The sequence below is a fragment of the Microcystis sp. genome, from assembly GCF_048564745.1.
Lineage (GTDB): Bacteria > Cyanobacteriota > Cyanobacteriia > Cyanobacteriales > Microcystaceae > Microcystis > Microcystis ichthyoblabe_A.
This window is the reverse complement of sequence record NZ_JBLZRT010000036.1, coordinates 1-57,671: the sequence shown is the minus strand read 5'-3', so window position 1 is coordinate 57,671 and position 57,671 is coordinate 1. Positions and strand designations below refer to the sequence as shown.

55 protein-coding genes (1 of these 55 running past the window's edge) are annotated in these 57,671 nt (G+C 42.7%); 24 read left to right on the top strand and 31 right to left on the bottom strand.

What is annotated here, in order from left to right; genetic code table 11:
• The 3 genes from ACOCD9_RS06390 to pdxA form a co-directional block, all read right to left on the bottom strand.
• On the bottom strand, positions 1-2,857 hold the 5' portion of the coding sequence (locus ACOCD9_RS06390) for a helicase-related protein (RefSeq protein WP_419546793.1). It extends 473 nt beyond the left edge of the window; only the first 2,857 of its 3,330 coding nucleotides appear in the window; the start codon lies at positions 2,855-2,857; the stop codon falls past the left edge of the window.
• Positions 2,858-2,973: 116 nt separating this feature from the next.
• Positions 2,974-4,338, bottom strand: coding sequence for an NAD-dependent succinate-semialdehyde dehydrogenase (locus ACOCD9_RS06385; protein ID WP_287702187.1), 1,365 nt, complete (start codon positions 4,336-4,338; stop codon positions 2,974-2,976).
• Positions 4,339-4,362: 24 nt separating this feature from the next.
• Positions 4,363-5,391 carry a 4-hydroxythreonine-4-phosphate dehydrogenase PdxA gene (gene pdxA / locus ACOCD9_RS06380; protein WP_287702185.1) on the bottom strand — a complete coding sequence of 343 codons (1,029 nt, stop codon included), beginning with the start codon at positions 5,389-5,391 and terminating at the stop codon, positions 4,363-4,365.
• A gap of 191 nt (positions 5,392-5,582) precedes the next feature.
• On the opposite strand from pdxA, the gene corA reads away from it, so the two are divergent.
• Positions 5,583-6,740, top strand: a complete 1,158-nt coding sequence (corA, locus tag ACOCD9_RS06375; protein ID WP_287702183.1) for a magnesium/cobalt transporter CorA — start codon at positions 5,583-5,585, stop codon at positions 6,738-6,740.
• Between the two features lie 209 nt (positions 6,741-6,949).
• Here the strand turns inward: corA and ACOCD9_RS06370 are convergent, their stop codons facing one another.
• The 3 genes from ACOCD9_RS06370 to ACOCD9_RS06360 all read right to left on the bottom strand — a co-directional run bounded on the left by ACOCD9_RS06370 (position 6,950) and on the right by ACOCD9_RS06360 (position 9,989).
• Positions 6,950-8,602: a CHAT domain-containing protein gene (locus tag ACOCD9_RS06370; RefSeq protein ID WP_419546791.1), complete on the bottom strand. Its 1,653-nt coding sequence runs from the start codon at positions 8,600-8,602 to the stop codon at positions 6,950-6,952.
• Positions 8,603-8,783: 181 nt separating this feature from the next.
• A complete protein-coding gene (gene holA / locus ACOCD9_RS06365) occupies positions 8,784-9,767 on the bottom strand; it encodes a DNA polymerase III subunit delta (protein ID WP_287702179.1) in 984 nt (327 codons plus the stop codon).
• Between the two features lie 33 nt (positions 9,768-9,800).
• Positions 9,801-9,989: a WD40 repeat domain-containing protein gene (locus tag ACOCD9_RS06360; RefSeq protein ID WP_287702177.1), complete on the bottom strand. Its 189-nt coding sequence runs from the start codon at positions 9,987-9,989 to the stop codon at positions 9,801-9,803.
• 165 nt (positions 9,990-10,154) lie between these two features.
• Here ACOCD9_RS06360 and ACOCD9_RS06355 point away from each other — a divergent pair, with 165 nt between their 5' ends.
• Entirely contained in the window at positions 10,155-10,985 is an 831-nt protein-coding gene (locus ACOCD9_RS06355) for a Ycf66 family protein (RefSeq protein ID WP_419546789.1), read from the top strand.
• Between the two features lie 607 nt (positions 10,986-11,592).
• Positions 11,593-14,409 (top strand): type IV secretory system conjugative DNA transfer family protein, encoded by a 2,817-nt coding sequence (locus ACOCD9_RS06350; protein WP_419546787.1) that lies wholly within the window; start codon positions 11,593-11,595, stop codon positions 14,407-14,409.
• Between the two features lie 43 nt (positions 14,410-14,452).
• On the opposite strand, the gene ACOCD9_RS06345 is transcribed toward ACOCD9_RS06350, so the two are convergent.
• The 5 genes from ACOCD9_RS06345 to ACOCD9_RS06325 form a co-directional block, all read right to left on the bottom strand.
• Positions 14,453-15,034 carry a hypothetical protein gene (locus tag ACOCD9_RS06345; RefSeq protein ID WP_002778212.1) on the bottom strand — a complete coding sequence of 194 codons (582 nt, stop codon included), beginning with the start codon at positions 15,032-15,034 and terminating at the stop codon, positions 14,453-14,455.
• Positions 15,035-15,059: 25 nt separating this feature from the next.
• A complete protein-coding gene (locus tag ACOCD9_RS06340) occupies positions 15,060-15,809 on the bottom strand; it encodes a hypothetical protein (RefSeq protein ID WP_287702170.1) in 750 nt (249 codons plus the stop codon).
• A gap of 253 nt (positions 15,810-16,062) precedes the next feature.
• Positions 16,063-16,575, bottom strand: a complete 513-nt coding sequence (locus tag ACOCD9_RS06335; protein ID WP_130758391.1) for a hypothetical protein — start codon at positions 16,573-16,575, stop codon at positions 16,063-16,065.
• 170 nt (positions 16,576-16,745) lie between these two features.
• A complete protein-coding gene (locus ACOCD9_RS06330; RefSeq protein WP_287702167.1) occupies positions 16,746-17,654 on the bottom strand; it encodes a hypothetical protein in 909 nt (302 codons plus the stop codon).
• Positions 17,655-17,785: 131 nt separating this feature from the next.
• Positions 17,786-18,229: a hypothetical protein gene (locus ACOCD9_RS06325; protein ID WP_287702165.1), complete on the bottom strand. Its 444-nt coding sequence runs from the start codon at positions 18,227-18,229 to the stop codon at positions 17,786-17,788.
• Between the two features lie 834 nt (positions 18,230-19,063).
• Here ACOCD9_RS06325 and ACOCD9_RS06320 point away from each other — a divergent pair.
• Positions 19,064-19,885, top strand: a complete 822-nt coding sequence (locus ACOCD9_RS06320) for an SH3 domain-containing protein (RefSeq protein WP_159294526.1) — start codon at positions 19,064-19,066, stop codon at positions 19,883-19,885.
• A gap of 33 nt (positions 19,886-19,918) precedes the next feature.
• Positions 19,919-20,764, top strand: coding sequence for a M15 family metallopeptidase (locus tag ACOCD9_RS06315; RefSeq protein ID WP_419546785.1), 846 nt, complete (start codon positions 19,919-19,921; stop codon positions 20,762-20,764).
• A gap of 308 nt (positions 20,765-21,072) precedes the next feature.
• Here ACOCD9_RS06315 and ACOCD9_RS06310 read toward each other — a convergent pair whose 3' ends face one another.
• The gene (locus tag ACOCD9_RS06310) at positions 21,073-24,399 is read right to left on the bottom strand and encodes an AAA-like domain-containing protein (RefSeq protein ID WP_287702790.1); all 3,327 of its coding nucleotides are present in this window, start codon (positions 24,397-24,399) and stop codon (positions 21,073-21,075) included.
• A 114-nt stretch (positions 24,400-24,513) separates the two neighbouring features.
• On the opposite strand from ACOCD9_RS06310, the gene ACOCD9_RS06305 reads away from it, so the two are divergent.
• Together ACOCD9_RS06305 and ACOCD9_RS06300 are read left to right on the top strand one after the other, a co-directional pair.
• On the top strand, positions 24,514-24,870 hold the full coding sequence (locus ACOCD9_RS06305) for a hypothetical protein (protein ID WP_287702788.1): 357 nt from the start codon (positions 24,514-24,516) through the stop codon (positions 24,868-24,870).
• A 117-nt stretch (positions 24,871-24,987) separates the two neighbouring features.
• The gene (locus tag ACOCD9_RS06300) at positions 24,988-25,224 is read left to right on the top strand and encodes a hypothetical protein (protein ID WP_287702786.1); all 237 of its coding nucleotides are present in this window, start codon (positions 24,988-24,990) and stop codon (positions 25,222-25,224) included.
• A gap of 65 nt (positions 25,225-25,289) precedes the next feature.
• On the opposite strand, the gene ACOCD9_RS06295 is transcribed toward ACOCD9_RS06300, so the two are convergent.
• Positions 25,290-26,213, bottom strand: coding sequence for a lysylphosphatidylglycerol synthase domain-containing protein (locus tag ACOCD9_RS06295; protein ID WP_419546783.1), 924 nt, complete (start codon positions 26,211-26,213; stop codon positions 25,290-25,292).
• A 39-nt stretch (positions 26,214-26,252) separates the two neighbouring features.
• On the opposite strand from ACOCD9_RS06295, the gene ACOCD9_RS06290 reads away from it, so the two are divergent.
• Positions 26,253-26,726: a hypothetical protein gene (locus ACOCD9_RS06290; protein ID WP_194014485.1), complete on the top strand. Its 474-nt coding sequence runs from the start codon at positions 26,253-26,255 to the stop codon at positions 26,724-26,726.
• Between the two features lie 67 nt (positions 26,727-26,793).
• Here ACOCD9_RS06290 and ACOCD9_RS06285 read toward each other — a convergent pair whose 3' ends face one another.
• Positions 26,794-27,666: a hypothetical protein gene (locus ACOCD9_RS06285; RefSeq protein ID WP_287702780.1), complete on the bottom strand. Its 873-nt coding sequence runs from the start codon at positions 27,664-27,666 to the stop codon at positions 26,794-26,796.
• A 274-nt stretch (positions 27,667-27,940) separates the two neighbouring features.
• Between ACOCD9_RS06285 and ACOCD9_RS06280 the strand changes: the two genes are divergently transcribed.
• Positions 27,941-28,741 carry a tetratricopeptide repeat protein gene (locus tag ACOCD9_RS06280; RefSeq protein WP_419546782.1) on the top strand — a complete coding sequence of 267 codons (801 nt, stop codon included), beginning with the start codon at positions 27,941-27,943 and terminating at the stop codon, positions 28,739-28,741.
• Between the two features lie 456 nt (positions 28,742-29,197).
• Here the strand turns inward: ACOCD9_RS06280 and ACOCD9_RS06275 are convergent, their stop codons facing one another.
• The 4 genes from ACOCD9_RS06275 to def all read right to left on the bottom strand — a co-directional run bounded on the left by ACOCD9_RS06275 (position 29,198) and on the right by def (position 31,681).
• Positions 29,198-29,617, bottom strand: coding sequence for a YraN family protein (locus tag ACOCD9_RS06275; protein ID WP_287702776.1), 420 nt, complete (start codon positions 29,615-29,617; stop codon positions 29,198-29,200).
• 191 nt (positions 29,618-29,808) lie between these two features.
• Positions 29,809-30,186, bottom strand: a complete 378-nt coding sequence (locus tag ACOCD9_RS06270) for a DUF3110 domain-containing protein (protein ID WP_079209497.1) — start codon at positions 30,184-30,186, stop codon at positions 29,809-29,811.
• Positions 30,187-30,265: 79 nt separating this feature from the next.
• A complete protein-coding gene (locus ACOCD9_RS06265) occupies positions 30,266-30,727 on the bottom strand; it encodes a DUF2996 domain-containing protein (protein ID WP_287702773.1) in 462 nt (153 codons plus the stop codon).
• A gap of 375 nt (positions 30,728-31,102) precedes the next feature.
• Entirely contained in the window at positions 31,103-31,681 is a 579-nt protein-coding gene (def, locus tag ACOCD9_RS06260) for a peptide deformylase (protein ID WP_419546780.1), read from the bottom strand.
• An 84-nt stretch (positions 31,682-31,765) separates the two neighbouring features.
• Between def and dnaA the strand changes: the two genes are divergently transcribed.
• Positions 31,766-33,100, top strand: coding sequence for a chromosomal replication initiator protein DnaA (dnaA, locus tag ACOCD9_RS06255; RefSeq protein ID WP_287700752.1), 1,335 nt, complete (start codon positions 31,766-31,768; stop codon positions 33,098-33,100).
• Positions 33,101-33,233: 133 nt separating this feature from the next.
• Here the strand turns inward: dnaA and ACOCD9_RS06250 are convergent, their stop codons facing one another.
• Both ACOCD9_RS06250 and ACOCD9_RS06245 read right to left on the bottom strand, forming a co-directional pair.
• On the bottom strand, positions 33,234-34,184 hold the full coding sequence (locus ACOCD9_RS06250) for a heme o synthase (protein ID WP_287700754.1): 951 nt from the start codon (positions 34,182-34,184) through the stop codon (positions 33,234-33,236).
• A gap of 13 nt (positions 34,185-34,197) precedes the next feature.
• Complete coding sequence (locus tag ACOCD9_RS06245; protein ID WP_287700756.1) at positions 34,198-35,118, bottom strand: COX15/CtaA family protein; 921 nt, start codon at positions 35,116-35,118, stop codon at positions 34,198-34,200.
• A 314-nt stretch (positions 35,119-35,432) separates the two neighbouring features.
• Between ACOCD9_RS06245 and ACOCD9_RS06240 the strand changes: the two genes are divergently transcribed.
• The 3 genes from ACOCD9_RS06240 (at position 35,433) to ACOCD9_RS06230 (ending at position 38,843) form a co-directional block, all read left to right on the top strand.
• Entirely contained in the window at positions 35,433-36,398 is a 966-nt protein-coding gene (locus ACOCD9_RS06240; RefSeq protein ID WP_110543284.1) for a cytochrome c oxidase subunit II, read from the top strand.
• 29 nt (positions 36,399-36,427) lie between these two features.
• Positions 36,428-38,104, top strand: coding sequence for a cytochrome c oxidase subunit I (gene ctaD / locus ACOCD9_RS06235; RefSeq protein WP_104397273.1), 1,677 nt, complete (start codon positions 36,428-36,430; stop codon positions 38,102-38,104).
• Positions 38,105-38,219: 115 nt separating this feature from the next.
• Positions 38,220-38,843, top strand: a complete 624-nt coding sequence (locus ACOCD9_RS06230; RefSeq protein ID WP_002738397.1) for a cytochrome c oxidase subunit 3 — start codon at positions 38,220-38,222, stop codon at positions 38,841-38,843.
• A gap of 142 nt (positions 38,844-38,985) precedes the next feature.
• Here the strand turns inward: ACOCD9_RS06230 and ACOCD9_RS06225 are convergent, their stop codons facing one another.
• Together ACOCD9_RS06225 and ACOCD9_RS06220 are read right to left on the bottom strand one after the other, a co-directional pair.
• Entirely contained in the window at positions 38,986-39,348 is a 363-nt protein-coding gene (locus tag ACOCD9_RS06225) for an acyl carrier protein (RefSeq protein ID WP_149976611.1), read from the bottom strand.
• Positions 39,326-41,125: an acyl-CoA dehydrogenase family protein gene (locus ACOCD9_RS06220; protein WP_004163873.1), complete on the bottom strand. Its 1,800-nt coding sequence runs from the start codon at positions 41,123-41,125 to the stop codon at positions 39,326-39,328. Before ACOCD9_RS06220 ends, ACOCD9_RS06225 begins: the two co-directional genes overlap by 23 nt.
• A 424-nt stretch (positions 41,126-41,549) precedes the next feature.
• Between ACOCD9_RS06220 and ACOCD9_RS06215 the strand changes: the two genes are divergently transcribed.
• Both ACOCD9_RS06215 and ACOCD9_RS06210 read left to right on the top strand, forming a co-directional pair.
• Complete coding sequence (locus ACOCD9_RS06215; RefSeq protein ID WP_419546778.1) at positions 41,550-42,695, top strand: DUF262 domain-containing protein; 1,146 nt, start codon at positions 41,550-41,552, stop codon at positions 42,693-42,695.
• A complete protein-coding gene (locus tag ACOCD9_RS06210) occupies positions 42,676-43,332 on the top strand; it encodes an MAE_28990/MAE_18760 family HEPN-like nuclease (protein ID WP_419546777.1) in 657 nt (218 codons plus the stop codon). The genes ACOCD9_RS06215 and ACOCD9_RS06210 overlap by 20 nt, the downstream gene beginning before the upstream one ends.
• A gap of 426 nt (positions 43,333-43,758) precedes the next feature.
• Here ACOCD9_RS06210 and ACOCD9_RS06205 read toward each other — a convergent pair whose 3' ends face one another.
• Together ACOCD9_RS06205 and ACOCD9_RS06200 are read right to left on the bottom strand one after the other, a co-directional pair.
• Positions 43,759-44,007, bottom strand: a complete 249-nt coding sequence (locus ACOCD9_RS06205) for a DUF29 family protein (protein ID WP_287700779.1) — start codon at positions 44,005-44,007, stop codon at positions 43,759-43,761.
• Positions 43,947-44,189: a DUF29 family protein gene (locus ACOCD9_RS06200; RefSeq protein WP_419546775.1), complete on the bottom strand. Its 243-nt coding sequence runs from the start codon at positions 44,187-44,189 to the stop codon at positions 43,947-43,949. The genes ACOCD9_RS06205 and ACOCD9_RS06200 overlap by 61 nt, the downstream gene beginning before the upstream one ends.
• Before the next feature lie 389 nt (positions 44,190-44,578).
• Here ACOCD9_RS06200 and ACOCD9_RS06195 point away from each other — a divergent pair, with 389 nt between their 5' ends.
• Entirely contained in the window at positions 44,579-45,451 is an 873-nt protein-coding gene (locus tag ACOCD9_RS06195) for an FkbM family methyltransferase (RefSeq protein ID WP_287700767.1), read from the top strand.
• On the opposite strand, the gene ACOCD9_RS06190 is transcribed toward ACOCD9_RS06195, so the two are convergent.
• A complete protein-coding gene (locus ACOCD9_RS06190; protein WP_272948742.1) occupies positions 45,437-45,571 on the bottom strand; it encodes a hypothetical protein in 135 nt (44 codons plus the stop codon). The genes ACOCD9_RS06195 and ACOCD9_RS06190 overlap by 15 nt on opposite strands.
• A 429-nt stretch (positions 45,572-46,000) precedes the next feature.
• On the opposite strand from ACOCD9_RS06190, the gene ACOCD9_RS06185 reads away from it, so the two are divergent.
• The 3 genes from ACOCD9_RS06185 (at position 46,001) to lpxC (ending at position 50,129) form a co-directional block, all read left to right on the top strand.
• The gene (locus ACOCD9_RS06185; protein ID WP_287715058.1) at positions 46,001-46,879 is read left to right on the top strand and encodes an Hpt domain-containing protein; all 879 of its coding nucleotides are present in this window, start codon (positions 46,001-46,003) and stop codon (positions 46,877-46,879) included.
• A 271-nt stretch (positions 46,880-47,150) separates the two neighbouring features.
• Positions 47,151-49,238, top strand: coding sequence for a BamA/TamA family outer membrane protein (locus ACOCD9_RS06180; protein WP_419546774.1), 2,088 nt, complete (start codon positions 47,151-47,153; stop codon positions 49,236-49,238).
• A gap of 78 nt (positions 49,239-49,316) precedes the next feature.
• Positions 49,317-50,129 (top strand): UDP-3-O-acyl-N-acetylglucosamine deacetylase, encoded by an 813-nt coding sequence (gene lpxC / locus ACOCD9_RS06175; protein ID WP_287702992.1) that lies wholly within the window; start codon positions 49,317-49,319, stop codon positions 50,127-50,129.
• On the opposite strand, the gene ACOCD9_RS06170 is transcribed toward lpxC, so the two are convergent.
• Positions 50,110-50,337: a DUF2887 domain-containing protein gene (locus tag ACOCD9_RS06170; protein WP_287703000.1), complete on the bottom strand. Its 228-nt coding sequence runs from the start codon at positions 50,335-50,337 to the stop codon at positions 50,110-50,112. The genes lpxC and ACOCD9_RS06170 overlap by 20 nt on opposite strands.
• Before the next feature lie 48 nt (positions 50,338-50,385).
• Between ACOCD9_RS06170 and ACOCD9_RS06165 the strand changes: the two genes are divergently transcribed.
• Entirely contained in the window at positions 50,386-50,583 is a 198-nt protein-coding gene (locus ACOCD9_RS06165; protein WP_287702990.1) for a DNA-binding protein, read from the top strand.
• A 17-nt stretch (positions 50,584-50,600) separates the two neighbouring features.
• Entirely contained in the window at positions 50,601-50,966 is a 366-nt protein-coding gene (locus ACOCD9_RS06160; protein ID WP_230401049.1) for a type II toxin-antitoxin system death-on-curing family toxin, read from the top strand.
• Positions 50,967-51,163: 197 nt separating this feature from the next.
• On the opposite strand, the gene gatA is transcribed toward ACOCD9_RS06160, so the two are convergent.
• The gene (gene gatA, locus ACOCD9_RS06155; RefSeq protein ID WP_419546772.1) at positions 51,164-52,615 is read right to left on the bottom strand and encodes an Asp-tRNA(Asn)/Glu-tRNA(Gln) amidotransferase subunit GatA; all 1,452 of its coding nucleotides are present in this window, start codon (positions 52,613-52,615) and stop codon (positions 51,164-51,166) included.
• A gap of 135 nt (positions 52,616-52,750) precedes the next feature.
• On the opposite strand from gatA, the gene ACOCD9_RS06150 reads away from it, so the two are divergent.
• The 3 genes from ACOCD9_RS06150 (at position 52,751) to hetL (ending at position 55,037) form a co-directional block, all read left to right on the top strand.
• Positions 52,751-53,761 (top strand): DUF6398 domain-containing protein, encoded by a 1,011-nt coding sequence (locus ACOCD9_RS06150; RefSeq protein ID WP_419546771.1) that lies wholly within the window; start codon positions 52,751-52,753, stop codon positions 53,759-53,761.
• 197 nt (positions 53,762-53,958) lie between these two features.
• Positions 53,959-54,321 carry an ArsR/SmtB family transcription factor gene (locus tag ACOCD9_RS06145; RefSeq protein WP_016514338.1) on the top strand — a complete coding sequence of 121 codons (363 nt, stop codon included), beginning with the start codon at positions 53,959-53,961 and terminating at the stop codon, positions 54,319-54,321.
• Positions 54,322-54,374: 53 nt separating this feature from the next.
• Positions 54,375-55,037, top strand: coding sequence for a heterocyst differentiation pentapeptide repeat protein HetL (gene hetL / locus ACOCD9_RS06140; RefSeq protein WP_287702984.1), 663 nt, complete (start codon positions 54,375-54,377; stop codon positions 55,035-55,037).
• Between the two features lie 188 nt (positions 55,038-55,225).
• On the opposite strand, the gene ACOCD9_RS06135 is transcribed toward hetL, so the two are convergent.
• From ACOCD9_RS06135 to ACOCD9_RS06120, 4 genes are all read right to left on the bottom strand, one after another.
• Positions 55,226-55,444 (bottom strand): hypothetical protein, encoded by a 219-nt coding sequence (locus ACOCD9_RS06135; protein ID WP_419546769.1) that lies wholly within the window; start codon positions 55,442-55,444, stop codon positions 55,226-55,228.
• Positions 55,445-55,447: 3 nt separating this feature from the next.
• Entirely contained in the window at positions 55,448-55,585 is a 138-nt protein-coding gene (locus tag ACOCD9_RS06130) for a photosystem II reaction center protein K (RefSeq protein WP_008206475.1), read from the bottom strand.
• A 50-nt stretch (positions 55,586-55,635) separates the two neighbouring features.
• On the bottom strand, positions 55,636-56,760 hold the full coding sequence (gene tgt, locus ACOCD9_RS06125; protein ID WP_287702982.1) for a tRNA guanosine(34) transglycosylase Tgt: 1,125 nt from the start codon (positions 56,758-56,760) through the stop codon (positions 55,636-55,638).
• A gap of 80 nt (positions 56,761-56,840) precedes the next feature.
• Positions 56,841-57,302, bottom strand: a complete 462-nt coding sequence (locus tag ACOCD9_RS06120; protein WP_287702980.1) for a hypothetical protein — start codon at positions 57,300-57,302, stop codon at positions 56,841-56,843.
• Positions 57,303-57,671 lie beyond the last annotated feature (369 nt).

Genomic DNA, 57,671 nt, shown 5'->3' with positions numbered 1-57,671 from the left:
TCCATGCTAAAGCATCATTCCCCCCGGCAGTTTTTAGATACACCATGACTCCCTCCGGATGGGTTGCTGTCCCACTATGGCAACGGGTAGAATAAACCACCGGCGGCAGATCCTCTATGGTATGTTTTAAACTAGGGTCAACTTCGATCGCATTTTTCCAAATTTGATACGCTTCCGAGGTTAAATCCACTTCTTGATCCTCCTCCTCATCGATAACCTCAGATTTTTCATGATACAGATCTAATAAAGTCTGGTTATCCATCTCCTCCTCAAAAAATACCTCATCGGTCCCCACCACGTCCGCATTCTCTCGCAGTCTTTGAGATAGTCTCGTCCGCAGTTTAATAATTCTCTCCACTCCCTCCGCAGGTAAAAAGGAATAACAGAGAATCTGACTTGCTTTTTGACCGATTCTATCTACCCTTCCGGCCCGTTGAATCAGGCGAATAATTGCCCAGGGTAGGTCATAATTAACGATAATGGCACAATCCTGTAAATTTAACCCTTCACTCAAGATATCCGTCGCAACCAAGACTCGTATTTCTTCCCCCACTTGCTGAGAATTACTGCGGGGACTAAAACGATGGACCATTTCCGCAGGATTAGCAGAGTTTCCCGTCACTCCCGCAATCTTATCCACTCCCCGATTTTGCAACTGAGTGACTAAATAACTGACTGTATCGGCAAATTGGCTAAAAATTAACACCTTTTCTCTGGGATGATTCTCCTCTAACAGCTGCCATAACTTCTCTAGCTTTTCGTCGGTCTCCGGCTGCCAGGTCCCACAGGTTTGCAATAATGCTATTAAAGCCAAGGCATCGGATTTTAGGTCTTTTTTCAATGCGGGTTTAAACACCTCGGGGTTAATCCACTGAAAGCGCTTGCGATAATCACCGCTATACTTTTGATACACTTGTTCGGCTCTTTTTTGATACTCTTTTTCTAACCCGGTTATCCCCCCAGTCTCCTCGGTTTCTATACTTTCATCTTCTCCCTGAGTGACTAAATCCTCATCCAGATAACGAGTGTCTAACAAAGCTGGATCCTGACTCCCGATGGGAAGGGGTAAATTCTTGGCCATGGCATGAAGGAAAATATAGTTACGGAGAATATGACGGTCAAGGGATTGCAGGAAAGCATACCCCCCACTCTCCAAACGTTTAAATAAATTCGTCCGACAAAAACCCATTAATCTTTTACCCGCACGGGATAGACTTTTTAAGATGGTTTCTTCCTCTCCTGTCCCTTTGCATCCTTTAATTAGATAATTTCCCAATCCGTAACGGGGTAACTTCAATCCGTTGAGAGTTATCACCACTGCTTCCGAATATAAACGCGCATAAACCGAGTCTTGTAGGTCAAACTTGATTGTCTTTAGTTGTCGTTGGGGAAGATAAACCCTCGACCCATCAGCAAATTTTAGATACCGACGACCCTGTTCGTCTTCTGTAGCATAATTATTTTTGATAAAACCGCGAGTCCGTCTAATCATATAGAGACGCATTAAGTCTCTCCAGTCGTCGGGAGAGTCACTTTTTTCAAAGGCTGCTAGGGACCTAACCGCAGATTGGTATCTGCGATTAAATTCGATTTCTCCTCCCAGAGATTCTAGTAGTCTTTCGGGACGAATTCCGAGATTAGTATCCTCTTGAATGAATAAACGCAGTTGATTGGACAGGTCAAGATAGTTTTTATTGTAGGGAGTCGCAGTCAAGAGAATACAGCGACTTTCATTGGTGTTAATGTACTCCTGTATCACCCGATAACGTTTACCCTCCCGATTGCGTAGGTTATGACTTTCATCGATAATTACTACCCGATAGCGCCGCAGATTGGGTAATTCCTGTATAACCTGACTTAAGGGGATAATTTTCGCTCTTAATTTGTATTTATAGCTGTAATCCTCCCACATGGTTAGGAGATTTTTCGGACAAATAATTAAGATTTCTAAATCGTAGTCTTCCTGCAAAATATATGCTAGAATGGAAGCGATGCGCGTTTTTCCTAACCCCACCACGTCGCCAATTAGTACCCCACCGCGTCTTTGCACATAACGAGCGGCAATTTTAATGGCCGATTTCTGAAAATCTAGTAAGTCTTGGTCAAACTGTCGGGGAATTTTGTATTCTGCTAAACCGGCTCTCGCTTCAAAGGAAAGATGGTAGGCTATTTTTAAATAGATATGATAGGGGGGAATCAGACTTTCCCGGGCCCAACTTTCGTTAATCACCTTGACAATATCCTCGGATATATCCCAACACCAAGCATCAAACCAACGATCATTAAACCACTTTTGTAGTTTGGCACAAGCATCGTGATCAAGGACATCAATATTTAATTCTCCCTGCTGTTGTAATCCCGCAAAAGTTAGATTACTACTGCCCAAAAATCCCACCGTTGGGTTATTGACATCCTGTCGATGAATAAGGTATAATTTAGCATGGAGATTATAGCCCAAAAATAAGCGAATTACTAGCTTCCCCGATTGAATTTGTTTCGCCAAACGTTGCAAAGCTGCCTGATCTCGATTGCTAGGATTCCCCCAAGTTAATTGTTGGCAAAAATCCTGAACAATTTGTTTTCTTAAACGAGCGCAAGTAGCCTTATCTATATCATTTGAGCGCTTCAATAAAGACAGGGATTGCTGTAGTAATTCCTGGGGTGCTTGCTGCATACCAATCAGCAGACGACAACAGGACAAATCACCCCCGAGAAAGTGATCAATATAGGTATCAATGGACTGCCAACCGCGCAAATTAAAATAACCCACGCAAAAATCAGCGCGTTGGGATGCTAATAAACTTTCGCGTAAAATTGGCAATAAATGGGACTCAATATTATCAATAATACGCAGCATATTTTTAATCCGTAGGGTACGATCTTCGATAGTGTAAACTAGCGATAATTATGGTGAGTGATTTTGGTTATGGTGGTGGGTTACGCGTTGCTAACCCACCCTACTGATTTACTGAATTACTTAATCCAAACAGTTTTAACGTTGACAAATTCGCGAATACCTTCCACACTTAATTCCCGTCCAAAACCGGAACGTTTAATCCCCCCAAAGGGTAAACGAGGATCGGATTTAACCATACCGTTAATAAACACACAACCGGCCTCAATTTCGGTAATTAAACGCTCAATTTCTGCGGGGTTATTCGTCCAAGCACTAGAACCCAAACCAAAGGGACTATCATTAGCTAAAGCGATCGCTTCCTCGATATTTTTGACTCGAAATAGTAAAGCCACCGGTCCAAAAAATTCCTCTTTTTCCCCCGGAGAACCAGCAGGAATATCGGTTAAAATCGTCGGTAGATAGAAGTTACCTTTTCCCTCTAAACGTTGACCCCCCACAAGGACTCTACCACCCATAGCGACGGTTTTTTCCACTTGGGCGGCAATTTCCGAGACGATCGATAACGTGGCCAAAGGACCGATATCAACAGTTTCATCGAGGGGATCACCAACTTTTAAAGCTTGGAATTTAGCCACCAATAACTGTTCAAATTGATCGGCGACAGTTTCCATAACAATAAACCGTTTAGCGGCGATACAAGTCTGACCATTATTTAACAATCTTGCCGTCACTGCCGTAGCCGCTGCCGCCTCGATATCGGCAGTATCTAAAACGATAAAAGGATCACTACCTCCCAACTCCAAAACCACTTTTTTGATCTGTTTTCCGGCGGCGGCTGCTAAACTCATCCCCGCCGGTTCACTACCGGTTAAAGTGGCGGCTTTTACCCGTTCATCGTTAATTAAATCACTAACGCGATCGGCCCCGATCAAAAGAGTTTGAAAAGCACCTTCAGGAAAACCAGCTTCTAATAAAATTCTTTCCACCGCTAAAGCTGATTGGGGAACATTAGAAGCGTGTTTGAGTAGGCCGACATTTCCCGCCATCAAAGCGGGGGCAGCAAAGCGAAATACTTGCCATAGGGGGAAATTCCAGGGCATAACCGCTAAAATTACCCCTAAAGGTTGATAACGGACAAAACTGCGACTAGCATCGGTGGCAATCAACACATCTTCCAGATAACCGGCGGCATTATCGGCATAAAAACGACAAACCAAGGCACATTTGAGGACTTCTGCGATCGCTGATTTGATTGGTTTCCCCATTTCTAAAGTCATGGTTTTAGCCAATGCTACTTGATCCCGTTCCAAAATGTCCGCCGCTTGCCGTAACCACTGTCCCCGTTGACTGATGGCGGTGCGGCGATACTTCTGAAAAGTCGCCTCAGCTAGGGCCAATTTCGCCGCCAATTCCTCCGAGGTTAGAGGGGTAAAAGTCTTGAGAATTTCTCCAGTGGCAGGGTTAACTGAAGCGATACCCATATCCCAATTGTCTCCTATCGAGGGCTATATCTCTAGTTTAGTTCTCCGGTTGTCCCGCTGCTGACATAATTCGATCGCTAATTGGATCGCCGCTTGCATACTCTGGGCCCTAGCGATGCCAAGGCCAGCGATATCAAAAGCCGTCCCGTGGTCTGGAGAGGTGCGAACAAAAGGTAAACCGATGGTAGTATTAACAGCACAGTCAAAAGCCATTAATTTCACCGGAATTAAGCCCTGATCGTGGTATAATGCCAGATATGCGTCGGCGGGTTGCCCTGCACCGCTAAACCAAGCGCGTCCCGGTTGCACCCAAAGCGTATCGGGGGGGACAAGGCCGATTAATTGGGTTTGCGGGTATTGCTGCCCCATTGACTCTAGCCAAGGCTGTAACCAGTCCTTTTCTTCCCTTCCCAGTTTTCCCGCTTCGCCACTGTGGGGATTAAGGCCGGATATGGCGATTTTTGGGTGATCGATGCCGAAATCTAGCTTTAAAGACTCGATCAATAGGTCTAGTTTTCGGGTCATCAGATCGGGGTTAAGAGCATCGGGAACTTCTCGCAGGGGGATATGGGTAGTGGCGAGGAGAGTGCGTAAGTTATAGCCGGTGTGAGGGGATTTAGCGACGAATAGCATCCCATAACGGTTAATTCCCGCCATGGTAGCTAAAACCTCCGTTTGACCGGGGAAATCATAACCGGCCAACTGCCAACAGGATTTAGCGATCGGACCGGTGACAATACCGTCAAATTCGCCCTTGAGGGTGCGTTTTATGGCTTCTTGCAGGTAAAGAAAGCTAATTTCACCACTGTGGGCATCCCCACGCCCACAAACTATTTTTTCTTGATTGTAGGGCAAATCGATCAGAGAAAAGCGATCGAGAAGATGGGGATCGTGATAGGCTTTTTCGAGAAGCGTTCTTGTCCCGATTAGAGTAATCTGACAAATAGACGAGATTGGGGAATCGGCGATCGCTTTTAACACCACTTCAGGGCCGATTCCGGCGGGATCACCGACGGGGATAACTAGACGGGGAATAAAAGAGGCGGATTCCATAAATTTTGGCCGTCAATATTGCTAATTCTCCCGATTAATCTCATCGTTGACAATTATCAGGAGGGAATAAATCAGTAAACAATTTTCAGTTTACTGTAATCTCATGGCGATAGATAGTAACTTTAGGCAAATTAAATTTTTTAACTTTTCTGTTTTCTTATTGCCCAAATTAGCCAGATTGTTGTAAGCTTATGACCCAACTACAACCCGATATATTCGTTAACAACCGTCCCGATACCGATGGAGACGAGGAAGAAGACTACTTCGATTATTTTTATGATGAACCGGGTAGTGAACCGGGGACATTAATTATCGAACCGGATGCCAAACCCTCGCGGATTATTTTAATTGACTACGATGAAGATAACGCCGTTCGCAAGGTGGATATTACCCCCAATGCTTGCGCCCCCTATATTGGCACAAATACCGTGTCTTGGATGGATATTCAAGGGTTAGGGAGTGAGACGGTTTTAAAACAAGTAGGGGAAATTTTTAATCTGCATCCTTTGTTATTAGAAGATGTGGTTAATGTGCCGCAGCGACCCAAGTTAGAGGACTATAACAATCAATTGTTAGTGATTTCTCAGATGGTGCGACTGAAGGAAGATGAAAGCGGTTTTGATACAGAACAGGTGAGTTTTGTCTTGGGAAAACGCTATCTTTTGAGTTTTCAAGAGGAGGAATTACAGGACTGTTTTGAGATAGTCAGAGATCGAATTCGCACTTCCCAGGGACGAGTACGGAAATCGGGGGCGGATTATTTAACCTATTTATTATTAGATACGATTATCGATGGTTATTTTCCCGTGGTAGAACACTACGAAGATCGGATTGAAGCGTTGGAAGATGCGATTATTAGTAATCCCGATCGAGAGACCATGCAGGAAATCTATGATGTCCGTCGGGAATTATTGGCACTGCGTCGCTTAATTTGGCCGATGCGAAATGTCCTACATTTACTGATGCGTGACCATCATGGTATAGTCAGCGATGAGGTACAAATTTATTTTCGGGATTCCTACGACCACGTCATTCAAATTCTGGAAATTATCGAAGCTTATCGAGAATTAGCGGCGAGTTTGATGGATGTTTATATGTCCACTATGGGCAATAAATTAAACGAAATTATGAAGTTTTTAACCGTAATTTCGACGATTTTTATTCCCTTAACTTTTATCGTTGGTGTCTATGGCATGAACTTCGAGAATATGCCAGAATTAAAAGGAGAATGGAGTTATTTCATGGTCTGGTTAGTCATGTTAGCCGTAGCGGGAGGCTTGATTTTCTACTTCTGGCGCAAAGGTTGGTTTAAACCAATTTATTCCCTGAAAGAGGAAGCAAAAAGTTAGATAGGGTTTGCGGCAAAAAGTTTGTTGGTGGGGTTAGGAGTCAGGAGCCGGTCGTCAGGAGACAGGAGGCAGGTTTTGGGGTTTTGGGGTTTTAGGGTTTTAGTTCAATTTCCCCACTTCCCCACCTCCCCAATTCATAATTCCCAATTCATAATTCCCACACCCCCATCACCCCACACCCGACGACAAACTTTTTCAGCCAACCCTAATTATTCCACCACAAATGCGAGGATTTGGCCCTGGTGACTGCCGAAGCGAATCTGTAAACCGGACTCTAGGGGAACTTCTTGGTTATGTACCTGTTTCCAGTGGCCATCTTGGTAGATAAAAGTACCAAAACGGGAGAAATCTTCGAGAAAGTATTGATAGTCGGGATGATCGGCATTTTTACGGCAAATTATCCGACAATGGTTTTTACTAACCCATTTTTCAGTAATCTGTAGATCATTTTCCATGTCCCGTCCTATATTCATGCCACCACCACGGATTGACCATTTTCTTTCGGGACGATCGAGATAGTATAAGAAAGCGGCGGGCATGGTTCCAGAGACATCGGGCATAACCGTCGGTGATTGAGTCTCATCAAGGGTTTGCAGCAATTGCCCGTCGAATTCCGGGTGCATATAGAGAATCGGCAAAGTCCAAGCGGGCTGATTGTACTTGTAGAGGGTTAATAACTGCTGCCTGGCGATGCGAACGGCCTGATCGATAGGGACTCTCGGACCGGGAAACAACTTGGACATCTGCGCTTCTTTGTCTTTGAACCCGAAGAGGCTGCGGGTAAAAACCTCGATAAAACTCAAGGCCTCGCGATCTGCGATCGCATCTCGCATGGCCAAAACTGCGGGAACGCCATGGTGAATCAAGACTTCCGCCAGACTGCTGCGGGGAATCATCTCCTGACCTGATTTAGCGGGATAAGCACCCCAACAGGCATTAAAAACCGTTAAAATAACCTGATTTCTCACCAAAGCTTGGGCTAACTCCGTCCCGTTTAGCTGTTCCCCCGTCCGCAGAAATAGGGAACCGCCATTGGGGGCAGACATTCCGTGACCAGCGTAGAAAAAAGCTTTATATTTACCCGTATCCAAGGCCCTGGTCAGTTCTTCGGCCTCCGGTCGAATTAAGGTATCGACCTTGACTTTCACTCCCCAATTCTGAGGGAGGGAACCACTGGGGGAGATGGCCCGGATAAGATTGGCGGCCTCGGATTCCAGTGCCTGGTCGGGATTAGTTTCTCCACCCGTATTAATGGCGGTGAGGTTGAGGGAACTAGCGGCGGTTTTAATCTGTTTTTCGCCGATAACTAAGAGAATATTGAGACTATTACTCGGTTTTATCGGTGGCAGTGGATCCACGTCGCTGGTGGTGCGACTAAAGAGTATATTCGGATGCAGAGATATGGCCTGTTTACCTGCTTGCTGCATAATTTCCCAGGGCAGCAGAATTAAATAGGGGTTGCGACATTCCAAGCGAATTCGCAGGGGCTGATTTTTGCCGAGGGCGATTCCCTGACTTTGGGCAAAACTTTGACTAATTGATGCTTGAAATAACCATTGCCAGAGACTAATACCTAGTTTCTGCATCAATTGACCGCCATAACTGCCGCCTTCTCCCGAAAGAGTCAGTTTAGGTCGATAATTTCCTTCTAATTGCTCTAACATCGGCAAGGTCGGCATTTTTTGCAGACAGAACATTTCCTGCCATGCCATCCATTCCGTGGTTAGACTCTCGGTCCATTCACAGTCATGATGCACATATCCCCCCGGTAGGGGTGCTTTCGTCACCCAACGGGCGAAATTATTACTCGTGGCTAAAGTAGAGATCGCTAAGTTTAGACTAGGGATGGCATCATCGGTCATTGTGGCTGTTTAGAAGTCTATAGAATCCTATTCTAGAGGATTTCTGAAAGGTAAGGAAGAGTATTAAGTAGCTGGTTATAATTAAATCAAAAATAGATTTTAGGTTCGATCCCCCCTGCCCCCCTTGATAAGGGGGGTGCCGATAGGCGGGGGGATCTGAAAGTTTTTAATACCTACCTACTTAAGTCACCAATAAACAACAAAGTTCGATAATTTTGGTTTGCAAAGTTGCCAAAGGTTCTCCACCCCGTTTGAGACGATATTCTAATTCGAGAAGTATGGGCAAGGTGGCGAGAAGTTGCTTAGAAGAAAAGGATTGTATCTCTTTGCGAATGAAATACAGTCGCTTGGGGTTGGCAATTTCGGCGGCGGCGGCGATATTTTTCTCGTCTTTTTCTCCTTCTTCAATTTTTAATTTTACTATTGCCCAAGTGCGAAATTGACCCACTAGGGTGGCAGTGATACCTAGGGGGTTCTCGTTGCGATTTAATAATTCATTAACCAATTCTAGGGCTTTGCCTGTCTCCCGTTTTAAAATAGCACTGGCTAACTGTAAGCTGCTTTGATTGCTGGCATTGACTAAGCTTAAAATGTCCTTTTTGTCAATAGTTCCCGCCGAATTATTTTTAAATAAACGCAGTTTTTCTAACTCCATCCACAGCAAGCGGCTGTTATTTCCCACTGATTCAGCTAAGAGTTCGATCGCATCGGGAGTTAATTTTACCCCCACTTCTTTGGCAATTTCCCTAACTCTTTGGGCAATTTCCTCGACTTTCCAAGGCGGAATTAGTTCAAATTCTTTAACCTCCGCCTGATTTTGGATAAACTTGCTCGATTTTAAGCGGGAGTCGGGTTTTTTGGCACTGGTTAATAACAGATAGGAATTTTCGGGTAAATTGGGCAAAGTGCGCTGTAATTCCTTGAGAATATCCTCGGAACATTGTTGACAAATAACCGTATCGGCTAACCAAACCAAACGATTTCCCATGCCGAAAACTGGAGTCATCGCTTGATTGAGGGCCTCGATAATTGCTTCATTGCGATCACCATTAATTTTATCATAATTGAACTGTATCCAATTGGGATCGAGAAGTTTTACTTGCAGATTTTTCACCGCTTGGTTAATAGCAAATTCATCCTCTCCCCAATAAAATATTGTCGGCATAAGTTTCTACTTATAGCAGTTATCTTGATGTTACTATTGCCCATTTTGCCAAATTTTTACATTTTTGTCAGCACTACCACTAATTAAATATTTCTCATCGGCACTAATTGCTAAAGATAACAGTTTGTCTGTGGGTTGATCAAGGGTTCCTAATTCCTCTTTGCTTGTTAAAGACCAAAACTTAATCGTTTGATCCGAAAGCTTGTTTAATCTGATCAGCACAAGCAGCAGAGGATAAACCCAGAATTTCCTAATATTAACGCTGGCTATTCATAAACAGAGGTAAAGAAGATCTGACTCGATAATTTTGAAAATTAATCAAAAAATAGACTCGATCGACCCCAAATAACGCACAATAAAAAAGGAAATGTCAAAGGAGAATCGCAAATGTTGCCCTATATCCTAGCGGTCGTGGTGGGATTAAGTAGTCTCTACCTCCTCACCACCGCTTTTATCGCCCCCGATCGCCACCGTCAAGATGATTTTCTCTGGAGTGCGGTAGGATTATTCTATGCCCTTGTCCTCTGGTTGTGCGCGGGAAGGATTACAGGCGCTATCCTCCTCGGACAAGCTGCCGCGGCCATATTATTTATTGCTTTCGCTTGGCAAACTCTCAAACTCAGACAAGCACTTTTTTATCCCGACAAACCGGTTAAATTATTTACTATTGTCGGTTGGTTAGGCAATCGTCTGGGGAAAGTTACTCCCTCCCAATCCCCTAAAACTAAAGCTAAACCTGAGAAAGTAGCAGCAAAAGTTAAAGAAACGGTTAAAGAAACGGTGGACCCCGTTATAGAAAAAGCCGCGGCTATCGGGGAAACTATTACAGAATCAGTGACAGAAATTGAGGAAAAAGCTCAGGAAACGGTTGCCCCCGTTGCCGAAAAAGCCGCAGCTATCGGGGAACCTATTACAGAATCGGTGACAGAAATTGGGGAAAAAGCCGCAGAAATCATTGATGATGGGGAAACTTTCGATGATTTCGATGATTTTGATGATTTTGATTTGGCAACGGAAGAGATCAAACCCTCCGAAAATGCCCCAGAAATTCCCCCGACTGAACCTGTCGCAAATGTTGAAGTCGAAACTATTGCTGTTAGCGAAACGGTGATTATTGAAGTTACCGAGGAAGATTTGCCCCCAGAAGAAACTATCGGAGAAGATACTCCCCCAGAAACTCGATCGCAAAGCGCAGAAAATCCCCCCTCATCGGATTAAAAATTAAGACTATTGAGCGGGTAGGTTAGGCAATAATTACCCAAGAAATGGTTCTTCGTTACTTGGTATGGTTCGATAGGGGGGGCATAAATCGACTAAATCCTTATCTGGCAAGAGACTTAATTGATTAGTTCGTTCTAGATCGAAAACAATTGACAAAAATTGCCAAATGTCTTTCTATATAAGGGTTACATTTATTATAACCCCCGTCCATTGCATCACACAAACCGAAGAACCTATTTTTATAGAATGTAAGTTCAGATATTTTATCGGTAATGGGAAATAGTCAGCAAGCCCTTCCGTTTTAACAGTTTTATGCGCTTGCAATTTCCGCTCATACTTGTAAAGAGATTACTTGATATCGACTCAGGTAACGTTATAAAACATCCATGTATAATTTTTATAGCATTTTCGACGATTCGGCTAGAATATGCTGATTATTGCCTGATTGTTTTTTCCCAGAAAATCTCTCTATCACCATACCATGAGGATTTTCACCAGATTGTCACCCCGTCAGATGAAAATCTCTTGACTATCGCATTCCCGATGAGGTATTCTTCAATCAATCAGGCACTGGCACACTTTGAATTTCTATATTTTCTGACAAATGGAAAAACTTCCTAATCAACCAACTTTTTATGACTCACCAGAGGAAGCCATAAAAGAGATTGTCAAGATTAAAGAAAAAATTTCTAATGCTCCTCCTGGAAATTTGAGACTTGGTATCTTTCTAGGTAAGCGTTTTTGGGGAAAACTAGATGTAGCATCGGTGGATAACGGAGATTTTCATGGCAATCCTGAAAAAAATGCCAGAACGCTATATCATCGTCTGTTAGCACGTTTTTTGGCCGAGCGAGTTTATCGTTCTCAGTTTTTAGTTTTTGTATTAGCAGTAATTTTAGGTTTGGTAGGTGGAACTATTCACAATACTGAAAAGCAATTGCTTGAATCATTAAAAACAAACATAGATAATGAACAAAAACTTTTAAATGAAAATCTTAGTGATAGAAGAGAAAAGAATAGATTGATTTTCACGGAAGAAGCACAGCCTTTCATAGAGAAGGGAAATCCTATTCCTGATGATGTTATCGAACGTTTTAATAATGATAATCGTTTTTTAGAGAAAACTTTTAATGAGGGAACACGGAAAATTGAAGAAGCAACAGATAGTTTATCTTTTTATACAGATATTCTTAATACATGGGGTTCCATTTTTCACAGAATCGGACAATTAGTTGCTTTTGGAGTTATATTAGTATTGATTCCAACAATCAATGATCATATTCTTAAAAGAAATCATAAAGAAAAAAAACAAGCTGAAGATATTGTCCGACGAATTTATTTAAGAGATTTCAAGAATGCAAAACCTCCTGAAGATTTAAAAGATATTTGGCGATATGGATGGATTACGACTGATGGTCGTCCCGTATCCTCGGAAATCAGCGTGGATGACTTTAAAACGGATGAACTACCAAGAAGAGCGAATGCTTGGGTTCTTCCTAGTTTCAGTCTGTTGACCAGTACAGGAGCTTATACTGGTCTAGCTGCGTCACTTTCGTTATGTATTTTGTGGATTTTAATTTTTGTTTCTTGTTGGCTATACCAAATAAATTTATCTTCTAACTCCGAGTCTGAAATTTTATCTACAGAAGAATCAAGTAATTCTTCTAGATTTGGGATTGTTTCTATTTTCTTTATAAAACCGCTCAATTGGATTACCAAAGATATACCGCCAATTTGGACTATGTTCTTTGGCGGATTTTTTGGAGTTTGGAAAAGAATTGTAGATCGTCCGCCTTCTTTAAACAGAGCGCGAGAGTTAGAAAAACAAGTATCTGTTGATGCGGCGACTTATCTTATGGCGGGAGGATATCCTTGGTCACAAGTTGCTGAATCGGCACGCATTAGGCAGTTTGAGCAAGCTCAAAGAGATAGCTCCCCAATTTTTCAACTAGGAATAACAGCAGGAATGCTAGCTGCAAGGGGTGATCTTTATGCGCCTTCTGCTGGACTACCATTTAAACTCTCTCTCAAAGATTTAACACAACATCTTTTAGTTTTGGGGGGTATTGGCTCTGGCAAAACGGCTGGCATTCTGCGCCCTATTGCTAGACAAGCGGGGCAAGCTGAAGGCGTGGGTTTAGTTGTTTTAGATGGAAAAGGAGCGTTACCCGGTGAACTAAAAGATGTTGTTAAAGGAATGAAGATTGTCGATCCAAGAAACAGCCGAGTTTCTCTGGTTAAGGGATTACAGCCCGCCACACTTGTTGATACTATTATTGATGTAATAGGGGCGAGAAAAAATAGTGCAGATCAGTTTTTCACGGACAGTGCTGCTGACCTACTGCGTAAGGCTGCAATATTAGCTCAGGCAGCAGGGGGTGATTATTGGACTTTAAGTAGTATTGGCAAGATTGCTACTAATTCTGATTCCCAGAATGATGTTATACTAGCCATTCCAGAATCGGCAGAAACACTGACGGTCGGAGAAGCAGCCGAATTCTTTATGGAAGATTGGGAAAATACTGAGGAACGAGTAAAATCAAATATTATAGCTACGGCGAGAAGCTGGCTTAACACAATTACTAGCCATCCCGACCTTGCGGCATGGGCAGATACAAACGATGAATTAGAAAATGTTGATATTACAGCACCTCTAGAGGGCGGAAGATTGGGAGTTTTAATTCCTGATTATCGCTACGGTCGTGGTGGTGCATTGGTTACGGCTCTTATCAAGGCACGATTGTATGAAGGCATTAAAAAACGCGGAGAAAACAGTGATCAGGAATATATTCCCGTACTTTTTATAATGGATGAGGCTCAAGAAATTGCTACTAAAGATGATGCGTCTTTATTAGCCATTGGAAGATCATTAAAATTAGCTATGGTTGCAGCGACACAAACTGTTGAAGGGGTGGTTGAGAAGTTAGGAAAAGAGACATCTGATAAATGGTTTGGTATTTACGGCAGTTTAGTTGGGTTGAAAGGACGTTCTAAAGTAACCAATGAATTTATTGCTGCCCGATTTGGCACTGGATGGCGTTCAATAGTAGAAAACGTTCAAGGTGTTCCCATTAACCAAAGTGCGGGAATCAATACCGTACATGGAGTTAAAGCAGCGAGTCTTTATCAAGAAAGTTGTCGGAATATTGAATTTGACTCTCGAGATAGCAGAGAACTTGCTAATTTTCCTTGGAATTTATTAAAACCCCCTATTTTTCGAGAGCGCATAATATATGGAGATCAAACATCAAAAATGAACACCACGATTAGGGTTGCTCCTTTACTAGAAGCGGGAGAAATTGAAGATTTGTTAGCTGTTCCAGGAACTGCTTTAATCGTTGCAACGAGAGCTTCAGTGACCAGACGAGATGTTATTAAGTTAAACTTTATTTCAGAGGATGGAACAAGTTTTGAGCCATAGTCAACATTTATTCTGGATTTTACCAAACCAAAAATAAACTAATTCATTTTGTTTGATATTTTTCAGTTTTATCATATTGTTCCTTTCGTATGGATTCAGTTATGCCATCAATAGTCTGAAAATAGTATGGGATTTCTGAAATGTAAGGTAATTTAGCTATTTTTGCACCGCCTAGCAGTTTTATATCAAGATTAAACAAACGTTGACCTTCTGGGTTTAATATTGAAAAAACTTTCACAACATAGGTGTCATCTTTTTTAATTGTGATATTTTTATCATTAGGTTTTCCTATAAGGATGCGATCTTGATACGAAAAAACAGCAGTGCAAATATCTTTAACTTGAGTTGAAGTAATAAGTTTTTGACCAGCTTTAGCTGAAAATACATAGCCTACATCTTGACTATAAGATACCAGTCCAGAAACTGTTTTTTGTGCCATGTTTTTTGATGAGTTCTTCTGGGGAATAGTAACTAATTCAGTTTGATAAAGAGCCGTTCCTCCCAAAGTAGGCTCTTCAGGACAAGAGAAAGCGACATCATCAGAAGAAGATGAACCACACCCTGATAAGAGGGAGAGGGAGAGGATTAGAGGCATACTCAAGATTTTAAAATGATATTTGTTCATAGAAAAATAAGAATAAGTTTTGAGTTTAACGAGTGCGTTTAGGTGATTGTGTTGGAGGTTTGGGGGCTTGAGTGTTTTTAGCTTCTTCTTTCGCCTTTTCTAATTTACTCTTTGAATAATCTCCTGCCATTGCAGCATTTCTACTTGTTTGCTGCATTGATTGTGTTGGAGGTTTTACGGCAGCTGCTTCTTTCGCCTTTTCTAATTTACTCCTTGAATCTAAGCCTGCCATCGCAGCATTTTCGCTTGTTTGCTTCATTGAAGATTGTTCTTTCCCTTTAACTCTTTCCCAAACTTTGTGGGCACTTTCCTGATCCCGTGTAACTTTTGCTTGCATTACAGGGTCATAACGTTTATTGGTTTTGTCATAACCATACTTACTTCTTAAAAAGGCTTCTCTCTGACGATCAAGTGCTTTTTGAGCTTGAGGGGTTTTTCCATTCTCATTATACACACCCAAAGCTTGGTATGCCCCACGATTGAGAGTATGAAATCCGTCTCCCCGCATGGGATAAGTTCTACCAAAACTTTTTTTTTCAGTATGAACTCCATACGTTCTGCCGTTTACAATATAGGTATGGTTGCCATTCTCATTGCGGTATGTGGCTTTCCCTGTTCTAATTGCTTTCATATCGTCATTGACATTAACGCGGGGTTCAATAACGGTGTTAATGTCGTGCTTACAAGATTTCTGATTGACTTTAGAAAGATAATGCCGATCAGCAGGTTTTTTGACTGATTCATGTAAATCATCGGGTGGTTTTTTTTCAGACATAGTTACTGATTGGGGATAAATGGGATATAAAAATTATGAGGAAACCGCTTATTTTTTGTCCTGTTCGAGCGATTTGCGCTCTAGCTCTGTAGGGAGCATCTCACCTTATGTAACTCCTAAATTAAGCTTTATGCCAAGCTATTTTGAAAGCCTTGCTAGAAAACAGTTTCATAGATAAGTATAATTACTTGCTTGCATAAATGAGATTCCCCGCTCTGTATGCCTCATTATAGCTAAAACAATAACCAATTTATCATTTATCTATCTCGTCTATAAAATAATAGTCAGCCTCGTCATCAGGAATAGGTTTTTCCTCATCAGAAGACATATAAAGAACAATCAACTGACGCTGGTTATAACCGTCGATCAAATAAAAGTCATCAGGGCGCAAAATAGGATTATTTCCTGAATCTATAGCACACCGACATTGAAATTTTTTGGAAAAATCGGAAATAAATGTATATCGTTCTCGTCCACTATCTTGTATCTGTGCATCAACATCCGGATTTGTCGGTTGAAGCTTGAGAAGAATGGAGAAATCACCTTTTACAGGAACATAAAAAATTTGTAATAGATAAGGATACATACTATTTTTATCGATTTCTTTTAAAAATTCATCATCATCTTCATAAATAAATATTTCATTTTCAGAGATAGAAAGAAGTTCCGCAAAACCTTTTTTTAGCTCATCACGAGATAAAGGTTGATCGACAAAAAAATCCTCTAAAACTGGTGTAAATTCTTCTGAAGTTCCATCGTTATTCATTAAAATTCTCCTGATTTTTTTCTTTTTGCTCTTGAATTAACGGTCGATTGCGATAAGGACTCTTTTGGATTTGACTAGGAAATTATAACATCTCCAGCACTGCTTCAATTAACTCAAAACTTAAGCTTTTGGGATATGAAGACCCCTCCGAAGGTGATATTAGTAAGGCATTATCGGCCACGTTGAGGTGACTTGGTTTGAGGCGACCTAGATTGGGTTGCTAGTTTTGGAGATTGCGCTTTTTGTTTCGCTCTAGATAAACCTTGCTGATGCTGCGCTGGTTTAGCTTGACGAGCCTGTGCTTTCTGTTTAGCTTTAGCTAGACCTTGTTGGTACTGTACTGATTTAGGCTTAGATTCTTGAGTTTTATTCTGAGCATTTTGTTTGGTTTTTTCTAGTTTACTTTTTGAATTTACCTGTACGGTTCTAGATGACTTTGACTGAGCTTTCTGTTTGGACTTAGTTAAGTTGTTTTGACCCTGTACTGCTTGAGTTTTATGGGCTAAAGCTTTCTTTTTTAATTGAGCCAGTTTTTTAGGCGATTGAGAAGCTGAATTTTTCTGCTTAAAGACTGGCAGAGGCTTATTAGGCAAAAAGCCGGCCATAGTGGCTTCTATTGCGGTTTTCTGCAATCTTTGTTGTTGAGCTAGTTGTTGAGCTATTTTTTGTTTCTGTTCACTTAATTTGCTTGACTTTAACAATGGAATTTGTCGCTGTCTTTGCAATGCTTGAATTTGACTTCTTACTTTTGTTTTGTAATGCTTCAGAGCTTGCTGAATCCCTTTATTATACTTTGAACCAAACTGAGAGCGAATATCCTTAATATCCATCAATAAGGCTTGCTCAAATTGTCCTTTATTAATCAACTCACGTTGTTCTGCACGGAATTTTTGTGCAGAACTATGGCTTCCCCAAGTGGCTGTTTTTCGATGGTCTGCTTCTGTCATCCAGATAGCGATGCCTTTCTCTCTATTGAGGGGAACAATTCCTTCATAAGATTTATATGCTGGGATGTGATTAACTTCACCTCCTCTATTAGCTTTTCTTACGGCTCTGTAATAGCCACCTTGTTTATCCATATATTTTTGTTGAATAAGAAAGCATAAAACTTAATAAAGTCTGATTTAACATAGTTAAATACTACAGTTGGCTATAAAATATTAAAAATATTTAAAGCAAAGTAATGAAATTTATTGTAGTAATCTAGTTGCTAATCATAATGTCCTTTTGGAAAAACAAAAACCCCCTCTACGATTGCGTCTGGATCTTCGTCACCAAAACGAAAGTAGAATCCAACACCAAATTTATGTGATGTAAATCCCACGTCATCAATTTCTAACTGTCCATCAATTTCTTCAAATAATTCTCTTAGCTCATGATAGCTGAGTCCAGACAAACACTGGTTATCAAGCATTGGTTCAGCTGGCTTAAACATCTCAATAGCCTCACAAGTATTATCGGGTTTGTAATAGACAAAGATTCCTAAATCTTCGTATAAATCGGTGTCCTTAAAAATTTTATCCTCACCTTTGTACCATTTGTTAAAAGTTTCAAAGTTTGTAGAGAAATCTTTTAGTGCATGGCGCACTTCATCACGGCTCATGCCAAAGCGAATCATATCGATACCTTGATAGGGTCTGAGGATAAACTGCATAATGACCTCCCAATATAGCCTATTAACGATAATACTCAAAGAGTATGCTATTATTATAAAGCCAATAACCAAAAATCAAAATTTTAACGATAATTTTCCGAAATCTGCGCTCCATCGAGCGTAATGCTCTATGATTATAGTGTTGGGCAAATTCAAGTTTGAAATGTACCAAGACCGATTAATCGAAAAATATCTCAGATGGGGTGCGATAGTCAAGGGATTTTCAGGGTCGATGGTTGAAGCCTTCGCTCAATCTACCTTAGCTTGTTTAACGATTTTGTCGCCCCTTTCGGGAAAACTATGGGATGAGTACTTAATGTACTCTTTAAGTTCTCGCCGTCAAGAATGCGTTCTTTTGGGCTAATCTTTTGGTAGCTGATTTAGGAGCATTCCATTTTGGGATAAGCATTACCTAAAGTAACGGCGGTGCAAGGGTTTCAGTCCCTCGTAAAACTGCTAAGGTACAAAATCGGGATTCTCCTGCTTATCTCGGTCTTTCTCTCTTAGTGGTGCAGGTCAGTTTACTTGATCAGCAACCTTATTGAAAGACCACGCAGTGGCACACTTCATTTTTGAATCGATGTCAACTAATAATGTTGTCTATTTGACAGGAGAAGCAATGTGATAGGGTTCAATTGGATGAGTGGGTCAAAAATACTACTAATTCTGCTTCTAGCATCTGGATGTCAGTCATCTACTACACTAAATCCACAGGCATCAGGAACTTGCGCTAATGAACCAGATCGAAGCCTAATTGATCAAACAGCACCCAAATTAAACGTTTCGTCGGGAGAAAGTATTACACAAACGGGCAAGATTAAATCTAACCAAGGTGTGACGTATCAGATTGAGGCTCAGACTGGACAGACATTAAATTTTAAAGTAACACCTTTGTCTAAGTTATGTATCTGGAAATTAAAATCTGATTTTTCTCCTCTAAAAACAAAAGAAATTCAGCAAGATGGTAAGTATTTTCTTCATATTGAAGCCTTAAAAGAAGATACTAATTTTAAGGCGATTATAGCCATCGATTCAGAAGTAGGAGTGATTCCTTCACCTTCTATTACAAAAGAAGACCCAAGAACAATTTCTCCTATTTCACGACCTTCTTCAACTCCATTCTCTCCTCCTCCTGTGCAACCTAGTATCAACAATAATACTAATGCCACAATTGTAGGACAACCAGGAAAGAAAAATATTCGTAGAGGTCCTGGTTTAGAATATGCACCAAGACATATTGCCTATCCAGGTGATCGCGTTGAAGTTATCAAATCTGTTAGAAATAGTGATAAATTCATTTGGTATCATATTTATTTTCCCCAATCAGGAGCAGATGGATGGATTGCAGGTAATTTACTTACTGTTGATGGTCAAACTACTTATCCAAGTCAACCGCAAATCCAACCTCCATCTCAACCTCCACCAAAAGCTTCGTCCAGAGGAACCAATGCTACAGTGAGCGGTACTCCAGGAACTAAAAATATGCGTTCTGGTGCTGGAACTGCTTATGGGGTGGTAGGAACTGTTCGTACAGGCGATCGCCTACAAATTTTGGGCAGTAGCTATGATAGAGGGGGTTATCAGTGGTATAAAGTCTATCATCCTCAGTCTGGTACGACAGGCTGGATTGCTGCTCAATTAATTAGCTCTGACTAGCTCTAGTGTAATTTTTCATCTACTACAACTAATATGAAATCTTTTATTTCAGCTTTTCGATATTTTATTATTCCTATAATTGTTGTAATGGGTGTATCGATTTATTTAGGGTTTAAACAGCCTGCTGAACTGCCAACTACTGCTACAATTTCTACCTCGCCGTCGGTTTCTTCTACTTCTCTAATTTCTCCTGCTTCTATCCCTAAAAATACTCTAACGCCTCCCTTACAGCGACCTTATCCTTTGGCAAATACATCCAAAGCTCTGCCAGTTCCTTCGCCCATGGTTACTGGTGCTGATGATATCTATTCACTATCTTCGCCACCTCCCAAGAATCACACTGTACTTTCACCCCCTAACCAAACTGAAATTCCTTTTCATATAAAATACGAAGAAAATGCTAATGATTTAGTGGAAATTGGTATTTTCTACGAACGTAAAGCATATCTAAATCGAGAAGCGGCAGAAATGTTTAAACAGATGCAATTAGCCGCTCAACAAGAGGGAATTGAGATCATTCCTGTTTCTGGCTTTCGCTCAGTTGCCGATCAAAAAAAGCTGTTTGAGCGACAAATTCAACGCCAAGGAAGCAAGAAAGCAGCCTCTAAACTGAGTGCGCCTCCAGGTTTCAGCGAACATCATACAGGCTATGCTCTCGATGTTGGTGACGGTAAAAGTCCTAATACTGTCCTCAAATTGACATTCGACTCTACTGAAGCCTATCGCTGGCTAGAAGTTCAGGCTGCTCAATATGGCTTTGAACTATCATTTCCGAAAAACAATTTTCAAGGTGTTAGTTATGAACCTTGGCACTGGCGTTTTGTCGGTTCAGCAACAGCTCAAGAAATTTTTAGAGTAGCAAAGACACAAAGACAATGATTATACCTAGACTCTCTCGTTGACAAAAGGTCATTAGATAAAATTCTAGCGTTAAAATCAAAAATGTTGGGTTCTTCGTTACTTGGTATGATTCTATATGGAGACATAAATCGACTAAATCCTGATCTGGCAAGAGATTTAATTGATTAGTTCGCTCCAGATCGCAAACAATTGATAAAAATCGCAGTAATGTCTGTTTCTATAAGGGTTTCATCCCTTATAACCCTGTCCGTTGCATAAGACAAACCGAAGAGATCAAGAAATTAACTAATTAATTTAACCTTTGCCCCCACCCAGTCAAACCAAGTTTAAAATGTGAATGGTTTTATTTTCCCAGTACAGGGGGATAGTGCTTCTCGTTTTTCGGGACGAGTCCTGAGATAATCTTCTAACCAAAAACAACCTCGATCGAGCAATTTTTGTAAATAATTATATTCTGTTTCTAAGGGCCAGCGATGCTTTTGACCATCCCTAGAAATAATCACAATTTCTTGACCATCAGGACTAAAAGTGATCCCATAGACGATATCTTCTTCTATTTTAAACTCCGATCGCAAATTTCCGTCCCTGTCCCAGCGTCTAGCTGTACCATCCCTTGAAATAGCAGCGATTTTTTCACCATCGGGACTAAAACTAACTCCATAAACGGGAAAAGAATCGGTTTTAATCTCCTTTAAAATATTGCCCTGTAAATCCCAAATTTTAATCTTTCCCCGAGTAGCGGTAGCAATTTTTTGGTCATCGGTAGAAAACACCAAATTATAGATAATACTATCATCGGCTGTCCAAGAATTAATTAATTGAGGACGATGATTACTTAAGTGCCAGTATTGAATTTTTCCCTCGCTTGTTCCCGTGATGATTGCTGTTCCTTCTCCATTAAAAGCAAGACTATAAATCGGTACTTGACTAGCAGTAAATTCTTGAAGCATTGTTCCTTTTTTGCTCCAGATTTGTACTTTTCCACTTCTTCCTGTAATCGCTATCTGATTACTATCGGGATGAAAAGCTATACTATAGATTGAACGCATTTTTGTGGTAAATTCTCTAATTTTTTTTCCCTGGGAATCGAGTAAAGTAATTTGACCATCTTTGTTAGCAATAGCGATAATATTGCCCTGGGAATTAATGCTAACACTGGTATTATCGACCCTAGCTTGATTTAAATTGTTCAGCTGCCAAATTTTAGCCGTTTCATCACTCGACCCAGTTACCACCTCTTTTCCATCTTGACTAAATACAGCAGTAAAAACTGATTCTTGATGTCCTCTAAGAGTAGTTATTTCTTCCCCTTGCAGTCCCCAAATTTTAGCACTACCGTCACTAGATGCAGTAATTATAAACTGGCCATCAGGACTAAAATTAACACTGTTGACAAAATCTTGATGTCCCCGGAAAGTAGCTATTAAATTTCCCTCTAAATCCCAGATTTTAGCAGTTTTATCGGCCGCTGCTCCGGCAATTTTTTGACCGTCGGGACTAAAATTAACACTATAAAAAGCCTCAATATTTTCTTGACCTAAACTCAAGATAATTTTACCTGATAAATCCCAGATTTTAATCGTACCATCCCGGGAAGCGGTGGCAATTTTTTGACCATCGGGACTAAAACTAGCTGCATCTATCGATCTTTTATGTCCCTTAAATACCTGTAAAGTTTCACCTGATAAATTCCATAATCTAGCGGTTTTATCCCTGGAAGTAGTCACAATTTTTTGACCATCGGGACTAAAACTAACACTATAAACAGATTCTTGATGGTCAGGATAGGTGACTAAGTTTTGTCCTTGCAAGTTCCAAATTTTGGCGGTTTTATCTTCGGAAGCGGTGGCAATTTTTTGACCATCGGGACTAAAACTAACACTATAAACTGCTCCCTGATGACCTGTCAAAGTTTGAATATTCTCACCTTTTTGATTCCAAATTTTTACCGTCCCATCTTGAGAAGCAGTGGCGATTTTTTGACGATTAGGACTAATACTAACACTATAAATAGTTCCCCGGTGTCCTTGCAGTTGGTTTTTTTCTTGAATGCGATCTAAAATTTGCTGCAGAGTAATAATTGGACTTGTAGCAGGATATTTACTCAAGGTTTGGTCATCAGTAACGATGTTTTTTAAACTATTTACTGCTTGCATAGCCGCAATTAAAGATTCTAGTTGTTCAAATTGAAATTGCTGCCAATCACTATCACCCTTGCGCTGTAATTGAATACCTAGTTGAGCGGTTTCTACTTGTTGCCATGCTTGTTTTACCTGAATAAAAGCGAAGAAAGAACCCAGGAGAGAAGCAATTAAAATTACCGAGCCAATTTGAATTCTTTTGGTGGCTTTTTTGTGAGCGATTGCTAGAATTTTATTAGCTTGCTTCTGAGTTTCTAGGCTAATTTCTGCCTCTCTTTTATCGAGATTTTGACTAGCAGTTAAAAACTGATAATCAATATTACTTAAGCTTTTCCCCTGAGACCAATCGAGGGCATTATTTAAAGCTTTTCCGCGTAAAAGCCGCGATTCATCGGTATAATTAGACTGTTGCCAGGCGGCGATCGCTTCTGAGTAGGGACGCAATTGCTCTAATTGTTTTTCCACCCAATTGAGATTAAATATTTCTCGATAAATAGGATTATAAACTACTAACTTATTATCCTTTTTTACCACTAATCCCGATAACCTTAATTCCCCTTGTTCTGGACTATCATCGCACAGGATTGCACCTTTTTCTAAAATTTGTTGATAGATACCTAACAAACGACCCGCTTTGTCTTGATTTCTTAACAAGCGATCGGCAATAGTTCGCAAATGAACTGGCTCATCTTGAGATTCCCAATTATTAATAATTCTCTCTTTGATCAGCGTCTCAATATCTAAATTAGTTTCCCGCAATAGCTGACAGATTTTCTGAGTTAAAAATGGCTGTCCTCCCGTCCAAAAAATAACTTTTTCTAAGCAGTCGGGTTGATAATTACTTTGACTGGATAATCCTGCGGCTAAAGGAGCAATTTCTGCCAGATTAAATCCCGTTAATTCGATCGCCTGGCCGATATTAAAAGATGTTTGGGTCTTTTCGCGAATTAAATCTGCTGGGGTAGCAACACCGAATAAAGCAAAAGTAATTCTTTCATACTGGGCATTTTCCGCTCTTTGGTTATAACAATAACGAATCAGGGAAAAAAAGTCATCTAGAGAAAACTGTAAACTGAGAATTTTATCGATCTCGTCGATAAAAATATATATTTTCTCTCCCTGACAATAAACTAATAAAATTTCCTCGATAAATTGTCCCAAACGCTGCACGGGGGGTAAATCCTCTCGCTCGCGCAACCAGGATTTAAGATTAATTTTTCCCGTCAGATTAAATCCTAAAAACAAACGGGTGATCACGCCGTTATACCATTGGGATAAATTATCATTGCTACCAATACTGGTTATATCTACGGACGCGCAATCCATGCCCAATTGCTGTAAAATATGGGTCACTCGTACCCTTAAACTGGATTTGCCCATCTGACGACAGTTAAAAACGTAGCAAAATTGACCATTTTTCAACGCCGTTAACAGTTCTCGATCGGCATTTCTCTCGATATAGGTAGGATGGTTATAGGCAAGACTACCCCCGACACGATATTGATAATTCATTATTCTTAAACAAAATTATTTCAATGTCACCAACGGAAATAAAATAGACAATTGTGATTTAGATATCTATAATGCAAGGATAATCGCTATTGACAACCTATCCCCAAGGCAATTATGAAGAAAACTTTTTTCACCTCCATCGCCGTTAGTGCTACCCTCGTCAGTGGCATTGTTTTAGGTACTCTTGATGCTGGCAGCGCCTCCGCTTGTCCTTTCGCTAAAGGTAAAAGCATTTTTGGCAGCAATAACACCCTCCCTGTCGATGCTAACAAACTTATTTTAGGGGTTGCCGCCGCTACAGGAGCAATCACCGTAGCTGGTGTTTTAAGCTACCGTCGTTTTCACCACGGGCAGCCTCCTGAAGATACCACCGCTAAGCTGCCGTCGGTATTTCCTATCCCCATTCCCCCCACAGCTTTAAACGCGGCAGTGGAGGCGGAAGAAGCGGTAGAAACCAGCAAAATCTCCTAAAAATCCGCTAGATTTCCTCAAAAAAGGTGTTGGCATCCCCGCAGATTTCCCCCTAGGCAACACCTTTTTTTGCCTAATTGTGTCCCAGTTATCAGAATTTTCAGCGATTTTTAAGTTATGTTAAAAGGTGCAACCCTACCACCAGAGGTAAAGATGGGCAACTCTATCACATTTTCTGACACCCCACTTCACAAAGATCATCACATTTGGGAGCATTTAAAACAAGCCATCGCCGCTAGTTCCGGGTTTCGGCGTTGGCAGCAAGAACAACTAGAATCAGGTAAAAATAGAGACGATGCCGATGCTCGTATTTGTTCCTATCTACGGGAAACTTTAGAAACTTTAGCCTACTAGATTGATGCTCCCCAGCTATGAAGGCATGGGGACTTTTTCTGTCCGTTTAAGCTAATTTGCGGGCATTATTTTCTGCAAGCTTCGTAACCCAATAACCAGACAAAAGCGACAATTAAAGGCAGGAAATAATAAATAGCTCGATAGGCGATTAAAGAACCTAAAAGCTCGCCATTAGATACATATTCGGGACGTAATCTCAGCATGATAAACTCAAAAACACCTATTCCCCCCGGCACATTGCTTAATACCCCTGCCGTCATGGCAAATACGTAGAGACCGAAAAATCCTAAAAACGAAGTATTATAGTTGTCCGGGAGAAGAAGATATAGAACTCTAGCGGCTAATATCCAATCAATAAAAGTCAACAAAATCAAAGCCAGGGAAAGATTCCAAGAGGGTAGATATATATTTTCTTTGCCGATTTTTATGGGTTTTTTATAGGTGAGAGCCAAGAAAAAATAGCCAGTAACCAAGAATAAAAAAATTATTCCTAAAGGTTTAGTAGTTAAGAAAGGTAATTTTAAAAGTTGAGGAATCCGTTGGGGATCGAGGAGGAAACTTATACCACCAATGCCTAACATTCCTAACCAAAAGCTTAAATGGGTAAAAGTGATAACTTTGGCAATATCCACCACCCCCACCCCCGCAGGAGTATAGAAACGATAACGGATCGCAGTTCCAGAAAATAAGGTTAAACCAATGGTATTACCAAGGGCATAACTGATAAAAGCAGTGCGGATAATAGTGCCTAAAGCTAAGGGATGATTGATATAATAAAAACCTAGGCGATCATAACCCGTCATCGACAAATAACCCAAAGCCATCCAAAAAATAGCTTCTAGCTTACGACTTGTGGTAATATGATCCAAACTAGCCAAGAGTTGTGCAAAAGTGTAGTGTTTAAATTCTTGACTAATTGCCCAGACCGCTAGAATAAACAAACTCAAGGACAGGATAATCGGAGCAAAACGCAGAATTCTTTTATACATCTTAACTTTTTACGAATTACTTTTAACTAATTAAAATTCATGAGAAAATCAAAGCTAGATTTAGCCAAACGTCTAAATCGATCCCGAAAAAGGAAATATGATAAATTCCTGACTTCTTCCTTATATTTAACAATTACTCTGGTTTTATGTTATCTAGTTTATCTCAATCTTCCTTGGTCTTTCCATCTTTTTATGCGTTGGGCAACTAAAGGGGGTGATTTAAACAAAATTCCTGACAAATTTTATGCAGAACTTAATCAATTGTGTTTGAGGGCAGATAGTACGGGGGAAGTAAGAACGAGAAACTATACAGAATATACAGAAATCGCCGAATCTCTTGGCACCTTTAGATGTACCTTAGTTAATGGTGGTCAAGAGTGGTTAATAGAAGATTATAAATCTTTTAGTTCTGCCGATGAAGCGATTTTAGGCACTCAGTTCGCGGTTTTTATCACCGAGATTTTGGGAACAGATTATAGTTATAGAATTCGCGCTTATATTCCCAGATACTAAGGATAAAGTAACTCCTGAAAAAACCTGTAAACCTAGGGATGGGTTCTGCACCCATCCTAGAAAAAAATTAGTTTTCCGATAGGGGTTTGGGTCGGGAAGGCCGAGGGATAGGGGATTGTCCTGGGGTAAAAGGTCGCTTTTCTCCTTCCCCTTCCGGTCGAGAATATCTATCGGCCGAGGGATGACGATTTTTATCAAAAGGCTTTTTAAAACCTCCCTTACCCATGGGTTTTTTCTTACTGGCAAAACCGAGGTCTAAACCTTCCAAAATAGTTAAGGCATCTCCTTTCAGTTGTACCTGAAAATCCCAAAAACGACTGATCGGTTTACCTGGTAAAGTGCCGCGCAATTTTAGTTTAAAAAACTTGGGTTTCTCCGCTTCAGTTTTGGGCATTTGTCGGATTTTGACCACTACCGCTTGATTTTCCCGTTCAGTAAAGATGACTTCACCTCGAATCGAGAAATAACCCGGGGTAGAAGCGAGGAGTGGCTCTATCTCTGGATCATCCTCTTTTTTCAGGGTTTCTGGTTCCCAAACACCGACAATCTGAACATGAAGGGCATCATTTTCCTGACGGGTGCGGGGATAAACCACCCAAAGATGGGGTTTTTCCAGATCGAGATGATTTTTAACCAAACTGATCACCCGGCCGAGAATCACAGAATCGATCAGAGTACCATCGGCAGTTAAAATATTGCCTTTAGTTAATTGTTCCTCCGATCGCTGATAATGGCCATAGACGAGACCGATCGCCCGATACTGCCGCAGATGACTGGGAGGGGGGATCGGTTGTTGGCGTTTGACTTCTTCGGGGGTGGCTGACTCTACGGCTAAATCAGCCTCGGTATGGGGGGATTCAACGGGGACTTCCTGAATTTCCACTTCAGGAGTCGGGGGGGTTTTCGGTGATTCGGTAAACCGATTCCCAGGACGATTCATATCACACTCCTAGCGGCGGAGACACATAGTAAATTAGTAATCAAGCAAGTCAAAAGCGCGATCTGGGGGGTTACAATAACCCTCTAGGGCGACTCTACTGGCATCTAATATATTAAGAACCATGATCTTTTGACTGTCAACCTAGTCAAAACCCTTTTGAGTCTTGACCGTTTGCCCATTGTACTCAATAAAGAGCGGCCAATTTGATTGATCCCCTAATCAAATCTCTAGATTTCCATAACATTTTCTTGTCTGTCCCCTCGCACCCCAGTCTATGAAAGCTTCTCTCTCTCACCGTCGTTGGCTGTCCATCGGTCTCGTGCTGATGTTATTTGCCTTGCTGTCCTTCTCAATCATGCCGCTATTAACTTCTGTGCTCCAGAGTCAGCACTCCTCGGGACAGAGTAATCTGTCCGTAGTGGAACAAGAGAAATTGGCCAGTCAAGCACTGGGTTATCAGATGGTTTTAGAGCGTGAACCCGATAATCAGGCGGCTTTGCGGGGATTATTAGATACTCGCCTACAGCAGGGCGATTTAAAGCAAGCGATCGAACCTTTAGAAAAATTAGCGCAACTTAACCCCCAACAATCCGATTATCTACTACTTTTAGCAGAAGCAAAACAGCAAATAGAGGATTATGCGGGAGCCACAGCCAGTTATCGCAGTCTTTTGGCCTTCCAACCCCAAAATCTACGGGCCTTAACTGGATTAACTAATTTATTTCTCAGCCAAAATCGCCATACCGAGGCGATTAGTCTAGTCAAAGACACGATTGATCTCGCTTTAAAAGCCGGTTCCGATCCCAATAATCCTGCCAGTTTAATCGATATCGTTTCCGTTCAGTTACTTTTAGGCAAAATCTATTTCGAGCAGCAAAATTATCCGGAAGCTTTAAACGCCTATAAACAAGCTCAACAGATGGATGTTAACGATTTCCGACCGATTTTAGCGACAGCGATTGTACTAAAAGAACAGGGCAAAAATCAAGAGGCTCAACCCCTCTTTCAAGAGGCTCTCAGTCGCGCTCCTTTTGCCTACAGAGAGGAGATTCAGTCCCTAATCGGTGAGCAGTAATCACACCCCACACCCCACACCCCACTTCCTATAGTTTTGCAACAGCAATTTTTGCTAAAAATCAATAAGTGTAAACTTTAATCACAAGGTCGATCGAGTCCCGACAAGGGTGTTATATTAAAAACATAAGGCACAAGGGAAGCGACTCAACTTCCTTTCAGGCAAAAAGACCTAGAGCCTGTGCCACCTGCTCTAGCTCAACGCAACAGCTAAATCGGACGCAGATTCTCAAAGTTTGTAAAGTAAAGTATGGTTTCGCCTCTGTTGCTCGATATAGGACAGATGGAGTGAGCCGTAATCAGCACCTGAGTCGGTAAACTGAGAAATCTTGATGGTTGACAGATAGACTGTTGTGGGTTCCGTAAACCTCTATTATGTTGAGTCCGTTAATTTTTTAGGAGTCCATATCGTTTGTACAAGATGAAGCCCGCCTCCCTAGGCGGGCCTATTGTGTTTTTAGAAAACCGCCACGAGATATTCCTGTAACTGCAATTGATAACCTGCCTGTAGCTGACAGGGATAATCAAGGGAAAACTCAGGTAAAGCTAATAGAGAACTTTTTTGACAACTAACCAAAGCCACATCGAAGCGACAGGTTAAATCGAACCATTGGGGATAAAAGGAGAGAAATATCTGAGCAGATTCGTAAATTCTCCCCTGTTTACGGTAATTGATTGCTAATTTGCCCCCTAAATCCCAATTATCAGCACTGCGGGTTTTAACCTCGACAAAAGCGAGAATCGCCTGAGACTCAGACAAAACGATTAAATCGATTTCACCGCCGCCACTACGCCAACGACGCTGGAGGATATGCCATTGCTGTAATTGCAACCAATCCGCCACCAAATTTTCGCCCAATTCCCCCACAGTTGTCATCTTCAGTAATCAGTAATCAGTAATCAGTTATCAGTTATCAGTTATCAGTTATCAGTTATCAGTGAACAGGGTACAGGGTACAGGGAACAACATTGATTTATTATCCTGTCTTCTGACTCCGAACTCCTGACTACTGGCTCCTGTCTCCTGTCTCCGAACCAAGCAGGACAATTTTCTTTACCAGAGGTCTATTACAAAAGTCCTTCTAGACGACGACGGATGCTGTCTAACTCCGCATCAGGAATCTCGGAAAACTCCTCCTCGGCGGGGGGTACTTCCTCTTTTTGCCAATCCAACTCCTCGGCATTGCTTTCGGGGGGAATTACTAACATACCCGCTTCAATCATCTCCGCTTGATAGCCAGCGCCGCGACAAAATTCTGCCACTTCCTCCGAATCAATTTTCTCTACCGTGGGAGTCGGAAAATCCTGCGCCTCTAACAACAGCGCATAACGGGTGGCATCATCTTCCGATTCAAACATCAACACCTTATTGATAGCTCCCATTTGAATGGTGTGGATACCTTCGTTTTCTGTGCCTGCGTTAAAAAGTAGTACAAATACACGCATAATTACTATTAGCGATCGATAAGCGGTGGTCGTCTATACTCATTTTACCCCCCTTCTCGATCGCTAATCCTCAGCAATTTTAGTTTCTCGTCAACCACTTTTGACCGTTAAGCCGTTGCAGGGTGTAAAACAACAGTAAATCGAGACTAACTTTCCTTTCATCGATCATAAATGATTCAAGTGTACTAGATTGACCCCCGCCCTCAGCTTGGGAAAAAGCTTTTTTACCGTTGATGTTTTCTTCCAAAAAATAAATGCTAAATTGACGCATTCCCCCGAGCCAATTGCCGCTTAACTGCCAACAGGGAGAGCTAGAAAAGCCCTGCACGGAAATTTTATCCTGTTTAAAGGACAGCTTTATATCAGTTATACCCAGCTTTTGCAAGGCGGCAGCCAATGCGGGCTGAAAATGCTGCTCGATAAATTCAGCAAAGGGTTTTTCCTCGACGGTAGGCTCCTTGGGTTTTTTAGCAGCCGCAGGTTGAGCCGGTTTTGCTGCTTCTGCTGCCGGAGTTGCGGGGGTGGTGGTTTCTTCTGCCATAGGAATTAATCAGGAATGGGTAGGTAGCTACAATTATATTTTCTCCCGGGTTATCAGTTATCAGTTTTTTTAGCTAAGTAGTTGGGTGCTAAAAACTATCAGATCCCCCCGCCTAAGCTGTATTGAATTTAAACTGGGTATTGGAAATTTTAGTACAAATGCTCAAACTAATTCTCCCTGCTCCCTGGTCCCTGCTCCCCGCTCCCCTGCAATTTTAACAAGTAATAAGGAATATTACCAATTGTTAACTGAGTCTTGAAAGCCCTGTGCTACAAAGGTTTGAAATGTTAAGAAAGATGTGACTAATGGACAGCTCACGCCGAAGTCTCGCCGAACTTCCGAAGTCTCACGGCCGAAGCCGGCCCCCTGCCTTCGTTAACGCTTATATTCAGCAATATTACTGATTTTTTGGTATTCTTCCTCCGAGTATAAATCCGCCGAAGAAGCAAGGCGATCGAGAAAGAGGATTCCTTCCAGATGATCGTATTCGTGTTGAAAGATGCGGGCGACAAAATCGCTGAAAACTTGACGAATTTCGCGACCATTGCGATCATAATAGGCCACCTCAATCCACTGATGACGGGGGACAAAACCGCGCCAATTGGGGACACTGAGGCAACCTTCCCAACCCTTGACCATTTCCTCGCTCACCTGCAAAATGCGCGGATTAATCATGGCAGTGGCTGGCATGATCGGAGCGTCGGGATAACGAGGATTGGGGTGAGAAGCAACGATAAACAGACGCAGAGACCGAGCAACTTGGGGGGCGGCGATTCCCACCCCGTGGGCAGCTTGTACGGTGGTAATCAGGGAATCGATCAAATTTTGACAGTCAGCATCGAGAAAATTATCGATCGCTGCTGCTTTTTGCTGTAGAATTGGGTTTCCTAATTGGGTGATTGTTAAAACTTGTGTCATCTGTATAAGGATTAATTGTTTACCTCTGAAAATCATTTTATCTTGAGCGGCAAAATCTCGCTAAACTGATAAGGTTTCCTTGCAGCAGCACTAGAGCAACTTTGTTAATCAAAATTAACCGTGGATAGCAGCGCCCAACAACTTTGGCATAATCTCCTAGAGCGTCTAAAATTACTATTAACCCGTCCCGCTTTCGAGACTTGGTTTCAAACGGCGACGGTTAAAGAATGGCAAAACGATCGCTTAGTAATTCAAGCTGCCAATCCTTTTATTCTTAACCATCTTCAGAAAAATTATCTGTCAACAATTGCTGAAGTAGTGGAGGATATCGTCGGTTATCCCGTCGAGATTCAACTAACGGCACAACAGGGGGATTTGATCGCTATTTTCCAGCCTCACACTAGCTTAGAATTAGAATTATCTCCCGGTAATCAACTTAACCCTAAATATAATTTTTCCCGTTTTGTTGTCGGGCCAACTAATCGCATGGCCCACGCGGCCGCTTTAGCGGTGGCGGAATTACCCGGACGCGAATTTAACCCGCTTTTTCTCTGTGGTGGGGTGGGGTTAGGTAAAACCCATTTAATGCAAGCGATCGGTCATTATCGTCTGGAATTATATCCCCAATCCAGGGTTTTTTATGTATCCACGGAACAATTTACGAATGATTTAATCACCGCTATCCGTCAAGATAGTATGGAAAGTTTTCGTAATCATTATCGTCATGCCGATATATTATTAGTGGATGATCTGCAATTTATTGAAGGAAAAGAATACACTCAAGAAGAATTTTTTCATACCTTTAATACCCTGCACGAAGCTGGAAAACAGGTGGTTTTAGCCTCCGATCGCCTGCCCAAACAGATTCCCAGTTTACAGGATCGTTTAATTTCTCGCTTTTCTATGGGATTAGTCGCCGATATCCAAGCACCAGATATCGAAACTCGTATGGCAATTTTACAAAAAAAGGCCGAGTACGAAAATCTGCGTCTCCCACGAGAAGTTATTGAATATATTGCCGTTAATTATACTTCTAATATTCGCGAATTAGAGGGGGCATTAATCCGGGCTACCACTTATATTTCTATCTCCGGATTGCCGATGACGGTAGAAAATATCGCGCCAGTTTTAAATCCACCAATGGCCAAAATTGCCACTTCTCCTGAGATTATTATGGCGGTAGTAGCGGAAAAGTTTCAACTCTCGATCGCCGATCTAAAAGGAAATTCCCGCCGACGAGAAATTAGTTTTGCCCGACAGATTGGGATGTATTTAATGCGTCAACACACGGATTTAAGCTTACCGCGCATTGGCGAAGAATTTGGCGGCAAAGATCACACCACCGTTATTTATAGCTGTGATAAAATCAACCTTTCCCAGCATCAAGATCGACAATTACAAGAAATCTTAGCCCAACTAATCGAGCGAATTAACTCCCTCAGTCGCAATCAGTAGTCGGGGCGAATTATGAATGATGAATTGGGGAGATGGGGTTTTTCAGTAAACAGTAATCAGTGAACTGAAAACTCACATCTGATAACTGATAACTGATAACTGATAACTGATAACTGATAACTGATAACTGAGATTAACTACAGGAGAATAAACTGGCAATTGTAGCGAGGAGACGAGAGGTCATGGGTAAACTATCGATCACCATAGCTGTACATAATAACATCATGTAAAGAATGGAATATTTAAACAGCGATCGAGCCATGTCCCGATCGAAAGGATTCTGTTTTAATCGCCAAGCTTTTTTCAGGAAAACAAACCCTAAAATTAAAGCCGCTACACCATAAACCACACCACAGGCAGCCAAGGGATAAATCAGGAGGAAAGTGAAAGGAACGACGATTAAAGTATAGAGCCAAATCTGATCGCTAGTGGCTTCTTCCCCTTTAACTACGGGCATCATCGGGATATCCACTTCGGCATAATCATCCTTGATCATTAAAGCTAAAGCCCAAAAATGGGGAGGAGTCCAGAGGAAAATAATGGCGAATAAAATCCAGGGAATCCAACCGAGATCGCCCGTTACTGCCGCCCAACCGACGAGAGGAGGAATCGAGCCAGCCGCGCCACCGATAACAATATTTTGGATACTATGACGCTTGAGCAGATGGGTATAAATCAGCATATAAAATGCGATGCCGGTCATTGCTAAAAATCCGCTCAAAGTATTGACAAAAAAGACAAAAAGTGCTAGGGAAAGAGAGGCTAAAACGAGGGCAAAAATGAGGGCGTGGAGGGGTTGCACGCGACCGGAGGGGATCGGACGGGCGCGAGTACGAAGCATGGTGTGATCGATGTCGCGATCATAGATGCAGTTTAAGGTTTGAGCGGCGGCGGCGGCGAGAGTGCCACCGAGGAGGGTAAGAAAGAGTAAGAGAGGGGAAACCTGACCTTTAGAGGCGATTTCCATAGAAGCGGCTGTAGTAATCAGCAGTAGAGGAATAATTCGCGGTTTGGTGAGTTGATAATAACTTTTAGCGACTTGTAAAAAATTATCGTGGTGGCGAAGGGCTTGAGTTCCAGTCATCGTGATTAAATCCTTAGAGATGGCTTATAGGTGCGAAAGAACGATCGCGAAGGGCAAAAGTGGTAAAAGCGACGAGGGTTGCCACCAATAGCGCACCGATGCTGTGGTGGGTAATGGTTAAGGGTTCCACCTGGAGATGCAGTTTCAGGGTGGCAACGCCCAAAAATACCTGTAGGGCGACTAATCCCCCGGCGCTAAAAGCTAGTTTTTTGAGGAGAGGATGGATAGCGGCAGCTCGCCAAGCGAAGAAAACTAGGGTTAACACCGAGATAGTGGCGGGAAAAACCCCGATAATGTGGCTATTCATCACCGTGCAGAGTTGGGAAACCGTTAAACACTGATGGGCAGCCCAACGGGAACCGACGAGACCGCCGAGGAGACATTGCAGATAAACTAGACCGGTGGCGACCATTCCCATCCAAGTTAGTTTCCCGACCGTACCTGTGCCACGGTAGGGAGTCAGACCGATAGCAATGACGATTAGGGTGGCAAAAAAGAGCAAAGCTGTGGCTAAATGGGCGGTTACGATGTCAAATCGCAGTAATTGGGTGACGGTTAATCCTCCCAGGACTCCTTGCAGGAGAATTAAAGCCAAGGCAGCGATCGCAGATGGCAACAGCCAAGGGGGAAGATGGCGACGATACCACCAAGACAGACCGACGAGAGCGATCGTACTAAACCCGATCAAAGAGGCATCGAGACGATGAAACCACTCCAGAAATACCTGTAGATTCATCTGCTGACTGGGAATCCATTGACCGTAACAGAGGGGCCAATCGGGACAAGCTAAACCGGCGTTCATAACTCTGGTGGCAGCGCCCACCACCATGAGGGCGAAAGTAGCGATCGCAATTTTCCAGACTAAGCGGCGCATCCACACCTGAATATTGCCGGTTTCTCTTAGGGGTGTCGGGTTAAAAACAGATTCGGTCATCGGTTTGCCTGTTCTCAAGGAGTCTGTCATCAAAGATCCTGGCTTGGTTTGCCAGTTAGTTATCACTGTGAATGAGTTTTTTTACGACAGGTAAAACCTTTTAGATATTCTTTAGATTTCTGGCCATTTCCGTTACATTTGTTTACATAAACTCAGAATAAGATATAAAAATTAGTTATTTAAAATACTTTCCCTGAAAACGATCCCAAAGAAAAGATAAAATTCTCAGAAGATGCTGGTTAAATTTCCCATCTATAGGGGAATCATGTTTTAGCCTTGAATAAGTAGCCACTATTGAAAATATTGAAAAGACCGTGAAAATTCCCAGCAGTATCCTGACGCTCGTACTCGGGATCACCTTAACCTTAATTAGTCTCTGGTACGGCCAAAATCATGGCTTAATGCCTGTGGCCGCTTCCGAAGATGCTCAGGAGATAGATAATATCTTTAATCTGATGATGACCATCGCCACGGGACTATTTTTAATAGTTGAAGGCGTGATTATCTATATAGTGATTCGCTTTCGCCGTAAACCGGGGGATCAAACCGACGGGCCGGCAGTGGAGGGCAATGTCCCCCTAGAAATCTTCTGGACAGCCATCCCGACGGTAATCGTTTTTATCCTTGCCGTCTATAGCTTCGAGATTTATAACAATATCGGCGGTCTCGATCCCTTGATTTCCAAGGGTGGCAAAGGAGAAATCGCCCACCACGGTCATCACCACGGCACGATGATGGCCATGGGCGGCGATCGCAGAGTAGCCCTAGGTATCGGCAATTCCTACGATGGTGAAGGAGTTCCCCCCCTAGTGGTCAATGTTAAAGGTATTCAATACGCTTGGATCTTCACCTATCCCGAAACCGGCATTGTTTCCGGAGAACTGCACGCTCCCGTCAATCGCCCCGTGCAACTGAATATGGAAGCGGGAGATGTGATCCATGCTTTCTGGGTTCCCCAATTGCGTCTAAAACAGGACGTTATCCCCGGACAGGAAACGGTGTTATCGTTCACATCCAACCAAATTGGTCAATATCCGATCATTTGTGCGGAACTTTGCGGGGCCTATCACGGCGGCATGAAATCTAGCTTTGTAGTTCACTCCCAAGGGGATTACGACCAATGGGTGCAGGATAACACGATCGCCGAAGTTGACAGCGATCGAACTGTAGCCATGACCACTAAAGATCGCTCTGATAGTCAATATTTGACCCCCTACACCGAAGAAATGGGCATAAACGGTGAAATCCTCGCCCAAGTTGCCCATCAGCAGCAAATGTAATTTTTCTTGTCATCTAAAATCTTGGCCTTATGACAGCATCAACGGAAATAACCACCCCAGCAACCGTTCCCGAGGTGATCCATCACCGCAAGTGGACCGATTACTTTACTTTCTGCACCGATCATAAAGTCATCGGTATTCAATACCTGGTGACTGCCTTTCTTTTCTTCTTTATTGGCGGTGCTTTCGCGGAAGTGCTGCGGACAGAATTAGCCACTCCCGACCCCGATTTCGTCTCCCCAGAACTATATAACCAATTCATGACCATGCACGGAACGATCATGATCTTTCTTTGGATCGTTCCGGTTGGGGCAGGTTTTGCCAATTATCTCATTCCCCTGATGATTGGGGCGGAAGATATGGCTTTTCCTCGTCTTAACGCCGTGGCTTTCTGGCTTAATCCCCCCGGCGGGCTGCTATTATTATCCAGTTTCTTTGTCGGCGCACCCCAGTCCGGTTGGACTTCCTACCCACCTTTAAGCTTAATTAGCGGCAAATGGGGGGAAGAATTGTGGATTTTGAGCCTTTTATTGATCGGGACTTCTTCGATTTTAGGCTCGATTAATTTCATCACCACGATCCTGAAAATGCGGATTCCTGAGATGGATTTGTACAGTATGCCGCTATTTTGTTGGGCAATGCTGGCCACCTCGACTCTGGTACTGCTTTCCACCCCCGTTCTCGCTTCTGCTCTCGTTCTCTTGTCCTTTGATTTAATCGCTGGCACGAGCTTTTTTAACCCTGCCGGCGGCGGCGATCCGGTGGTTTATCAGCATATGTTCTGGTTTTACTCCCATCCTGCCGTTTATATCATGATTTTGCCCTTTTTCGGCACTATATCGGAGATATTACCAGTTCATGCGCGTAAACCGATTTTTGGTTATCGAGCGATCGCCTATTCCAGTCTCACCATCTGTTTCTTGGGTTTAATCGTTTGGGCCCACCATATGTTCACCAGCGGCACCCCCGGCTGGTTACGGATGTTTTTCATGGCGGCAACCATGTTAATCGCCGTTCCCACGGGCATTAAAATCTTTAGTTGGTGTGCCACTCTTTGGGGGGGTAAACTGAGTCTCAATACGTCTTTATTATTTGGGATCGGTTTCCTGTCTTCCTTCCTCATCGGTGGTTTGACCGGGATTATGTTGGCTTCTGTTCCCTTCGATATCCACGTCCACGATACCTATTTTGTCGTCGGTCACTTCCATTATGTACTATTTGGTGGTACGGCAATGGCCCTGTTTTCTGCCGTTTACCATTGGTTCCCGAAAATGACCGGACGGATGTATAACGAGACTCTCGGTCGTATTCACTTTGTTCTCAGTTTTATCGGTTTGAATTTAACTTTCATGCCGATGCACGAATTGGGATTATTGGGTATGAACCGTCGTATTGCTCTGTATGATGTGCAGTTTCAGGATTTAAATGTTCTTAGTACCGCAGGAGCTTATATTCTCGGTATATCGAGTATTCCCTTCGCTATTAATATGGTCTGGAGTGCCTTTAAAGGTCAACCCGCCGGCCGTAATCCTTGGCGCGCTTTAACCCTAGAATGGCAAACCTCCTCTCCCCCAATTATCGAGAATTTCGAGGAAATGCCGATTCTTTGGTCCGGCCCCTACGATTACGGTATTGATATGGAAGAATCGGAAGCAGAGGAATCAGTACAAGATATCCTCGCTGAAGTGGGCGCCGAATCGCAATAATCAGTTATCAGTTATCAGTTATCAGTTCACTGATTGCTGTTTACCGAAAAAAAGCTTCCCACTTCCCACTGAAAAAAAGCTCCCCGTCTCCCGTGTAAACTAAGGACATTCAATCATGCAAGGTTCAACGCTCGAAGATTCTCAACTCTCTGTCAATTATCATCAGGAAACGGTGGAACACGGACATCATGGCCACCCAGATCATCGCTTATTCGGTGTGGTTTTGTTTCTAGTGGCGGAAAGTTCCATCTTTTTAGGCTTATTTGCCGCTTTCTTGTTCTACCGTACCATGTTACCCGTTTGGCCCCCCGCCGGCACGCCAGAATTAGAGTTAACCCTACCGACAATTAACACGATTATTCTGGTGTCCAGTAGTTTTGTTATGCACATAGGACAAAAGGCGATTAAACAAAACAATAATGCCGGTTTACAATTGTGGTTCGGTATTACTGCCCTGATGGGAATTATCTTCCTTTGTGGTCAAGGATACGAATATTATCACGCTGAATTCGGTCTGACAACTAATGTTTTCACCAGCGCTTTTTATGCCTTAACCGGATTCCACGGTCTCCACGTTACCTTCGGTTTAGTGCTGATTCTATCTGTCCTCTGGCGTTCTCGTCAAAAAGACCACTATTCTAGTCAATCTCACTTTGGTGTGGAAGCGGCAGAATTATACTGGCATTTCGTCGATGTGGTCTGGATTATCCTGTTTTTACTGGTGTATATCTTGAGATAATTTTTGTTATTTGGTAGGAGAAAAGGGCGATCGCTTGATCGCCCTTTTTTCTGTATTTCAATTTACAGCAGTTATCCTATAGGTTATACTTCATTTTTATGAGAAATGCCGTAACTGGTAACTGATCACTGATAACTGATAATTAACGACGACCGAATAAACTCCAACCTTTGCCACCACTAACGGCCGGTTCAGCTTTTTCAGCGACGGGAGCAACTTCTGCGGGGTTTTCCTCACCGGAAAGATTAGAAAGATCGTAGTTTTCTACTAGGAAAAGAGACGCTTTTTCAATAGTAGAATGATCCCAGAAAAGGGTGGAAGGTAACTCTTGACCGACCCAATCTTCTAGATCACCCACCATCGTTACCGCATCGATAGAATCTAAACCATAACGGGTTAAAGGTTCAGTCACATTAATCGTTTTTGCATCCAAAGATAACTGATCGGCTAACTGTTTAACTAACCAATTTTGTACGAGATTATTAAGATTGGAGTTGGAGTTCATGGGTTTTTTCCTCGGTAGTTTGTGAAGGGGCTAATTGAAAAGGCACGATCGAAAAATGTTGATTTTCTCGATATAATTTCAGCAATTCTTGGGCAACATTTTCTACATACACCTCAGATAGAGTGTAAGGTAGCGGCCGGAGAGTTCGCAGTAATCGGTGTAAACTCAACACCAACCATTCCCCCCGGGCAAAAAATTCACCCAAGATGGAACGATTATAAAGCCAAGTGTGTAAACAAGCAGAAGCGGCGTGTAAAGTACAGTATTTCTTGGCAATCTCGAACAATTCGGGTGATTGGTCGTGACCATACTCGAATTTCGATTGACTAATCTGTTCATCGTGAGCATTTAGTTCCTCTAAAACTAAATTACCCAACATCAACAGATTTTCTAATACTTCCGGGTCCACCTCCTGAGAATCTTTCAATCCTTCCAGCATATCAAGGGCAATCTCTAAACCCTGTAGGGAATCATCGATTCCCCGGCCAAATAATTCTAAATTATTGGGTTCAAAGGGAGGAACTGACTTTTCTAGGCTAAAAATCGTCTCTAAACGGCTTTTTAACGCCGACATGGTGCGCGAGTTGCGTTTAGCCCGATATTTAGTTAAAGGACGCAATTGTAGGATTAAAGCATGAAGATTGACGATCGAACTGCCGTCAAACATACTGATAATCGAATTATCCCGCAGTAGCTTCTGGAAGATGCCGAATTCGTGTTCTTCTCGCATATAAAAACGCGACCCCAAGACCACATAAACACTATTAACCATCTCCTCCAGACGGACGGTGACAAAATATTTTACCACCGAAGCCCAGACGCTAAACTGTTCGGGGATAATATGAAAACCTCTCGCGGCCGGAATCGTCTCGCAATCACAAATAAGGATGTCAAGGAAAGCATCCACGAGAGTGCGCCGGGGTTGGGGCAAATCCATCACAGTTTTGTTATAGATTACCCGATTAACGGCAAAACCGAGGGTAGTTCTTAAAGCGGTATCGGCTGCCCCGTGGGAAAAAGCAGCGCACAACATTCGGGTAATCTGGAAACCTTTCAGGGCTAATTCTAAACCGTCTCCCTCCTCGCGTAAACGCATGGAATCGGGGACGAAACAATCTTTAAAACCAATACCACTCATATCCGAGGCGCGCACGCCATGGGTGTATATTTTCGGCAAATTATAGTATTTTTCGGGGTCTAATTGCCGTTTATCTACCATAAATAGGGTTAAACACTTTGGCCCGCCGTTAGCATCGGTTTTCGCCAAAATAAAGGAAACTCCAGAGATAGTCGCCCGGTTAATCGGCCATTTCTCGCCATTGAGAATATAACCTCCTTCCACCTTCGTCGCGGTCAGATCACCATTGATCAGATCGCTGCCGTGTTCCTTTTCCGAGTAACCCAGACACATCGCCCCATAGTCATCCATGATAAAACGGGCGAGCTTCTGTTTCTGTTCTGGGGTTCCCGCCATCCAGTTTAAAAACGACCAGAATAGGGTAGTAAAAGCGATGCCGATAGTTTGATCCCGTCGGGAAAGTACCCGCACAAAAGCGACAAATTCCTCAAAAGAGGTAAATTCACCGCCGCAATCCGTGGGAATGTAGTAGTGTTGGAGTTTCCAGTCGTATAACCAGCGAATTTCCTCGTGGGGAAATTCTTCGCTCTCGTCAATTTCGATCACCCGCTTGTAGGATAGAGGGTTATCGGGATTGAGAGGATCGCCTAAGTCTTTTTCCAGTGCTTCAGCAGTCCAGTATTGCTTAAGCTTTTTCATAGTGCCTCTAGGACAGATACAATGTGCTTTTCGTCAATGCCTTCGGTTAGAAGACCCGACCATTCACAAAAATTAATGACCATTCTAGACTTTTGGCCGTACAATGGCAACAATTCTTAATTTCCCCTTTACCTTAAATGTGCTAGAAACCCCCTGGGTGGGGTGCTAGACTACCCTCTGCGGTAATTATGCCCAAATTGAGGTGATTAAACCGCCTTAGTTAAGGGGATGTGAGACCGATGGGGATTGGGATAGTAGGATGGAGGAGGCTGCTAGACCGCAGGAAGGGGTATGATTAATAGTTATGCGGCTCGTTCCCTGTTCATACTTTTTCCTTGAATGTAATATTCAACTGGCAGATTACGATTAGAATGTTTAAGGTACAAGTTTTGCTTGCCATAGGGTTTAGAAGTCTAGGAAGAATATGATGATGGAATCAATAGATGAACGGATAGATGCCAAAATTGGTGAGGTTCGTACTGAATCTATCGATCTCAGCTTTGGAGAAATCATCAGTTTATATTCTCAAAATGAACTCATTATTCAACCGGAATATCAAAGGTTATTCCGATGGTCTAATCAACAAAAGTCTCGTTTAATAGAATCCATACTTCTTGAGTTGCCAATACCACAGATATTTACTATTGAGAACTCAGATGGGGTTTTGGAGTTAATTGATGGCTTACAACGCCTTAGCTCTGTGATTCAATTCATTGATGCCAATGTACTGAATTTCACTGATATAGATGGAGAAAAGCTGAAATCTCTAAAGTTAGAAGGTTGTGATCAGATTTCAGAACTTAATAATCTGACTTTTGAAGATTTATCATTGAGACTCAAGCTTAGGATTAAAAGATCCTCTGTAAGGACAGTAATTATTAAAAGGCAAAGTAATTCTTTTCTGCGTTATGAAATGTTCAAGAGGTTAAATACTGGGGGATCAATTCTAGCTCCACAGGAAATTCGCAACTGTTCTTCTAGGATGTTTGGTGAGCCAGGTATAAAGTTCTATAGGTTTCTCCAAGAAAGATCCTCCTATTCAAACTTTAAGACTTGCATAGATACATTGTCTCAATCAGAAAAAGAACAAAAGGGAGACGAAGAGCTTGTCTTAAGATTTTTTGCCGCAAAAAATGCTCAAGATCTCTTCCGGGGGAGTGTGAGAGATTGGTTAGACACATACATGGAAAATATATTATTTGAAGAAATACAATTTGATTATTCTACTGAAACACAAGACTTTAATAGATTATTTGATTACTTGAGCCAAATTCTCGGCAGTGGTGCTTTTGTTCGATATCGCGATCAATCACCAATTGGTGCTTTAGCTCCAGCTTATTTTGAAGCTGTTACAATTGGCGTGTTTAGGATACTAGAAATATTAGAGAATCTGGATAATTCTTCTGTTAGGGATGAAATAATCAAAATTGTTCAGTCAAACAGCTTTAAGGATAATATTGGACCTGGAGCTAACTCCAGAACTAAGCTTTCTAATAGAATTGGATGTATTCAAGAAGGTTTAAATCAACTCAGCTTCTGGAGTAATTTTAATGAGCAACTGGGCGAATGAGATCGAGGCTGATCTCAACTGGAGAGAAGGAGAACTGGCTGCAATTAAAATTCAAATATTAAAGACTAAGAGGGTTGAGCATCCTGTAAGGTATGAAGCTCTCTTGAGAGCTATTACTACTTTGCTATATGCTCACTATGAAGGTTTTTGTAGATTTGCATGGGATTTATACCTCGATACAATTCAAAGGCAAAATATTAAACGCAATCAATGCCGTGAGGAGGTTATAAAGCTATCGCTAAGGAAGCGCTTTAAAGAACTTGGAGGTGATTTGTCAGCAGATGGAGTTTGGAGCTTTTTTTCCAACGAATTGCCAGCTTTAATTAATGAGAATATTGAATTCAATATTCGCTTAGAAGCAGATAGCAATTTAAAGCCTATGCTGCTTAAAAAGAACTCTACAGATGCTGGTTTATCATGCTCAATGGTGGATCAACATGAGCTTTTACTTAAGACATTAGTAAGCAGGAGAAATAATATAGCTCATGGGCAGAAAGAAATAATTCATGATCTGACTGAGTATAACAAGTATGAAAATGCGGCTTTGGAAGCTATGTATGAGCTAGGACTATCTGTAATTGATTGCTTAGATAATCAGAAGTATTTGAAACCATCAAATCCGCCTAGCTCATCATGAAATCTACGCATTTTAATCGCTGTAGGGTGCGTTCCCTAATGTGGCTCCTACTGCTGCACCGATAGTGATTAAACCGCTGACTCATATCATTTTTCAAAAGTGATGACAGACTTAGTTGATTATTCCAAAGTGCAATTCCTCTCTGAGAGCGGAATTGCACTTTCAGATGTTAATCACGACTATTGAAAATTGGTATCAATTTCTTTTTCAACCAGATTTTGGAATACCAGCTATTATACTAAATCCGTTGAGTATAGGCTACATATCAGGAGAGGCACTCATGCAAGAGGCACTCATGCAAAACTGAGAATAAATAATCAGTTTTTAATAACCGGATTTAGTATTAGTTGTTGAGCAACTGAAGTAAGGTGGGCATTGCCCACCCTATTGTTGTATGGATGTAAGTTGGATTGCAAGCTCCAGTTTTTAACCAGGGAACCAATCTTCATCAAGAATTTTCTCAATTGTCCAAGGACAGTCAACTGGTAAAGTTAATCCACTTTTGCGGCTCGCTTTTCCCAGAGCTTTTTGATAACAATAAACAAACCGTTCTAAGGCATGATTGTAGATTACCTTAGAGCGAAACAGCAAGCTCAATTCCAATCTGAAATTATCTATCTCGTCTGTCCAGTGGGGTAGGTAGTAAGGATGATTCCAGTAGGCGTAAAGTAGCAGGTGACTGAGGAGTTGAATAAGAAAAGAAAGCTTTCTGCTTTGTATTTGCGTTCATCCACCATTTCCTCTAATTCCTCGGCTAAAGTTTGCCAATCTAAAGTATTGCGATCAGGCGATCGCATCTTTTCTATCTGGTCTTGCAGCCAAGCTACATAGTCTTTTTCATATAGGGTTTCAGCCATTAATTTTACCTCTATACTAATCTTTTTTTATCCTATCAAAATATACATCTCATTGTATAGCTCAAGCACCAAGAAAATGCTCGTTATTGAAATATTACATCCCATCATTCAGTCAATAGACCTCTGGTAAAAATCAAAAATTGTTGTTAGGGTTAGTGCGATGCCGAAGGCACTGCGTAGCAGTACGCCATCGCTGTAGGGTGCGTTCCCTGATGTGGCTCCTACCGCTGCACCGATAGTGATTAAACCGCAAAGTGCGGTATTGGGTTTTATTGAGGGGGTGTTAGACCGATGGGGGTGGGATATTAGGACAGAGGGGGTGGCTCGACCGCAGAGAGCGCTATAATTAATATTTAGATGCCTCCATGGCTAACTTGAAGTGAGAGTATATGTTTAAAGAAACTACTTATTTGCATAAGTTCAGTTATTTTCTTGGATTGGTTCGAGAGATTGGTGACTGGAATTTCCTATACCGCTATGTAATACGAGGATTTTATAAAATAACCAAGCTCAACCAGAAAATGGTTCTATTTAATAATGTAGAAATGACTCTGCCCTATGATAGTCGATTCGGAACGGAAATTTTCCTCAAGGGAAGCAAGTTAGATTGGGGATCTGAAATTATCCTTCATCGGTTCTTAGATATTAATAAAGACTTTATTGATGTTGGGGCTAATATTGGTTATTATAGTTTACTGGCTGCTCCTTCATCTAATCAGGTTTATGCCTTTGAACCCGATCCGAGAATGGTTGAACACTTAAAGAGAAATCTTTCCCAGTTTCAAAATTGTCATATTCTAGAAGAAGCACTTTTTTCCGAGCCTGGCACTATGGATCTTAATTTGAACTCAATGCCTGAACTAAATTCGCTGGTTAGGTATAGTCCCCAAGAGAACAAGGTGACAGTCAAGGTAAATACTTTAGACAAATTGATGTCTGATTATCCGTTACTAAGTGTTTCCTGTATCAAAACAGATGCTGAAGGAGCAGACTTCGATATACTAATGGGTGGCAAAAATCTTCTCATTCGAGATCAGCCTTTGGTCTTGTCGGAAATTTATCCGACAAACAAGCTCCTTGAATTCCTTAAATCTATTGAATTTACCTGTTTTGCTTTCGTCAAATCTAAGGATGAGAATGGAGATAATTTCCAACCAAAATTCATCAAGATTGAAACAAAACCGATCAACTCTCGCATTAAAATGATTTTCTTAGTTCCTCCTAGGCTCTTGTCAAGGTTTGAAGAGCTAAAAGATGTCTAACACTTCGCCACCGCGGACGAAACAGAGCTTATTTCTAGGATAGCGATCATCATAGCTATAGGGTGCGTTCCTTGATGTGGCTCCTACTGCCGGACCGATAGATTTTGGGGAACGCACCATGCTCATTAAACATCTCCAAAAATTATAACCTGATCACAGCCTGCTTTGGGTCTATATACTAACTAAATAGTTCGATAGCTCAAATGTATATCTATCGTTGCTAATTCAATTTCACTGAAAAAATATCAGGGCTCTTCTCGACTTTGTGTGATAATTTTTGCTTATGGAATCTTGAAATGCTTATCGGGCAAGACGTTTAGGGCTATTTTAACGTTCGGCGATGACTTCGGCGTGAGATCAGTAGTTCGACAAGCTCACTAACACGAACGCTCAGTCGAGCCGAGGAAGAAACTATCAGTATAGACCTCGTTTCCACACATAAACCAGAAGAGCTGCCAGTTTTCCTAGCCATTGCCTCATAACTGATATATTTCCTGAAAAACTGGGCAATCTAGGACTAGACAGCATCGTGATAAAGGGGATAAGACTTTGGACTCTGCTAACGCTCAGAAAATTCTCGGCTATTTCATCGAAGAAGCAAAAGAACACCTGGAAACTTTGGAACAGGGGATTTTAGACTTAGGCAATCTCGTCAACAACAATGAACAGATGAACGAGATGTTTCGTGCCGTCCATTCCGTCAAGGGGGGGGCGGCCATGTTAGGTTATGGCAGTATCCAAAAAACTGCTCACCGTCTTGAGGATGCTCTTAAAATACTGAAAGAAAATCCTATAGAAGTCGATCAAAAATTAGAGTCTTTGTTCCTCAAGGGTTATGATCTGCTTCAGATATTGATCGATAAGCTGCAGAGTCCCTTGGGTTTGCAAGGCGAGGAAGCTGACGCTATCGTTAAAAACGGTGAAGCGACTTTTGCCGAATTACACGCCCATCTTCACTATCTTCTGGGCCAAGGAAAATCGACCCCAGCTATTGCGGCGGCCTCTTCTATTTCTATCAGCGTCAGAGATATCCTCAAACAGATGTTACAACTGTTCAAACAGCAAGAAACCAGCGCTTCCCGTCAGCAATTACAAAAATTAATTTTACCTCTGTCTAAATTGGCTTCAGAACAGCAACAATGGCAATATTTAGTTAAAAATGCCCAATCGGCCCTGGCTAACCCCAAACATTCCTATCGTACTCTCGCCCCAGTTATTATTAAGGAATTAAAACAAGCTAGTGATTTATTAGAATGGGGTCGCGGGGAAGAAATCACCGTCAGTCAAGAATTGCAATTATTAGCCACCGCCAAATTACCACAAATCCTGATTACCCTGGAACCAGAATTAGTAGCTAGTACCCTGCTGCAAATGTTCAATCGCCAACAGGTCTCGCAACTGGTACAGTTATTACAAACGAGACGTTAACAGCTGCCCCGGCGTAACTAATTGTGCGCCAACCGAGGTGGCAATAATCCTCGATGGTGAATTGGGATAGAGCCAAACCAGAAAAAGCTAAGATATGGCAAGATAAAAACTTAATGCTGACGGCTGACCAATATCAGACCTAAGGCAGCATCTCTTGAGTCACCGGTCAAGCCGGGATTTACTGAGAGTAAGCGATCTGCTAGAGTTTTAACGTTGGTTAAATTTCTCGGGCAGAGAAAACAAACAAAACCATAATGGTGTTACTGGGTGTGTGGAAGTGCTTAAAAATCTCAATTTTTCGAGGCGATACTCCTCGCTGGCCCTGCTGCTGGCTATTTTCGGATTATTTCACGGGACGGTCATGGCCCAAGAAGAACCCCCAGAGACGGTTTTTCCCCGCGTCGAGCAGCTAGTACAGTCTCCTCCTGCGACGGGAGAAACTACTCCACCCGTGGCACCGGCACCGGAAACCCCGACGGAAACCCCAACGGAAACCCCAACCCCTCCAGAAACTCCCCCAACCTCCCCACCAGCGCAGGCCGAGGAGTCGCGAGTTTTGGTGGCTGAAGTGGTAGTACAAGGGGCCGATCGAGAATTAGAAAATCTAGTTTATAATACCATTCGCACCCGACCCGGACGAAGCACGACTCGATCGCAACTACAAGAAGATATTAACGCCGTTTTTGCCACGGGATTTTTTGCCGATGTGCGTGCAGTTCCCCAAGATACGCCCCTAGGGGTGCGAGTTACCTTTGAGGTGCAACCTAACCCCGTTTTTCAGGGTGTACAGATTCAAATTGCCCCGGAAACCGTGGACAAATCGATTTTACCTGCCGGGGTGGTCGAGGAAATTTTCGCCAGTCAATACGGCAAAACCCTGAATTTGCGGGAATTACAGGCGGGGGTCAAAAAAATCAATGACTGGTACAGCAAAAACGGCTATGATCTAGCCCAGGTGATTGGTGCGCCGCAAGTCACTCCCGATGGTCGGGTGATTCTGGTCATTTCCGAAGGTTTAATCGAAAAAATTCAAGTACGTTATTTTAACGTCGAACAGGAACCGGTCAAGGCTAAAACCAGAGAATTTATCATTACTAGGGAAATGCGCCTAAAAGCGGGGGATATTTTCAACCGCAATACTGCCCAACAGGATTTACAGCGTGTTTTCGGTCTCGGTTTATTCGAGGATGTGCGTCTGTCTTTTTCCCCCGGCAGCGATCCAAGTGAGGTGATTGTTAACGTCGATGTGGTAGAAGGTAATACTGGTTCCCTGGCTGCTGGGGGCGGTATTAGCTCGAATGCGGGCTTATTCGGCACTGTCAGCTATCAACAGCGCAATTTTGGCGGTAATAACCAAACTTTAGGGGCAGAAGTCCAGTTAGGGGAACGGGAATTTTTATTTGATCTGAGTTTTTCCGATCCTTGGATTGCCACGGATAATTTCCGCACTTCCTACACGGTGAACGTTTTCCGGCGACAGTCGATTTCTCTGGTTTATGATGGGGAAGATTCCTCAATTCGGACTCTTAACGACAATGATAGTCCCCGTATCGTCCGGACGGGTGGCGGTATTACTTTTGTCCGTCCTTTGGCCCCTGATGTGTTTACGAAACCAAAATGGGTGGTTTCCCTAGGCTTTAACTATCAACAGGTACAGGTGCAAAATGCCAATGGTGACATCTCCCCTCTGTCTGCACCTCTCAACGGTTTTGGCAGTCAACAACTGTCCTTTAGTTCCTCTGGGATCGATGATCTACTTTCCCTAAATATTGGCGCTATTCAAGATTTTCGCGACAATCCCCTGCAACCCACCAGTGGTTCCTTCCTGCGTCTAGGTTTAGAACAAACTATCCCAGTCGGTTCTGGCAGTATTTTCGGCACTCGTGTTCGGGGTAGTTACAGTTACTTTATCCCCGTTCGCTTTATTAATTCCTTTAATCTCTTTGAAACCGATATTTTTAAAGGTCAGCAATCCCTCGCTTTTAATGTGCAAGCAGGGACAGTATTAGGCGATTTACCCCCCTACGATGCTTTTATTGTGGGGGGTAGTAACTCTGTACGGGGTTACGCCGAGGGAGAAGTGGGTAGCGGTCGCAGTTATTTCCAAGCGACGGCCGAATATCGTTTTCCCATTGTCGCCATTATCGGGGGGGCTTTATTTGTCGATTTCGGCACTACTGTTGGTTCCCAAGGGGATGTTCTAGGTCAACCCGGGATTGTCCGGGATTTACCCGGTACCGGTCTCGGTTACGGTTTGGGTGTTCGGGTACAATCTCCCGTCGGCCAAATTCGGGTTGACTACGGTTTTAATGTCGATGGTGGTTCTCGTCTCCATTTCGGTATCGGGGAACGATTCTAATCAGTTATCAGTTATCAGTTATCGATAAATTTAGTTCTTTTTGTTGTTCACTGATAAAAGCTTTATTACTTGATAATTATGGTTTCTACTATCTCTAAACAATTTGAATTATCGGGAATTGGACTGCATTCGGGGGAGATAACACGGGTGCGCGTCTGTGGGGCAAATCCAGGGGAAGGACGTTATTTTGTCCGCAGAGATCTAGCCAATCAACCGATTATTCCCGCTCTAGTTTCTTCGGTTTACCAAACGACTTTATCAACAGAATTGGGACAGGGAGAAGCAAAGGTTAGAACCGTTGAGCATTTATTAGCGGCCTTAACCGCTTTGGGGGTAGAGGATGCTCGCATTGAGGTGGATGGTGCGGAAATTCCTCTCCTTGATGGTTCGGCCAAAATCTGGGTGGCAGCGATCGAAAATGCCGGTTTAAATAACTCTTTTTCTCCATCAGATTTAACTATTTCTCAACCGATTTGGTTGTACGAAGGAGATGCTTTTGTAGCGGCGATTCCTTCCCCTGAATTACGTTTTACCTACGGCATCGATTTTACCTATAAACCGATCGGTAATCAATGGTATAGTTGGAGTCCTGATCAAGAAAGTTTTCGAGATGCGATCGCGGATGCCCGGACTTTCGGTTTTGCCGATCAAATTGAATATCTGCAAAAGGCTGGTTTAATTAAAGGAGGCAGTTTAGAAAATGCTTTGGTCTGCGATCAAAATCAATGGTTAAATCCTCCTTTACGCTTTGATAATGAGCCAGCAAGACATAAATTATTGGACTTAATTGGTGATTTGAGTTTACTGGGAACCATTCCCACCGCTCATTACATGGCTTTTAAAGCCAGTCATAAACTTCACGTTCAATTAGCTAAAGCAATTCAGGGTTAATTAGGGTTTGCGGCAAAAAGTTTTTCGTGGGGGTAGGGTGGAGGGATTCCCCTTCCCTTAATTCCTCGAGATAAAAACGTAAAATCCTGCCTGAGTTGATTAACTCCCCATAACGAGCAGTCTCTACGCTTTCCACTGAACGCCGAGGATAAATAACTACTCCCTGCCAGTTGTTGCTTAAGTCCGTTTGGTGGAGATAGAGGAAGATCTCACTGAGGTTATAATGTTAAATATTTAGACTATTGAGAGGTTTTTAATGGCTTCCATTACTGTTAATATCTCAGATGAGCAGTTTCGACGATTACAACAGTTAGCTCAGAACAGTCAAGTTTCCCCTGAAGACTTACTCAGTGCCAGCATAGAAGATTGGTTAGCTTGTCCTGAAAACGAATTTACTCAAGCATCAAGCTATGTACTCAAGAAAAACGCTGAACTTTATCGTCGTTTAGCATGATACGCTATCTAACATTAGTGGAAGTCCTCGATTTACATCATCAAATTATTCAACAGTCCCAAGGAGCTATGGGTATTCGTGACCTAGGTTCTTTAGAGTCTGCTATTGCTCAACCACGCATGACATTTGGCGGGCAGGATCTTTATCCGACAATTGTTGATAAAGCTTCAGCTTTGGGATTTTCAATTGTGATGAATCACCCATTTCTTGATGGCAACAAGCGCACTGGTCATGGGGCAATGGAAACATTTCTTGTGTTGAATGGACTGGAGATTAATGCTTTTGTAGATGAGCAAGAACGAGTCATTTTAGCTTTAGCCTCTGGTGAATTAGAACGTGTTGCCTTTACCAATTGGTTACGGCAAAACGTTGGAGCAAGCTAACACCGTGTTGGATTCGACCTTACCAAAGTGATTTATAAAAGCCAAAGTTTGGCGGCTGCCGCTCAACTTAGAATGGGATGACGAATTAACAGCTTTTTCGGTAACTTTTCCCCAATTAAGAGAAGACTTGAGACATTTTCAGTGTTGCTGATTTTTACTTGATGGCTACCGGCAAAAGATAGCCACCAGCAATTGTATCAATTTGTAAAAGATGGTTGACGTTTGTGCCAATCGGTGGCCTGTTCGTAGGCGTGGGCGACGTGAAATAATTGATCTTCGCGCAGCACATTACCCACTAATTGTAAACCAATCGGCAAACCTTGCCCATCAAAACCGCAGGGAAGACTTAACCCGGGTAAACCGGCTAAATTGACGGGAATAGTCATTAAATCCGATAAATACATACTCAGAGGGTCCGCCGTTTTTTCCCCAGCTTTAAAAGCTGTGGTCGGTGAAGTGGGAGAAACTAACACATCTACCGATTGAAAAGCTCGATCGAAATCCTCTTTGATCAAAGTCCTCACCTTTTGCGCTTTCAGGTAATAAGCATCATAATAACCCGCCGAGAGGGTATAGGTTCCCAACATAATCCGGCGCTTGACTTCCGCACCAAAACCCTTGGCGCGAGTCTTGGTGTACATATCAATCAAACTATCGGCATCTTCCCGAATACCGTATTTAACCCCATCGTAACGGGCTAAATTCGCCGATGCTTCCGAGGGGGCGATAATGTAGTAGGTGGGCAATCCGTAACGGAAACGGGGACAGGAAATCTCTTTAATTGTGGCACCGAGGGCCTTTAACTGCGCTAAAGCTTGATTAACTGCCTCGGCAACCACCTGATCCAAACCTTCCCCGAAAGTTTCCTTAATTACGCCAATTTTTAGCCCTTTTAAACTGGTTTTCAGGAATTGGCTATAGTCGGGAATCGGCAGATTGAGACTGGTGGAATCTTGGGGATCGTAACCTGCGATCGCTTGTAATAAAATCGCCGCATCTTCCACAGTACGACCAAAAGGACCAATCTGATCAAGAGAAGAAGCGTAAGCCACCAAACCAAAGCGAGAAACCAAGCCATAGGTCGGTTTTAGCCCAACAACGCCACAAAATGAAGCTGGTTGACGAATTGAGCCACCGGTATCCGATCCTAGGGCCACCACGCATTCTTGAGCGGCCACAGCCGCAGCCGAACCCCCGGAAGAGCCTCCAGGCACCCGGGATAAGTCCCAAGGATTAGCAGTAACGTGATAACCGGAGTTTTCGGTGGAACTCCCCATGGCAAACTCGTCTAAATTGGTTTTACCGACGATAACTGCCCCTAAATCTCGTAATTTTTGGGTAACGGTGGACTCGTAGGGGGGGACAAAATTCTCTAAAATCCGAGAAGCGCAGGTGGTGGGGATACCCTTGGTGCAGAGATTATCTTTTAGCGCGATGGGAATACCTGCTAACAGATGCAGAGATTCACCCCTGGCGATTTTCTCGTCCACTTTTCGGGCTTGTGCGAGGGCTAAATCTGGGGTTAAATGGAGAAAGCTTTTTACTTGTGGTTCGATCGCTTCGATGCGAGCGAGAAATTCTGTGGCGATTTCGACGGCTGTTTTTTCTTTATTAACGAGTTGTTGATGCAGTTGACGAATCGAAGTCATGTTCAGTTACCGGTTACAACCACCGTCAGGAGCAAGCAACAACCCCGGACAGCAAAGACTATTTTAGCGTCAGTTTGGCCGTCGGTCAGCTAATCCCCTAAAATTAAAGGAAAGCCTCGGAGAAAAACTAGAGTTATGACTTTTAATATCCGACAATTAGATAATTTAGACTACGATGAAGCCGAACCCTTATTAGAAGATTATATTACTGGAGCGATCGAAGAATATATCAATTCGCCAGAAGGACAGGCCTATTATCAAGAAAAACAAGAAGGTGGTGGTTGGATTGCCACCTTTATCGAGTGTGGCTATCTCTATGAAAGTTATACCCTTGCTACCATGACTAAGGCAGATGTGCAGATCTTAATGGAGAAGATTTTACCACGCAAAATTACTGTCCTCGATCCGACGGAAACGGAAGATGCTATCCCTGAATTAATTAGTTTTTGGCAATTTCTAGGACGAGAATATAAATTAACTCAGGCTAAGGCTATTATTAAATATTTAGAGCAATTAGGAGATCGCTTTAGTCAACTGATGAACAATCCCAACAGTGGCGGTTTTATGAAAAATCTCCTGTTACAAGCGCATCAGCAGGGTTTTGATATCACCAGTCAGGAGGGTTTAACAGCTTTTCAAGAAAAATATAATGCTGAACAACGCGCCAAACAGCAAGCGGCAGCAATATTGAAACAAACGCCTCCAGTTGTTCCTAAATCGGAAAATGTTCCCAAGGCAATGCAGGCCAAATATCAAGAAATTATCGATATTACCGATAAATTTGCCGCTCAATATCTTAATGAAGAATACGCCCAACTTATTCGCCAATTAACCGCAACTTTAGCTCGTAAGCGTCCCTCTCCCCTAGAAAAAGGTAAGGTCAATTCCTGGGCTGCTGGCATTACTCACGCCCTAGGAATGGTCAATTTTCTCTTCGATCCTAGTCAAAATCCCCACATTTCGGCCACAGAACTTTATCAGGCTTTTGGGGTTGCTCAAAGTACAGGACAAGCTAAATCAAAACAAGTGAGAGATTTACTGAAGATGTCCTATCTTGACTCAGAATGGGCTTTACCAAGCAATTTAGAGAACCATCCTAGCACTACGGTCCGGCAGTTAATCAGTACCATGCTCGGTGATAATTAGGGTTTGCGGCAAAAAGTCTGTTGGTGGAGTTAGGAGGCACTCTTGCAGCAGTAGATTCCTGAATGACCCAATCTCGATCTAGTTTGCCGACTAGACTCTAGTTACCCTTCCAGTTAAACTATAGTAGTCAATAGTTATAAAGTTTTAAACGATCACCTATTGTCAGCCTTTTTAACTGGTCACTTTATTACCCACCTATGTTAGACAGTTTCTCCCCCCAAACCTCTAGCGTCGTCCTCGCTTCAGTGGCGGACTATTTCAAAGTCCTGTCGGAAGTCAGTCGCCTACAGATTCTCAGTTGCTTGCAATTAGGCGCGATGAATGGTAAAGAAATCGCTGAAGCTACCGGACTAGGTCAAGCCAATCTCTCCAAACACCTGAAAGCTTTAACCCAAGCAGGAATTATCTCGCGGCAACCCCAAGGAGTCAGCGTTTACTATCAAATTACCGACCCCGTGATCTATGATCTCTGTAAGGTGGTTTGCGATCGTATTAGTCAGCAAATGCGTCAACGGGCCAGAGAATTCGAGAGTCTGCCGGCTTTCCATCTCCCTAAATAAAGATTACCAAACCCTTGACATTTTGCCTCAATTATGATAGTGAAAAAATTTCCATGCTCCTAGAAGAACTTTGTCAACGCTATCGGGAGGGAGAAAGAGATTTTCGGGGGATTAATTTGCGGGAAGGCGACTTAACTAATATTATCCTCCCGGGAGTCAATTTTTGCCGTGCTGATCTGCGACAGGCGCGGTTAGGAAAAATACGCCTTGCGCGATCGCTGCTGAGAGAAGCGGATTTAAGTGAGGCGATTCTTTGGGGAGCAGATTTAAGTCAAGTGGACTTTTATCGAGCTTGTTTACGCGATGCGGACTTAAGCGGGGCTAATCTGATCGAAGCCAATTTAGAAGCCGCTTATTTAACCAAAGCCGTCTTAAACGGTGTTAATCTCAACAGTGCTAATCTCCAGCAGGCCCTATTAATCGATGCAGATTTTCGCTCCACTTCCGACCAACGCACGGACTTGGGCAAAACTAACTTTTGCGGAGCCGATCTCAACTATGCCAATCTGAGCGGCTCCCTGTTATATCGAGCTAATTTCGCCGATTGCCGACTTTGCCGGGTTAATTTTCGTGCTAGTCCCGAAAGAGACGGATTTATTACCGATCTCACCGGGGCCAGTTTCCGGGGTGCGGATCTCAGTTATGCCGATTTGCGCGGGGCAATTTTAGAAGATGTGGACTTGACTGATGCTGATTTAACTGGGACTTTGTTTTAATCTGGTAAGCTTTTTCAGTAATCAGTAAAAAGTAAACAGTAATCAGTAAACAGTAATCAGTGAAAAGATGTCATTTCACTTAAAACTCAAATCTGCTCACTGATAACTGCTCACTGATAACTGATAATTAAGGGTCGATTTATTTAAGGCTTGCTGAATAAATCTAAAAACCTTGTTGGATAAGACTTTTAGACTTTTTTTCCCTCAAAAAGTGCCAGCCATTGCGGGGATCGGGGGGAAAATTCTGGAACTTTTTCCCTGAAAATTAGGTAACTGACTACCTCAAAATCGGTAAAACCCCACACCCCACACCCCACACCCGTTCGGACCTCGGCGTGAGCTCGGTCGAACGCTGAGCTCACGGCCGAAGCCCACACCCTGCCCCCAGGAAAAGCTTTTTGCCGCAAACCCTATTTAAAACCGACGGATGCTTGCCAAACAAAGGCCAGCAAGAGGAAAAATAGGGGAATCAGGGGCAAGACATCGACTAAGGGGTCGAAAATTTGGTATGCTTCCGGCAATTTGGCCAACAAAAGTGCAGTTTCCATCTCTCTATCTACCTTGACAAGAAAATTTTCAAACGTTTCCTGAAATTTTATCACGTTGGGGTAACATCTACGGCATCCTCAAGCCAAGGGGCAAAATCTTGGGCAAAAGTCCCCCCTAGGATAGATTGACGAATTTCACGGGTAAATCTGATTAATTCGGCGATATTGTGCAGAGATAAGAGAATATAACCCAACATTTCCCCCGATTTAATTAAATGATTCAGATAAGCACGGCTAAAGTGTTGACAGGTGTAACAGGGACAAGTCTCGTCTAAAGGGGCGAAATCCTCCTTAAAACGGGCATTTTTGAGGTTCCAACGCTCTCCCCGCACCAAAGCCGTGCCATGGCGACCAAAACGGGTAGGAATGACGCAATCAAACAGATCTATGCCACTAGCGATCGCCTTGGCCATTTCTCCATAGGTTCCCACTCCCATCAGGTAACGGGGTTTATTTTCGGGGAGTAAAGGGGCAGTTATCCGAACAATACGATGAATTAGGCTCGTTTCTTCCCCCACACTCACGCCACCGATAGCGTAACCGGGTAAATCGAGTTTTACTAAAGATTGCGCCGCCGCTGCCCGTAAATCCTCATAGATTCCCCCTTGGACTATGGCGAATAAAGCCTGTTCTTGGGGTCGTTGATGGGCCCCCAGACAGCGCTCTAACCAGCGATAGGTGCGTTCGATGGATGCTTTCATGGTCTCATGACTGACTCCCGTGGGGGGACATTCATCGAAGGCCATAATCACATCAGCACCGAGGGCATTTTGAATCTGAATCGATTTTTCTGGCGTAATTTCGATGATTCTACCGTCCCGGGGCGATCGAAAGGTGACTCCCGATTCTTTAATTTGCCGCAGTTGACTGAGGCTAAATACCTGAAATCCACCCGAATCTGTTAATATTGGCTGATTCCAAGCCATAAACTCGTGTAAACCTCCCGCTCTCTCGATAATACTTTCTCCTGGCTGCAGATGCAGGTGATAGGTATTAGCCAGAATCATTTGCGCCCCCGTGCTGGCGATTTGAGCGGGGGTCAAACCTTTCACCGTGGCCAAGGTTCCCACGGGCATAAAACGGGGTGTTTCTACCGGTCCGTGGGGAGTATGCCAAACCCCAACCCGCGCACCGGTTTGGGGACACCTGGCGGTTAATTCAAAGGAAAATCCCACTGTTTCAGTTATCAGTTATCAGTTATCAGTTATCAGTAACCAGTTATCAGTTATCAGTTATCAGTATTTTTGCTCACCGCCTAAAAGGGGCAATCGTTGTCGTCTTCGTCTTCAAACTGCACATCCCACTTAGCAGAAAGTACCTGAGTAACCATGGCTTCGAGGGTATCGGCATTGAAACGGGCTTTCATCTCGGGGTCTTGCAGTGGATTACTCAGGGGAATTAGCCGTAATTGCCGATTGTCTTGGATCAGATCAAAATAGGTTTCACCGTCGGGAGAGCGGGTTAAACGCAGACAATCGAAGCTATAGGTATTTAGATAAAGACTGTAGTTAGCAACTAGGGTGCTTTGCTGATAATCGGCGAAAACTTCCACTATCCATCCCTCCCCTTCACTCTGAATCACCCCCTCGAGACTATGGATGTAGCGAACTCGTCCGAGATCATCGAGGAGACGACGCATATCTTCTTTAGCGATGACCACGCCAGAATCAATAATACAGGGGGCGGGCAGGGGCTGTGAGGGCGGATGATAGTTCATAGGGATTGCCAGTAAAAAAATTTCCGTTAATAACCCACCGGAGGGGTTTCCACCGATTCCTGTTGCAATTTTTTTCGGGTTACGTCTCGATCTTAACCCAATCCGCTAGAACTTTTCACTGTTACTTAAGATTAAGACCGAAGATCGATGATTAATTTCTACTTACTAAATATTTACCTAAAATGTCGGCTTGAAGGAACCCTCGGTTTTACCCTATCCCTTGTGGGGATCTTTCTTAACAATTTTGTCAGTAAGCACTCCAACCCTTATCGTGACTTGATTTCAGTTTTTTCTTTGTCAGTAAGGGTGTCAACAAGGAATATTACAGATTGTTAACCGAGTCTTGAAAGCCTTGTGCTACAAAGGTTT

Bases quoted from the DNA above. Each gene is read 5' to 3' on its own strand.
- ACOCD9_RS06270 (WP_079209497.1), bottom strand. From the start codon at position 30,186: ATGCGTGTATTTGTACTACTTTTTAACGCAGGCACAGAAAACGAAGGT.
- ACOCD9_RS06150 (WP_419546771.1), top strand. From the start codon at position 52,751: ATGACTTTTAATATCCGACAATTAGATAATTTAGACTACGATGAAGCC.
- ACOCD9_RS06385 (WP_287702187.1), bottom strand. From the start codon at position 4,338: ATGGGTATCGCTTCAGTTAACCCTGCCACTGGAGAAATTCTCAAGACT.
- ACOCD9_RS06280 (WP_419546782.1), top strand. From the start codon at position 27,941: ATGAAAGCTTCTCTCTCTCACCGTCGTTGGCTGTCCATCGGTCTCGTG.
- ACOCD9_RS06195 (WP_287700767.1), top strand. From the start codon at position 44,579: ATGTTTAAAGAAACTACTTATTTGCATAAGTTCAGTTATTTTCTTGGA.
- ACOCD9_RS06340 (WP_287702170.1), bottom strand. From the start codon at position 15,809: ATGTCTGAAAAAAAACCACCCGATGATTTACATGAATCAGTCAAAAAA.
- lpxC (WP_287702992.1), top strand. From the start codon at position 49,317: ATGGTTTCTACTATCTCTAAACAATTTGAATTATCGGGAATTGGACTG.
- ACOCD9_RS06165 (WP_287702990.1), top strand. From the start codon at position 50,386: ATGGCTTCCATTACTGTTAATATCTCAGATGAGCAGTTTCGACGATTA.
- def (WP_419546780.1), bottom strand. From the start codon at position 31,681: ATGATTTTCAGAGGTAAACAATTAATCCTTATACAGATGACACAAGTT.
- ACOCD9_RS06335 (WP_130758391.1), bottom strand. From the start codon at position 16,575: ATGAATAACGATGGAACTTCAGAAGAATTTACACCAGTTTTAGAGGAT.
- ACOCD9_RS06305 (WP_287702788.1), top strand. From the start codon at position 24,514: ATGAAGAAAACTTTTTTCACCTCCATCGCCGTTAGTGCTACCCTCGTC.
- ACOCD9_RS06250 (WP_287700754.1), bottom strand. From the start codon at position 34,184: ATGACTGGAACTCAAGCCCTTCGCCACCACGATAATTTTTTACAAGTC.
- ACOCD9_RS06200 (WP_419546775.1), bottom strand. From the start codon at position 44,189: ATGGCTGAAACCCTATATGAAAAAGACTATGTAGCTTGGCTGCAAGAC.
- ACOCD9_RS06370 (WP_419546791.1), bottom strand. From the start codon at position 8,602: ATGACCGATGATGCCATCCCTAGTCTAAACTTAGCGATCTCTACTTTA.
- corA (WP_287702183.1), top strand. From the start codon at position 5,583: ATGACCCAACTACAACCCGATATATTCGTTAACAACCGTCCCGATACC.
- ACOCD9_RS06330 (WP_287702167.1), bottom strand. From the start codon at position 17,654: ATGGATAAACAAGGTGGCTATTACAGAGCCGTAAGAAAAGCTAATAGA.
- ACOCD9_RS06295 (WP_419546783.1), bottom strand. From the start codon at position 26,213: ATGTATAAAAGAATTCTGCGTTTTGCTCCGATTATCCTGTCCTTGAGT.
- ACOCD9_RS06220 (WP_004163873.1), bottom strand. From the start codon at position 41,125: ATGAAAAAGCTTAAGCAATACTGGACTGCTGAAGCACTGGAAAAAGAC.
- ACOCD9_RS06145 (WP_016514338.1), top strand. From the start codon at position 53,959: ATGTTAGACAGTTTCTCCCCCCAAACCTCTAGCGTCGTCCTCGCTTCA.
- ACOCD9_RS06275 (WP_287702776.1), bottom strand. From the start codon at position 29,617: ATGACAACTGTGGGGGAATTGGGCGAAAATTTGGTGGCGGATTGGTTG.
- ACOCD9_RS06355 (WP_419546789.1), top strand. From the start codon at position 10,155: ATGTTGCCCTATATCCTAGCGGTCGTGGTGGGATTAAGTAGTCTCTAC.
- ACOCD9_RS06290 (WP_194014485.1), top strand. From the start codon at position 26,253: ATGAGAAAATCAAAGCTAGATTTAGCCAAACGTCTAAATCGATCCCGA.
- ACOCD9_RS06285 (WP_287702780.1), bottom strand. From the start codon at position 27,666: ATGAATCGTCCTGGGAATCGGTTTACCGAATCACCGAAAACCCCCCCG.
- ACOCD9_RS06215 (WP_419546778.1), top strand. From the start codon at position 41,550: ATGATGATGGAATCAATAGATGAACGGATAGATGCCAAAATTGGTGAG.
- hetL (WP_287702984.1), top strand. From the start codon at position 54,375: ATGCTCCTAGAAGAACTTTGTCAACGCTATCGGGAGGGAGAAAGAGAT.
- ACOCD9_RS06350 (WP_419546787.1), top strand. From the start codon at position 11,593: ATGGAAAAACTTCCTAATCAACCAACTTTTTATGACTCACCAGAGGAA.
- holA (WP_287702179.1), bottom strand. From the start codon at position 9,767: ATGCCGACAATATTTTATTGGGGAGAGGATGAATTTGCTATTAACCAA.
- ACOCD9_RS06225 (WP_149976611.1), bottom strand. From the start codon at position 39,348: ATGAACTCCAACTCCAATCTTAATAATCTCGTACAAAATTGGTTAGTT.
- ACOCD9_RS06130 (WP_008206475.1), bottom strand. From the start codon at position 55,585: ATGGAAACTGCACTTTTGTTGGCCAAATTGCCGGAAGCATACCAAATT.
- pdxA (WP_287702185.1), bottom strand. From the start codon at position 5,391: ATGGAATCCGCCTCTTTTATTCCCCGTCTAGTTATCCCCGTCGGTGAT.
- ACOCD9_RS06190 (WP_272948742.1), bottom strand. From the start codon at position 45,571: ATGGTGCGTTCCCCAAAATCTATCGGTCCGGCAGTAGGAGCCACATCA.
- ACOCD9_RS06230 (WP_002738397.1), top strand. From the start codon at position 38,220: ATGCAAGGTTCAACGCTCGAAGATTCTCAACTCTCTGTCAATTATCAT.
- ACOCD9_RS06210 (WP_419546777.1), top strand. From the start codon at position 42,676: ATGAGCAACTGGGCGAATGAGATCGAGGCTGATCTCAACTGGAGAGAA.
- ctaD (WP_104397273.1), top strand. From the start codon at position 36,428: ATGACAGCATCAACGGAAATAACCACCCCAGCAACCGTTCCCGAGGTG.
- ACOCD9_RS06325 (WP_287702165.1), bottom strand. From the start codon at position 18,229: ATGCAGTTTATCCTCAGACCCTATCAAGGTATCGATATGATTCGCTTT.
- ACOCD9_RS06245 (WP_287700756.1), bottom strand. From the start codon at position 35,118: ATGACCGAATCTGTTTTTAACCCGACACCCCTAAGAGAAACCGGCAAT.
- ACOCD9_RS06120 (WP_287702980.1), bottom strand. From the start codon at position 57,302: ATGAACTATCATCCGCCCTCACAGCCCCTGCCCGCCCCCTGTATTATT.
- ACOCD9_RS06345 (WP_002778212.1), bottom strand. From the start codon at position 15,034: ATGAACAAATATCATTTTAAAATCTTGAGTATGCCTCTAATCCTCTCC.
- ACOCD9_RS06265 (WP_287702773.1), bottom strand. From the start codon at position 30,727: ATGGCAGAAGAAACCACCACCCCCGCAACTCCGGCAGCAGAAGCAGCA.
- ACOCD9_RS06300 (WP_287702786.1), top strand. From the start codon at position 24,988: ATGTTAAAAGGTGCAACCCTACCACCAGAGGTAAAGATGGGCAACTCT.
- gatA (WP_419546772.1), bottom strand. From the start codon at position 52,615: ATGACTTCGATTCGTCAACTGCATCAACAACTCGTTAATAAAGAAAAA.
- ACOCD9_RS06310 (WP_287702790.1), bottom strand. From the start codon at position 24,399: ATGAATTATCAATATCGTGTCGGGGGTAGTCTTGCCTATAACCATCCT.
- ACOCD9_RS06315 (WP_419546785.1), top strand. From the start codon at position 19,919: ATGAAATCTTTTATTTCAGCTTTTCGATATTTTATTATTCCTATAATT.